The organism is Streptomyces sp. NPDC007205 (genome assembly GCF_040634095.1).
Classification (GTDB): Bacteria; Actinomycetota; Actinomycetes; order Streptomycetales; family Streptomycetaceae; genus Streptomyces.
In genome coordinates this window covers 54,640-111,849 of sequence record NZ_JBEYEW010000015.1, presented here as the reverse complement: position 1 = coordinate 111,849, position 57,210 = coordinate 54,640, and the positions used below count along the sequence as shown (strand labels likewise).

The following is a 57,210-nucleotide window of genomic DNA, read 5'->3' as shown; positions in this document are numbered from 1 at the left end:
CTGCGGCGGTGTGGGAGAGCCCGGCCGGGGCACGGGAATGCTGAGGTGTTCCGCTGACGTGCGGACTCGCACCCGAGGGTGTGGGAGGGCACATGGACGTGCTGGCCCGGCTGGACCGATACCAGAGACGGCACCGGTGGGCGGGGATGCCGCTCGCGGTCGTGTACAAGTTCTTCGACGACCAGGCCACCTACCTGGCCGCGCTGATGGCCTACTACGGCTTCGTCTCGCTCTTTCCGCTGCTGCTGTTCCTGGTGGCGGTCCTCAGTGCCGCCCTGCACGGCAATCCGCAGCTGCAGCACTCGATGCTGCACTCGGCACTGGGCGAGTTCCCGGTGATCGGCGACCAACTCGGCCACAACATCCACTCGTTCCACGGCAACGGCGCCGCCGTCGTGGTAGGTATCACGGGCAGCGTGTACGGCGCCCTCGGGATCGCCCAGGCAGTCCAGCACGCACTGAACAAGATCTTCGCAGTGCCGCGGCACGCCCGTCCCGACCCGCTGCGCTCACGGGTGAGGAGCCTGTACTTCCTGCTCCTGCTCGCGGCCGGCCTCTGCCTGACGACCGCACTGTCCACCGCCGAGTCCGCGGCCACCCTCTTCGGAACCCGCCTGGCCATCGGCATCAGGATCGGCGTCGGAGCCCTGGCGGTCGTCCTCGACGCCGCCCTCCTCCTGCTGAGCTACCGGCTGATGACCAGGCGCAAGCTGCCGCTGCGCGTGACGTACGGACCGGCCCTGGGAGCCGCCTGCGCCTGGCAGGCACTGCAGTGGGGCGGCTCCTACTACGTCGGGCACGTGCTGCGGGGCGCCACCGCGACCTACGGCATGTTCGGCATCGTGCTCGGCCTGCTCGCCTGGATCTACCTCGCCGCCGCCGTGTACCTGACCACAGCGGAGATCATCGCCGTACGCTGCCTGCGGCTGTGGCCCCGCAGCCTGCTGACCCCCTTCACCGATCATGTCCACCTCGCCACGGGCGACCTGCGCGCCTACCGCTCGTACGCGACCACGGAGTCCTTCAAGGGCTTCGAGAAGATCGACGTCCGCTTCGGCGAGCCTCCGCCACCGGCCGTGGGCGACACGGGACCTCCCTGATCCGACCGGGCAGCAGGCGGGCGGCGCCCGTCTCGGCTCGCTGGGAGGCACGCCGCCTGGAACCCGGTGACTATGAAGAAAGAAGGCAGCAACTGGCCGAGCGGCACGCGCTCCCGCCGAGGGGAGAGGAGAACGGCCTATGGGCAGGACGGGCCCCTCGCAGTCCGGCGCCCCGGGCCGGCCCCTGCCCGGGGCCGGCTCGTCTCCCACCGGCCTGCTCGATCAGCTGAGCGTCGCCGCGGTGGTGCTGGACGCGCACGGGCGCGTGGTGTTCTGGAGCCCCCAGGCCGAGGAATTGTTCGGCTACACCGCACCGGAGGCGCTCGGCCGCTTCGCGGCGCGGCTGCTGGTCCACGAGGAGCACTGGGACCAGGTGATCGCGCTGTTCGCCGAGGTCATGGAGTCCGGCACCGACTGGGCCGGGGCCTTTCCGGTCCGGCACAAGGACGGCAGCAAGCGGCTGGTGGAGTTCCGCAACGTGCGGCTGCTCGACGATCTCGGGGACACCTACGCCCTGGGCCTGGCCGTGGACCAGGCGACGGTGGCACGGATCGAGCGGGGCGTGGCCCTCTCGGCACGTCTGGTCTCCCAGTCCCCGATCGGCCTGGCCATCCTCGATCCCGACCTGCGCTACGTGACCGTGAACCCGGCGCTGGAGCGCATCCACGGCCTGCCCGCCGCCGACCATCTGGGCCGGCGCGCCCGCGACGTCCTGACCTTCCTGGACGCCGAGGCCGTCGAAGCCCGTATGCGCCAGGTCCTGGAGACCGGACAGCCGGTGTCCGACCGGTACGTCGTCGGCCGCACCAGCGCCGAGCCGGACCGCGAGTACGCCTGGTCGGTGTCGTACCACCGGCTGGACGACGCCACCGGCCGGGTGATCGGTCTGGCCACGTCCGTCATCGACATCACCGAACGCCATGAGGCCACCCAGGCGGCGACACGCGCCCGGAACCGCCTGGCCCTGATAGCCCACGCCTCCGCCTCCATCGGTACGACCCTCGACGTGGAGCGGACGGCGCACGAGCTGGCCGGTGTGGTCGTACCGGACCTGGCCGACGTGGCCTCGGTCCACGTGCTCGACAGCGTGCTGCGCGGACGCACCCCGTCGGACAGCGGCCCTGCCCGCTTCCGTGTCGCCGCCGTCGCCGCGGCACCCGCCAGTGAGGCGGCACAGGCGGCGGCCGACGTGCCCGGAGGCCTCGCCATGTACGACAGCGACCGTCTGATCACCCGGTGTGTGCGCACCCGCCGGCCGGTGCTGGTGGCCGAGGCCACCCGGGGGGACCTGCGGCACATCGCCCGCACCAGCGAGGCCGCCGCCCTTCTGGAGGCCACCGGCGTGCATTCCTACCTCGCGGTGCCGCTCCTGGCCCGCGGAGAGGTCCTGGGAGCGCTCAGCCTCGAACGCGTCCGCACGCCCGCGCCGTTCGACGAGGACGACACCCTCCTCGCCTGCGAACTGGCCAGCCGCGCCGCGACCTGCGTCGACAACGCCCGCTGGTACCAGAACGTGCGCGACACCGCCCTCACCCTCCAGCGCCGCCTGCTGCCCGAGCTGCCGTCCCGCCTGCCCGGCTTGGAGATCGCCTGCCGTTACCGGCCGGCCGGAGCCGTCAGTGAGATCGGCGGAGACTGGTTCGACGCCATGCGTCTGCCGGGCGACAAGACCGCTCTGGTCGTCGGGGATGTGATGGGCAGCGGCATCAACGCCGCCGCCAGCATGGGCCAACTGCGCAGCGCCACCCGTGCGTTCGCCGAGCTGGACCTCGAGCCGGCAGAGGTTCTACGGCACCTCGACCGTCTGGCCGAGGACGTCGAGCACACCATCGCCACCTGCGCCTACTGCAGGTACGACCCCGAGCGGGGTGAGTGCCGTATCAGCCTGGCCGGTCATCTGCCTCCGGCCCTGGTCCGGTCCGGCCGGCCGGCCGAGTTGCTCGACCTCCCCTCCGGTGTGCCGTTGGGCGTCGGCGGATGGGCCTTCGAGACGACGGCCTTCTCCTTTCGCCCCGGCGACCAACTCGCTCTCTACACCGACGGTCTGGTCGAGACGCGCGGTGACCCGATCGACGCCCGCCTCGGCATCCTCCGCGACGCCCTGACCGCCACGGCCGATCAGGACCTGGGAGAGACGTGCGACCGGGTGCTGGAGACTCTCCGGCCCCGGGCCGGCGACGACGTCGCCCTCCTCCTGGCCCGCGCCCGGCACGGAACGACGTCCCCAAGCGGCCGCAGGGGCCCCTGAAGCGGGTCGGCCGCCCCACCGCCGAGGCGCCGAGGGCTCACACGTCGGGATCATCGAACTGGTCGAGAAGGAAGTCGACCGGTGCATGGCCCGTGGTGGCGGCCGCGCCGCCGTCGAGAAGCTGCTCCGCCCAGATGACCTTGCCGCGGGCCGTGTACCGCGTTCCCCACCGCTGGGCGAACTGCGCCACCAGGAACAGCCCTCGTCCGCCCTCGTCCGTGGTCGCCGCCCGGCGCAGGCGGGGCAGGGTGCCGCTGCCGTCCGACACCTCGCAGATCAGACAGCGTCCGTGCAGCAGCCGCACCGTGACCGGCGGCGAGCCGTACCGGATGGCGTTCGTGACCAGCTCGCTGAGGATCAGTTCCGTGGCGAATCCGGTCTCCTCCAGCCCCCATTCCCGCAGAGTCTCCCTGCAGCGCGCCCGTACCGAGGGCACCAGCGCCGGGTCCGGCGGCACGACCCACTCGGCCACGCGCGAGGGCGGGAACCTCCGGGTACGTGCCGTCAGCAGCGCGATGTCGTCGCTGGCGGATGACGGCTTCAGCGCGTCGATCACCGCCTGGCACGTCTCCTCCGGAGTGCGGCCCCCGGATCCGTCCAACGCCCGGCGCAGCCTCTCCATCCCCACGTCGATGTCGTGGCTGCGGCCCTCCACGAGGCCGTCGGTGTACAGCACCAGTTGTGAGCCCTCCGGCAGCGACAGCTCGGCGGTCTCGAACGGGTAGCCGCCCAGGCCGAGCGGCGTCGACGCCGGCACGCCGGCACAGGTGACCGTCCCGTCCGGGCGCAGCACCAACGGATCCGGGTGTCCCGCACGGGCCATCGTGCAGGCTCCGGCCACCGGGTCGTACACCGCATAGAGACAGGTCGCCCCGGTCACGCCCGCCCCCTCGCCGCCCGACGCGGCATCGCCGGTGTTCTCCTCGTTGTCCATGCGGACGACCAGGTCGTCCAGGTTCCCGAGCACCTCGTCCACGGGCAGGTCCAGAGTGGAGAAGTTGTGCACGGCGGTACGCAGCCGGCCCATGGTCGCCGCCGCGTGCAGCCCGCGGCCGACGACGTCACCCATCACCAGGGCCACCCGGGCGCCCGGAAGCGGGATGATGTCGAACCAGTCCCCGCCCACCCCCGCCTCCGCGGGCAGATACCGCCAGGCCACCTCCAGCGCGTCCTGGTCCGGCTGGCTCCGCGGCAGCAGGCTCCGCTGCAGCGTCACCGCCATCGCGTGCTCGCGGGTGAATCTACGGGCGTTGTCGATGGCCACCGCCGCCCGCGCGGTCAGTTCCTCCGCGAAGGTGAGATCCTCCGGCTCGAACGCCGGGGAGTCCGCCGTCCGGTAGAAGTTCACCACGCCCAGCGGCACGTTCCGCGCCCGCAGCGGCACGGTCACCAGCGAGCGCAACCCGCACTCCAGGGCCTTCCGGGAGCGCTCCGGATCCTGTTCCCGCCAGCCGTGTGCCCACCGCAGGTCCGCCTCCAGCATGACCCGCCGTTCGTGCAGCGTCCGCATCTGCGGGGTCCGGGCCGAGAACGTGATCACTTCGCCCAGCGGATACACCGGCATCATCCGCTGGTCGCCGCCGATCGCCGTGCGGCGCAGCCGCCGCCAGCCCTCCGCCGTGGGCTCCCAGCCCCGCAGTGCCGCCTCGAGCAGGTCCACCGTCACAAGGTCGGCGAACTGGGGCGCCGCCACATCGGCCAGCTCCTGGGCCGTACGCTCCACGTCCAGCGTGGTCCCGATCGCCACCCCGGCCTCGTACAGCATCTTCAGCCGCTCCCGCGCGGCCTCAGCCCGCCCCGAGACCGCCGCCAGCTCCGTGGTGTCCCGCAGGGTCACCACGCTGCCTCCCGGGTCCGCGTGCGGGTATGTCGGACGCTTGTTCACCAGGAGGAACCGGTCGCCGGCGGGATGCAGCTCATCGGTGACCGCCTCCGGCGACGACAGCAGACGCGTGATCGGCTCCGGCATTCCCAGCTCCCGTACCGGGCGCCCCCGCGCGTCCGCCGGCAGCCCGAGCAGCCGCGTCGCCTCGTCGTTGGCCAGCAGCAGTCGTCCGTCGGCTCCGGTGATCAGCACTCCTTCCCGCACCGCGTGCAGCACCGCGTCGTGGTGCTCGTACAGCTGCGCCAGCTCCGCCGGGGCCAGGCCGTGCGTCTGCCGGCGCAGCCGCCGGGACACGAGCGTCGTTCCCGCCATGGCCAGCGCCAGCGCGGCCGCGCCGCTGCCCAGGATGATCGGCAGCTGCGGCATCCACAGTGCCGCCACGTTCCTGACCGTGATGCCCGCCGAGACCAGGCCGACCACCTTCCCGCGCTCGGTCACCGGGACCACCGCCTGCACGTCCGTCCCCCTGCCCGCGGGCAGGGGCGGCCCGCCGGCCTGCTCGATGACGGTTCGGCCCTTCAGCGCCGGTGCGATGGTGCCGACGAACTTCTTCCCGATCTCCCGCGGGTAGGGATACGTGTAACGAACCCCCTTGGTGTTCATGACGACGAGGAAGTCCACGCCCGCGCGTTTCCGCGCCGCCTCGGTCTGCGGCTGGAGCAGCGCCGTCGGGTTCCGGCTGCGCAGCGCCTCGGCCGTGCTGCGCGCACTCGCGAACGACTGGGCCGCGACCACCGACTCACGACGCCCCTGCTGCACCGCGTCACGCGCCGTCTGGAGCACCATGGCCGCCACCGCGGCCACCACCAGCAGGACCACGATGACGACCTGGAGAAGGAACACCTGACCGGCCGCACTGCGCAGGTCCAGCAGGGAGGCCCGGCGTGGGCGCGAGCATCCGACGGGCGGACGACGTTCCGGGGTCCGAGGGCGCCCGGAGAATACCTCCATACACCCTTGATAACACCGGTGTGGCAAAGCCGAAGTTCCAGGCGGCCGGGCTGCGCGGCGGCCCCTCCGCTCCGCCGGTCGCAACGAAGCCCGTTATGCCCGGATAAGATACCTTTTGTGATCAGGACAGGACGGCATCGACGCCACCGCCCTCCCTACGGTGGCCGACGCGAGACCGTACTGCTGTCACCCGTGATCCTCACCGTCCTCATCACCGGCCTGGCTTTCGCCACCCCCAGGGAGATCGCCTTCAGCCGTCTCCTGCCCGCCGCACCCGCCCTCGCCGCCGCGATGTGGCCCGTGCTCCCGACGATCCTGCTGGGCGCGTTCTGCCTGCTGGTCATGATCGGGCTCAGCCTCGTCTACGCCGATCTGGGAACGCCCTACACAGCGGCTGCGATCGTCGCGGTCACTTTGGCAGCCGCCTACACGAGCCATCTCCGACTCCAGCGAGAGGAGACCCTCTTCCAGATCCGGCTGGTCGCCGACGCGGCGCAGCAGGTGCTGCTGCGCCCGCTGCCGCGCCGCGTCCAGGACGTCGACATCGAGTCGCTGTATCTCGCGGCCCAGGAGCAGGCCCGGATCGGAGGCGACTTCTACGAGGTGGCCGACACGCCGTACGGGGTTCGGCTGCTCATCGGTGACGTGCGCGGCAAAGGGCTGTCCGCGGTGGGGGCGGCCTCGGCGGTGATCAACTGCTTCAGGGAGAACGCGTACGACCAGCCCGACCTGAAGGGCATCATCCATCGCCTGGAGACCAGCATGTGCCGCTACAGCGTCGCGCTCCTCGACCTGGATCAGCCCGAGCACTTCGCCACCGCTCTGATCGCCGAGATCCCGTACGGCAGGGGGCACGTGAAAATCCTCAACTGCGGACACCCCCCGCCCCTGCTGATGCGGAGCGGAGAGGTCCGCGTCCTCGAGCCCACCGTCGCCTCGCCGCCCCTCAACCTCGCGTCACTCCTCGGAGAGGACTACAACGTCGACACCGTCGCCTTCGCCTCGGGCGACCAGATGCTGCTCTACACCGACGGCGTAACGGAGACCCGGGACCGCGCCGGCGCGTTCTTCCCGCTGCCGGAGTGGATGCGGCAGCTCGGCGCGGCGGCGCCCCGTGAGCTGCTGGACCGGCTTCACCGGGACCTGCTCCACTACAGCGGCGGGCGGCTCGACGACGACATCGCGGCCGTCGCCGTCCGCTGCAGGCGCCCCGGGGTCCAAGAGCCCTCCGCGTAGGCGGCTGCGAGCCCTGCGCGGCACCAGGCCGCCGGCCGGTGTGTCCGAAACCCGGTCCAGGTGTGTGCTGCCTCGGTATGGGCCGACCATGGAGGAAGGCAGCACGCCCGCCGGTACGGCACGAGCAAGGCGCCGAGCGGGAAGGGAAATGAGGCCATGGGCACGACGGACTCCTCCCGAGCAGGCGAGGGCCGGTCAGCGGCGGGTCCCGCCGCGCCGCCCAGCGGCCTGCTCGATCTCCTCAGCGTCGCCGCGGTGGTGCTGAACGCGAAGGGCCAGGTGGTCTTCTGGAGCCCGAAGGCCGAGGAACTGTTCGGCTACACCGCGGCAGAGGCGCTGGGTCAGCACGCGGCTCGGCTGACGGTCCACGAGGAGCACCGGGACGCGGTGATCAAGCTGTTCGCCGAGGTCATGGAATCCGGCACCGACTGGGCAGGGGCGTTCCCGGTGCGGCACAAGGACGGCAGCACCCGTCTGGTGGAGTTCCGCAACATGCGGCTGCTGGACGACCTCGGTGACGTCTACGCCCTGGGCCTCGCCGCGGACCAGGCCGCTGTGGAGCGGGTCGAGCGAGATGCCTCCCTGGCCATGCGGCTGGTGTCCCAGTCCCCGGTCGGGCTGGCCATTCTGGACCCTGACCTGCGGTATCTGGCCGTGAATCCCGCTCTCGAACGCATCACCGGTCAGTCCGCCGCCGAGCGTCTCGGCCGGTCGGCCGGCGAGGTCCTGAGCTTCCTGGACACGGACCCCGAGGCGCGTCTGCGCCGTGTCCTGGAGACGGGCGAGTCGGTGGTGGACCGGGACATCATCTGCCGGCCCCCCAGCGATCCGGACCACGAGCACGCCTGGTCCGTCTCGTACTACCGGCTGGAGGATTCCGCCGGGCGGGTGCTGGGTCTGGCCTATTCCGTCATCGACGTCACCGAGCGACACCGAGCCGCCGCCGAGGCGGCACAGGCCCGGCAGCGGCTGACACTGATCGCCAGGGCTTCCGCCTCCGTGGGCACCACCCTCGATCTGGAAACGACAGCGCGCGAGCTCGCCGACGTCGTCGTACCGGTCCTGGCCGATGTGGCAGCCGTGGACGTACTCGACAGCGCCCTGGAAGGCCGGATGGCGCCACACGAGGGGCCGGCCCTCTTCCGCGCCCTCGCCGTGCGCGCGGCCCACTCCACCGAGGCGGTCCGCGCGGCCGACCCGCCAGGGGGACTCGCCTCCTACGCCGGCGACCGCCTGATCACCCGGTGCGTGCGCACCCGGCAACCGGTCCTGGTGCCCCATGTCACCCGTCAGGACCTGGAGCGCATCGCCCGGCACGGCGAGGCGGCCTCCCTGCTCGCGGCGGCCGGCGTGCACTCCTACCTGGCCGTGCCGCTCATGGCCCGGGGGGAAGTCCTCGGTGCCCTCGACCTCAAACGCACCGGGAACCCCGCACCCTTCGATGACGACGACGCGCTCCTGGCCTGGGAGCTGGCCGCCCGCGCCGCGGTGTGCATCGACAACGCCCGCGGATACCAGGCCCAGCGTCAAGCGGCCCTCACTCTCCAGCGGAGCCTGCTTCCCGACCCCCCGTCGCACCTGCCCGGCCTGGAGGTCGCCTGCCGGTACCAGCCTGCCGGCGCCGCGAGCGAGATCGGCGGTGACTGGTTCGACGCCATACCTCTCCGGGGTGACAGAACCGCCCTGGTCGTCGGGGACGTCATGGGCAGCGGCATCAAGGCCGCCGCCACCATGGGGCAACTCCGCAGTGCCGCCCGCGCCTTCGCCGAACTCGCCCTCGCCCCCGCCGAGGCCCTTCGGCACCTCGATCACCTCACCGAAGGTGTCGAGCAGACCATCACCACCTGCATCTACTGCGTCTACGACCCACACCGGGGGCAGTGCGAGATCAGCCTCGCCGGCCACCTGCCCCCGGCCCTGATGCGTGTCGGCCACGCGGCGCAGCTTCTCGACCTTCCCACCGGCGCACCGCTGGGGGTCGGCGGGGTGCCCTTCGAGGCCACCACCATCCCCTTCCGCCCCGGCGACGAGCTGGCCCTCTACACCGACGGCCTGGTCGAAACCCGCAGCGAACCCATCGACGCTCGCCTGGACACCCTCCTCGACGCCTTCACCGCGACACGTGGCCGCGACCTGGAAGACACCTGCGTCCGCATCCTGGAAACCTTGCGCACGCCGGGGGGTGAGGACGACGTCGCGCTGCTCATCGCCCGGGCCCAGTCCTGAGCCGGCTCCATCCGGACGGTGCTGTCGGCCGGTGACGGCCGGGATCTGTACATTTGTACATGAAGAGTCGCGGCTGTCAGGCATGCGACGGTCGCGCCCACGCTCGGGAACCTCGCAGGCGAGGATGACATGATCGACTTGAGCGCGCCGATCGTGGCCACATTCCTCGTGTATGTGGCCGTCATGATCGCAACAGGGGTCTGGGCCTACAGCCGCACTCACACCTTCGCCGACTTCGCCCTGGGGGGCCGCAGGCTCAGCGCGCTCGTCGCCGCCCTGTCCGCAGGGGCCAGCGACATGTCCGGCTGGCTCTTCCTCGCTCTTCCCGGAGCGGTCTACGCCGCCGGCGTCGGCGCCAGCTGGATCGCGGCCGGTCTGGTGCTCGGTACGTACCTCAACTGGCTGTTCGTCGCGCCGAGGCTGCGCACCTACACCGAGCGCGCCGGGAACGCCGTGAGTCTGTCGGCCTATCTGGAGGAGCGGTTCGAGGACCGCACTCGGATGCTCCGGATGGTCTCGGCGGCGGTCACCCTCGTGTTCTTCACCGTCTACGTCGCCAGTGGGCTGGTGGCCGGCGGCGTACTGTTCGGGCACATCTTCGGTGTCTCCTTCAGGCTCGGAGTGACCCTGACCGCCCTGGTGATCGTCGTCTACTCGTGCCTGGGCGGCTTCCTCGCCGTGAGCCTGACCCACGTCATGCAGGCCACGCTGATGTTCCTCGCCCTGCTCGTGCTCCCCGCCGTCGGTATCGGAGCGCTCGGCGGCTTCGGGGCACTGCGCGACGCCCTCGACAGCAAGACCCCCGGCCTGCTGGACATGGGCGCCAGGGTCGACTTCGCGGACGGGCGGTGGTCGGCAGGCGGGTCGCTCGGCGCCGTCGCGATCGTCTCGCTGCTCGCCTGGGGGCTCGGCTATTTCGGTCAGCCCCACATCCTGGCCCGCTTCATGGGCATCCGCAGCACCGGCGCGATCCCCGCGGCACGCCGTCTGGAAACCGGATGGGTCATCGTCGTACTCGCCGGCGCCACCCTCGTCGGCCTGGTGGGCATCGCCCGGACCGGCACGCCGCTGCACGACCCGCAGACGGTGTACATCAGTCTCAGCCGGACCCTGCTCAACCCCTGGGGTGCCGGCGTGATGCTGATCGCCGTACTGGCCGCGATCATCTCGACGGCGGACAGCCAGCTCCTCGTGTCGTCGGTCGCCCTCACGGAGGACTTCTACCGCGCGTTCCTCAACCGGCGAGCCTCGGACAGGACACTGGTCTGGGCCGGTCGCGCCGCCGTCGTCGCCGTGATCCTGGTGGCCTTCGCGATCGCGCTCAGGGGCGGCGGGCTGCTGGGCATCGTCGCCTACGCCTGGGCGGGCTTCGGAGCCGCGTTCGGGCCCGTCGTCCTGCTCTCGCTGTACTGGCCGCGCATGACCTGGGCGGGGGCCATGGCCGGGATCGTCTCGGGCGCGGCCACGGTGCTGCTGTGGAAGAAGATCAATCCGCTGCTCGGCCCCTTCGAGTCGGGCATCTACGAGATGGTCCCGGGCGTCCTGGTCGCCACGGTTGCCGCACTGGTCTTCGGCAGGTTCGTCGGCCGGCCTCCGAAACGCGCCTTCTGGCGGATGCCGGGCGGCGGGGTGAGCCGGCTGATGCTCACTCCCTTCCTCACCCACGCGCCGGTCGGCATCGCCGTCCTCGACACGGACCTTCGGTACGTGTGGGTGAACGAGCCACTGGACCGCCGGATCCCCCTCGAACGCCGGCTGGGCCGGCGGATGGCGGACGTGCTGCCGGAGGCGGAGGCCGCGGCCTTCGAGGAGAAGATGCGCGGGGTCCTGGAGACCGGCGCTCCGGTGATGGACTTCGAATACCGGAGCCCCAGTCGCACGGACCCCGACGCCGGCCGCGCGATCTCCGCGTCCTTCTTCGCGATGAAGGACCGCCACGGCCGCAACGTCGGTGTCTGGTACATGGTCATCGACGTCACCGAACGCTGGCGGGCCCAGGAACGCCTGGCCCTGCTCAACGACGCCGCCACCCGCATCGGCAGCACCCTGGACGTGCCGCGGACCGCCCAGGAGCTGGCCGACGACGCCGTGCCGTCCGTCGCCGACTTCGTCGCCGTGGACCTGCTGGACTCGGTCATGAGGGGCGAGGAACCGGCGCCCGGGCCGGTCGGCATGTCGCCCGTCATCCGGCGCGCGGGGCAGCAGTCGGTGCGCGAGGGCTGCCCCGAGGCGAGTCTGACCGTGGGGGAAACGGTCCGGCGTGCCGCCTCGTCGCCCGTGACCCGCTGTCTGCTGGAGTCCAGGACCCTGGTGGAACGGATCCTGGACCGCACCGCCAGCCCCTGGGTGACCGAGGACGAGTCGCTGGGCGCCTCCTTCCTCGACTACGACTTCCGCTCGGTGATGGTGGTCCCGGTGCGGGCACGCGGCGTCACCCTGGGCGCGGCTACGTTCGCCCGGTCCCGGCGGCGGGGCCCCTTCGAGGACGACGACGTACGACTCGCCGAGGAACTCGTCTCCCGCGCCGCGGTGTGCATCGACAACGCGCGGCGTTTCACCCGCGAGCGCACCGCGGCCCGTTCCATGCAGCGTTATCTGCTGCCGCAGGATCTCACGGGAGGTTCCGCGCTCGCGGTGGCGTCGTGGTACCTCCCGGCGGATGTCCCCAGTGGCGTGGGCGGCGACTGGTTCGACGTGATTCCGCTGTCCGGGGCGCGGGTCGCGCTGGTCGTCGGGGACGTGGCGGGGCACGGCATCAACGCCGCGGCGACCATGGGGCGCCTGCGCACCGCGGTACGCACGCTCGCCAACCTCGATCTCTCCCCGGACGAATTGCTGGCCCATCTGGACGACCTGGTCATCGGCCTCATGGAGGCGCACGGCAGCGACACCCCGGCGGTGGCCCACGATGAGGCCGCGGGCACCGCGTTCATGGGCGCCACCTGCCTGTACGCCGTCTACGACCCGGTCAGCAGGCGGTGCGCGCTGGCCCGGGCCGGTCACCTCCCGCCGGTGCTCGTCGGACCGGGCGGTGGTGCCGACATCCTGGACCTGCCCGCCGGACCACCCCTCGGCCTCGGCTACCTCCCCTTCCAGTCCGTCGAGCTGGAGCTGGCCGAGGGCAGCCTCATCGCGCTCTACACCGACGGCCTCATCCAGGCCTTCGACCGGGACATCGACGCCGGACTCTCCCGGCTGCGGGCCGCCCTCGCGGCGCCCAGGCCGACACTGGAGGAGACCGGCCGCGGGGTGATCGACGACCTGCTGGCCGGTCCGCCGTCCGACGATGCGGCCCTGCTCCTGTCCCGGACCCGTGCTCTGGACCGCGACCGGGTCGTCTCCTGGGACCTGCCCAGCGATCCGGCAGCCGTCGGGCACGCCCGCACCCTCGCCGCCCGGCAGCTGACGGAGTGGGGCATGCCCGATCTGACCTTCACCACGGAGCTCATCGTCAGCGAACTGGTCACCAACGCCATCCGTCACGCCACCGGACCGGTGGGTCTGCGCCTGATCCGGGACCGCGCCCTGATCTGCGAGGTCTCCGACGCCAGCAGTACCTCGCCGCGCCTGCGCCATGCACGGACCACCGACGAGGGAGGGCGGGGCCTGCTGATCGTGGCCCAGCTCGCCCACCGGTGGGGCACTCGCTACACGGCGACCGGCAAGATCATCTGGACGGAGCAGGTCGTTCCGGCGGACACCGTCGCGCAGGACCTGTCCGGCACCTGATCTCGCGGATCGGGCTGCGCCTCGCCCTCACTCATGCGCCGGCTGCGGACTGGCGGCGCGTCAACTATGCAGCGAACCTTGCCGGTTGATGCCCGGGCCCCTACATTAAGCCAGCCATTAAATCCATTTAACTGAACACTTAAGTGAGGGTTGCCGTGCCGCATCCCGCAAGACCGCGCATGCGCTGGAGCTCCGCTGCCGTGGCCGTCCTTGCCACCGTGTCGGCGCTGGTCGGCGGAGTGAACCCAGGACCCGCCGAGGCGGCCGGCCTCTCGGTCCGCACTCAGCACGTCGAGTACTTCCCCGGACCCCGGGCCGAGCCCCGCCAGGTGACCGTCCCGGCGAGCGCCCCCGGCCGGATCGCCCGCCCCGCGCCGACCCTGACGGGCGCCACCCCGGCGGTGAAGCCGCTCCAGCGCACCGGACCGGTGTCCGGACGGCTCGATCTGGTGGTGATGGGCGACGGCTACACGGCCGGCGAACAACGCGACTTCGCCGCCGACGCCCAGGAGAAGCTGGACGCGATCTTCCGTGTCGAGCCGTACCGGAGCTACCGCGGCCTGTTCAACATCTGGTTGGTCAACGCCGTCTCCGACGAGTCCGGCGTCTCCGGTGACCCGGCGGCCGACGTCGTGAAGGACACCGCGCTGGGCTCCTCCTTCTTCTGCGACGGCGTCGAGCGCCTCCTGTGCGTCGACACCGACGAGGTCGCTCGGTACGCCGCCCTGGCACCGGACGCCGACATCGTCTTCGTCATCGCCCACTCCGCCAAGTACGGCGGCGCGGGCTACTCCGCCGCCGACCTGCCGTCGGGCTCGACCTTCCACGGGGTGGCGACGATGTCGTCCGGCAACGACAGGTCCTACCTCATAGGAGCCCACGAACTCGGCCACTCCATAGGCCACTTGGCCGACGAGTACCAGTACTCGGGCTACGGCACCTATCCCTCCGCCGAGGAACCGGCCGCCGCCAACCTCACCGTCCACCGCGACCTGGGTGCGACGAAGTGGTACCGCTGGCTCGGGACCCAGGACCCGTCCGGTTCGGTCGTGGGCACCTACGAAGGCGGGGGGTACTACGAGGCGGGCGTCTACCGTCCGACCGAGACGTCCCTCATGCGCTCCCTGGCCTCGACCGAGTTCAACGTCGTCGGCCGGGAGGCGATGATCGCCGGCTTCTACGCCGACGCGGACGCGCTGACCTCCGCCCTCCCGACCTCACGGCCCGTCGGGCAAGGGCGCCGGATCACGGTGTGCCTCGCGCCGCTGACCGGCCTCGCCGACCCGGAACTGACCTGGTACGTCGACGGCAGGCAGGTCCTGTCGGCGACAGGCGATCCGTCGGTGACGCCGCACGAACTGGGCGTTCGGGGCCACGGCCACAAGGTCACGGCAACCTTGACCGACCGCACGACGGCCATACGGGACCCCGCGGTCCGGGCCCAGGCGACTACCTCACTGACGTGGACCGTACGGTGACCCAGAGGCTCACGGCATCTGAAGGCGGACGCAGGCGTGGGGCCTGTGGCAGCGCGCGACCGGGCATCACTGGATGGTCCAGCCCACGCTGCCCACTCCCGTGCTGTAGAACGCGCAGGAGCCCGTGGACTCGCCGTACTGGCCCGGGTTCAGCGTCACCCAGTTGCCGGAGACATCCGGGGCCCAGCCGCAGACGATCTCGGCCCGGAAGGTGACGGCGTGGTCGGTGTTGTTCTCGCAGCCCGCGATGCCGACGTCCGGATCGTTGTTGTGCACCCAGCCGTCACAGTCGACGGTGCCCTGGGCAGCGGCCTGCGCCGGGACCGCCACACCGGCGACGGTGAGGGCCACCGCGGAGACCGCGGTGGCCAGGCCGGCTGCCAGGATGCGCTTCCTGCTGTGCATGTGTACCCCCGTGAGGTCGCGTTGCTGTCTTCCTGTGATCAGTGAAGAGCACCGAAGCCCGCCCGTGAACCTGAGACATCCGAGGGTGCCGGCGGTGCGGTACGACCAGGGCGTGAGCCAACGCCGGAGTTCGCTCGCTCCGAGCTTCTTCCGGTACACAGCCGATGCCTGCCTGAGTACGCGTACTCGGTGACGGCGACACACCTGTGGTGGCCGCTCATCTGTGATGCCGGCGCCTCTATAGAGCACCGCCTGCTTAGTAATGGGCTGGGTGGGAAGTCGGAGGGGCACAGCCCGCCGCCGGTGGACCGGTGGGGCGGGTGCCGCCCGTCACCGGAGGAGTGCCGTGACCCTTCGCATCGGAGTGGAAGAGGAGTTCCACATCGTCGAGGTGGAGACGGGTCTGCTCGTGTCCCGAGCCGACACCGTGCTGGAAGAGCTGCCCGGACGCACCTTCACGACCGAGCTGCAGCAGGCGACGGTGGAGTCGAACAGCGAGGTGCACACGTCTCTGGACGGCCTGTACGGCGATGTCATCAGCACCAGACGCCGGCTCGACGCCGCGGCGACCGCTCACGGGCTGGCCGTGGTGGCCGCCGGAACGGTGCCCCTGGCCCGCACGGCGGACATCCGCCCCACGCCCGGCCACCGCTACCGCCGCATGGCCGACGAGTACCGCATGATCGCCGACGAGCAGCTGATCTGCGGGACCCACGTCCACGTCGACGCCCCCGACCGTGACCTGGCCGTACGCGTCATGTGCGAAGTGTCGCCGTGGCTGCACGTGCTGCTGGCCCTGTCCGCCAGCTCCCCCTTCTGGCTGGGCGCCGACACCGGCTACGCCAGCTGGCGGACCATGGTGTGGCAGCGCTGGCCCACCTCGGGGCCACCGGGGTGCTTCGCCGACGCCGCCGACTACGACGCGGCTGTGCAGTGTCTCGTCGACTCCGGCGTCATCAGCGACCCGGGAATGATCTACTACGACATCCGGCCCTCCGCCCATCAGCAGACCCTTGAGCTGCGCATCTGCGACGCCTGTCCGCGCGCGGAAACGGTCGTGCTGATCGCCGGACTCTTCCGCGCCCTGGTGAGCGAGGCCCATGAGCGGCTGGGAACGACGGCCGCCCCCGCCTGTGCCGCCCGGCACGAGTGGCTGCGTGCCGCTGCCTGGCGGGCCGCGCGGTCGGGCCTGGAAGGGGCCCTGATCGATCCGGGAAGCCGGCACGAGGCGCCCGCGGCCGAGGTCGTCCGCAGCCTGCTGCGACGGGCACGCCCGTCGCTCGAGGCCGCCGGAGACTGGCACACGGTCCGGGAGCTCACCGAGAGGGCGCTCGCAGCCGGCAGCGCCGCCCACCGTCTGCGCCGTACGGCCGTGCAGGAGGACCTGCTTGCCTGCACGGATCTGGCGATCGCGGAAACCAGAGGTGACGCCCACCCGCCTCCCCGGTCCGGTGCCGCCCCCGCCCGGCACGTCGCCTCCCCGGGGCGGCCCGCCGCGGAAGCCTCCCGGGTCCGCCCGGCACGCATCGCCGGCCGCTGAGGCGTGCACCAGGAGTTCAGCCGCCTCACCGACCCACCCCCCGTACACACTCTCGTCGCGAAGGGAACAACACCGTGTCAACCAGTCCCGACCCCATACCGACGGGCACACCGACTGGGCCCGCGCTCACCGCACCGCCGCGCGACCCGCGCGACCCGTGCGACCCCTACGCGCAGCGGGGAGGTGGTCGCGTATGTGCGGCCTGAGCGGGGAGATGCGCTTCGACGGCGAGCGGCCCGACCTGGCGGCCGTCGAGCGCATGAGTGAACGGCTCGCCGCCCGCGGACCCGACGGTCACGGGACCTGGTCGCGGGACGCGGTGGCCCTCGGGCACCGCAGGCTGAAGATCATCGACCTCTCCGAGCACGGGGCGCAGCCGATGACGGACGACCGGCAGGAGCTCACCGGCGTCTTCAACGGGTGCATCTACAACTACGAGGAGTTGCGCGGGGAACTCAAGGCCCTCGGCCACCGGTTCCGGTCCACTTCCGACACCGAGGTCGTCCTCAAGGCGTACCAGCAGTGGGGGACCGCCTGCGTCGACCGCTTCCACGGCATGTTCGCCTTCGCCCTCGTCGAGCACCGGACCGGCCGGCTGGTCCTGGTACGCGACCGGCTCGGCATCAAGCCCCTGTACCTGGCAGAGACGCCCGGACGGCTGCGCTTCGCCTCGACGCTGCCCGCCCTGCTCGCGGCCGGGGGCGTCGACACCTCGCTGGACCCGGTCGCCGTGCACCAGTACCTCAGCTGGCACGCGACCGTGGCCGCACCACGCACCGTCCTGGCCGGGGTGCGCAAGCTCCCGCCGGCCACCGTGCGGATCGTCGAGCCGGACGGCACCTACGCGGAGCACTGCTACTGGCAGCCGTCGTACACGCGCCGCCCCGAGCACGCGGGTATGGGCCCCGCCGAGTGGCGGGACGCGGTGCTGGACGCCCTGCGGACCGCCGTACGCCGGCGGATGGTGGCCGACGTGCCGGTCGGTGTCCTGCTCTCCGGAGGGCTGGATTCCAGCCTGATCGTGGCACTGCTGGCCGACGAGGGGCAGCGGGACCTGGCGACGTTCAGCGTGGGCTTCGAGTCGGAAGGCGGCGACGAGGGGGACGAGTTCCGGTACTCCGACCTGGTCGCCAGGGAGTTCGCCACCGATCACCATCAGCTGGTGGTTCCCTCGCGGCGGGTGTCCACGGCCCTGGACGCGGCGGTCCTGGCGATGAGCGAGCCCATGATGAGCCACGACGTGGTCGCGTTCCATCTGCTGTCCGAGGAGGTGGCCAGGAACGTCAAGGTCGTCCAGAGCGGGCAGGGCGCCGACGAGGTCTTCGCCGGCTACCGCTGGTATCCGCGCCTCGCCTCCGTGGCCCGCGAGGAGGAACCGGACAGGTACGCCGAGACGTACTTCGACCGGCCGCACGCCGACCTCGCGCGGATGCTGCAACCGCACATGCTGCCGCGGGACGACGTCTCCGGCCGGTTCGTCCGGGAGCACATGGCGGTGCCGGGGGCCGAGACCGCGCTGGACGCCGCGCTGCGGCTCGACACGCATGTCATGCTGGTGGACGATCCGGTCAAGCGGGTCGACAACATGACCATGGACTCGGGCCTGGAGGCCCGGGTGCCGTTCCTGGACCACGAGCTGGTGGAGCTGGCGGCCGCCTGTCCGCCGGAGCTGAAGCTGGCCGACGGCGGCAAGGGCGTCCTGAAGGAGGCCGGCCGCAAACTGCTGCCCCACGAGGTGGTCGACCGCCCCAAGGGCTACTTCCCGGTCCCGGCCATCACCCACCTGGCCGGACCCGTCCTGGGAAGGGTGCGCGAGGCACTGGGCGCCCCCGAGGCGAAGCGGCGCGGGCTCTTCCAGGACTCCTACGTCGCCGAACTGCTGGCTGCCCCCGACCGACATCGCACCAAGCGCGGAGCGAACGCGCTGTGGCAAGTGGCTTTGCTGGAGATATGGCTGCAGACGCACGGAATCTGACCGGGGAACTCCTCACGGAGCGCACGCTGGGCACGGACCCCGCTGCCGAGCGGCCTGCCGCCGCGCACCTCACCGCCGACGCACCCGCGCCGGCCCCGGACGGCCATGGCACCGCCTTCGCCGCGCCCGCCCGCATCCCCCTGCCGGACGCCTCCGGGCCGCGCGACGCGACGACGCGGCTCATCGCGCACGGCTGCTGGTACCCCTCGGCCGACCCGGCCGGAACAGAGGTCGCCTTCATCTGCGACCGAGGCGGGGTACCCCAGCTGTGGGCGGGCCCCGTCGACGGCGACGCGGTACGTCTGCTCGACGACGGACCGGACCCCGTCCGGGAGGTGTCCTGGTCGCCCGACGGCCGCTGGATCGCCTATACGGCGGCCCCCGGCGGCGGTGAGCACACGCGGGTGCTGTGCGTACGTCCCGACGGCACCGACCGGCACATCCTGGCCGGAGCCGAGCCGGGCAGCTCCGCCCACCTGGGCTGCTGGGCGCACGACGGATCGGCGGTCGCGGTCACCGTGGCGGTGCCCACCGCCGTACCCGCCCTGGGCACCACGGCGGAGCCCGGCCCGGCCGGCTCCGGCCCGGCAGCCGGTCGCCTGCCGGAGCACTGGCAGGGCCGGATGGGCGATGCGGAACTCCTCGGTGGGGCACCCCGCACGGACCCTGGACTCGGAGTGCCGTCACCCTCCGTCACCGTCGACACGCGGGAACGGGGCGCTCCGGGCGAGGCGCACATCGCCCCGGCGGCCGGCTTCGGCGACGGGCTGTCGGCCTATCTCATCGACCCCGACGGCGTGGCCGCCCCCGTCCTGCTCGCCACCGAGCAGGACGCGGCGACGTTGCGCGTGTGCGATCTCAGCCGTGACGGCGCACTGGTGCTGCTGCGCCGGGGGCCCCGCGGGCGGCGCGAGGCCGTCCTGCTGCGCACCACCGACCATGTGACGACCTGTGTGGTGCCGGTGGCCGACGGCGACCCGTGGATCGGCAGCTTCTCACCCCGCGCGGAAACCCTGTGGCTGCGCAGCAACGCCCACAGGGAGTTCGCGGTCCTGCTCGCCGCCGTGCTCGACCCGCAGGGGCGGCCGTGCGGCTGGTCCGTCGGGGCATCGCGCGACGACTGCGACCTGGAGCTGCTGCGCTGTGTCCACGCCGGCAGTGCCGCCGTGCTGGCCTGGAACGTGCGGGGCATGAGCGAGGTGGAGGTCCGGGACACGGACCCGTCCGGTGCGGCCGGGCCCGCCACCGGTCCGTCCCGGCCGGTGCCCCTGCCCCACGAGGTGGTCACCCGCATCGCGGACGCCGGCCCCCGGCTGCTGCTGGCCCTGTCGGGCTCCCGGCGGCGCCCCGGCATCTGGTGGCTTCCCGAGGGGGTGACCTCGGTGCGCACCCCGTGGTCGTCCCGGGACGAGGACGCCGTTCCGCCGGGCCGCCCGCCCGTACGACCGGTCCGCCTCCGTCCGACCGCACGGGACGGGCTGCCGCTGAACGGCTGGTACTACCGTGCACCGGGGCGCGGCCCCGGCGAGCCGGCGCCCTGCGTCATCCATCTGCACGGCGGCCCCGAGGACCAGGAACGCCCCGTCCTCGATCCGCTGTACCACGAGATCCTGGGGCGAGGTCTGGACGTCTTCGCACCCGACGTACGCGGGTCGTCCGGATACGGCCGGTCGTTCGTCGACGCGGACCTGGGGAGGGGCCGGTTCGCGGCGATCGACGACGTGGCGGACTGTGCCGCCCACGCGGTGCTGGCCGGGCCGGCCGACCCCGCCCGGCTGGCGGTCATGGGCCGCTCGTACGGCGGCTATCTCACGTTCGCCTCTCTGGTCTGGCACCCGGACCTTTTCCGCACCGGCGTGGCGGTGTGCGGCATGTCCGACTTCGCGACGTTCTTCGAGGGCACCGAACCCTGGATCGCCCAGTCGGCGGCCAACAAGTACGGTCACCCGGTGGTCGACCGCGAACTGCTGCGTTCCCTGTCACCGATGAGCCGTATCGACGCGCTGCGCGCGCCGGTGCTCGCCGTGCACGGGGAGCACGACACCAATGTGCCGCCAGGGGAGTCGGAGCAGTTCGTACGGGCGGCCCGGGAACGGGGACTGACCGCCGAACTGCTCACGTTGGGCGACGAGGGACATGACTTCCTCCGCGCCGACAACCGGCGGCTCTTCCGGCGTGCCGCCGCCGACTGGTTGCAGCGGCACCTGACCGGACGATGAGTGCCCTCCTCCCCCGTGCTGCCGGGCCGTTCCGTCGTGTCCCCCGTCAGGAACGGCCCGGCAGCAAGGAGGGCGGCATCACTATGTCCCTTCGAAAGGGTGAACGCAACTCTTCCCTTTCCTTTCTCATCTCGCGAGAAGTTCGAAGTTAAATCTTCTCGCAGAGCGAGAAACGGGTGGCTTTTTCTCGGCTCGTGAGAAATATGTATGAGGCACGGTTCCTGGGTCGGAGCCGGTACACGGATGCCCTAGCCTGGCGGCGTACGCATCCGGCCCGTGTCGATAGGAGTACCGTGCGCGCGATTGTCATGAGGGAATTCGGCGGCCCTGAGGTTCTGCGGCTGGAAGAGGTTCCCGACCCCGAGCCCGCGCGTGGACAAATCCTGGTCGATGTGAGGCTCGCGGGGGTCAATTACGCAGATGTCCACGTTCGTGGAAATACCTACCTGGCGCCGGTCGAACTGCCGTACATCCCCGGCAACGAGGTGGTCGGCACCACGCCGGATGGCAAGCGTGTCGTGGCGCTGACGCAGGGCGGCGGCTACGCGGAGAAGGCCGCCGTGCACCGCAGGCTGCACTGGGAGATCCCGGACGGCATCACCGACGACCAGGCGGTGCCGCTGGCGCTGCAGGGGAACAGTGCCTACCACCTCCTCTTCACGGTCGCCCGGATCACCAAGGGGGAGACGGTCGTCATTCCCGCCGCGGCCGGAGGCGTGGGCTCGCTGGCCGTCCAGCTGGCGCAACGGGCGGGCGCCCGCGTCGTGGCTCTCGCCGGCACGGCCGAGAAGCGTCGGCTGGCCCTGGAACTCGGGGCGGCGGCGGCCGTCGACTCCTCCGACGAGGACGGCCTGGCGGAACGGATCCTGGACGCCGCAGGAGGGCCGGTGCACGCCGCGCTGGAGATGACCGGTGGCAAGACACTGCATCAGACGCTCGACGTGCTGGCTCCGCGCGGCCGACTCGCCGTGTACGGCTTCGCCGGCGGACAGCTGGCCGACGTCCCCGTGCACACCCTGCTCCAGAAGTCCGTCACCGCCGCCGGGTTCTGGCTTCCCCACCTGTACACCGACCGGACGCTCCCGCTGGCGACGTCGATGAGGCAGCTCTTCGACGCTGTCGGCAACGGCACGCTCAGGATCGTCAGCGGCGGCACCTTCCCGCTCGCCGACGCGGCCAAGGCGCACAACATGCTCAACAAGAGGACCGGCACGGGCAAGTTCAGCCTCGATACAGTCACACCATAGGCTTGGTGCCGGCTGCGTCCCACGCAGGGGTACGCGGGCGGGACGAAGGGGGTACGACTGATGAGTGGGCAGCGCGGCAGCGGGACCGGTTACGCCGACCGTTTCATGCGAGTGCAGCAGGCGTTCATCACTCTGGGACCCGGTGCCCACCGGCTGTCCGCGATCGCCAAGGCCGCCGGTCTCGATGACTCCACCACCGGCCGCATGCTGACCGCCGGCACCTACAACAGCACCTTCGTCCGGGTCGACCGAGGCCTGTACCAGCTCGGCAGCACGGTCGCCGACCTGGGGCTCCACGCACTCTCCGAGGACAAACTCTCCGGTGACGAGGCCACCCACGTGCTGCGCGCTCTGCGCGAGGCGACCGACAGCGGTCTGGTCTTCCTGTACATGAGGGCCCCGTTCGGCATAGCGGGCAGGCAGTGCCTGGACATGGCGGTGGGGGATTCCGACCTCGTCGAGCTCGGCATGACACCGCGCGACGTCCTCTCCGTCACACGGTCGCTGCGCACCGGCGCCTCGGGCCGGACGATCCTCGCCTACCTGCCCGCGCAGATCCAGGAGCGCGTCGCCGCCGACCCGGTCCCGCAGGAAGCGGGACCGGGCGTCATCCGGGACGGCGGCGAACTGCTCGCCTCACTCGCCGAGATCCGTGACCAGGGTTACGCCCTGGGACGCGAGGAGTGTATGGCGAAGTGGAACTCCATTGCCGCCCCCGTCATCTGGGACGGCGCGATCTGGGGGGCGGTCCTGCTGCTCAAGCCCGTCGACATCATGCCGGAAGCCCCCCAGCGCTATGTCCACGCCACCATCACCGCGGCTGCCAGGCTCAGCCGGCTCGGCGGAGCCTGGTCGGCCGACTGATCACCCGGCAGGGCCTAGCGCAGGTCGATGACCGTGCGCAGTTTGCCGCTGGTCGCGGTGCGTTCGAACTCCTCCCGCCGGGCGCTCTGCACGGTGAGGGACAACAGCCCCTCCGTCTCCGCCGAGGCGAGCTCCGCCACCTCGGCGGTGAGAGTGCCCCGGGCCACCTCGGGATCGGGCGCGTACTGCTCGTCGAGCCGGACCGTCAGCCGCTCCCGGCCGGTACCCGGGGCCACCACCAGCTGCACCTCGCCGTGGTAGCCGAGCCGCTCCTCCAGTGCCCTGACGACGCGCCGGTAGTTGACGAAGTACGTGCCCACCCGGACGACATCGCCGTAGCGCCCGAGCAGTTCCAGGCGAGGCACGTGGCTGCCGCACGCGCACGGGCCCTGCACCGCCCGTCCCAGGTCACCGATCTCGTAGCGCTCCAGCCGCTGACCGGACCGCGCCAGGGAGGTGAACACCAGCCGTCCGGGCTCGCCCGGCGCCACCGGCCGGTCCTCGTGCGGGTCGAGGATCTCCAGCGTGTGCAGCTCCGTCAGCACATGATGGACCGAGCCGTCACAGGACGCGCACTGGTAACCCAGCGGCCCCAGGTCGGTGCTGCCGTACGCCGCGGAACGGATCACCTCCACCCCGAACTCCTCTGTGAGCACCCTGCGTTGTTCGGCGGTGAAGTGCTCGCCGCCGTAGAAGACCGTGCGGATGCCGCCGTAGGCGCGGAACCGGTCAGCCTCGGCGTGGAACAGCTGCCACAGGTAGGACGGCATGCCGAAGACGGTGTCCGCCCGGTGGGTGACCAGTGCCTCGGCCACCGCGGCGTGGTCGGGGCCCGCGGCGATCGGGAGCTGGGTGGCGTTCAGCCGTTCCAGGATGGAGAAGAAGCTGATGAAGCTGCCGTACATCCCGCCGCAGTAGAACAGGTTGGCCGCCCGGTCGCGGCCCGGGTCGAAGCCCGCAGTGAGCAGTCCGTCCGCCGCGGCACGCATCTGGTTGTCGTAGTCGTCGCAGGTGAACACCGACAGCGCGGGCGCGCCCGTGGAACCTCCGCTGCGGAAGTACAGCTGCGCGTGGCGTGGGTCCAGGGTGGTGAGCGCGTGCTGTACGCCCTCCTTGCCGAGCAGCGGCCCTTCCGGAGCGAGGGGCAGCACCGGCGGCGCCACCAGGTCGTCCAGGCAGGCCACCGTACGGAACTCGGCGTCCGCGGCGCGCACGCTCACCCGGCGGCTGTAACGCTGCAACGCGTAGACACCGTCGTGCGGTTCACCCTCGTAGCCGTCCAGCATGGAGCCGACCGGGGTGACGCGGGTGACGCCCGCCGCGAACAGCGCGCGGGACAGCGCGGCCGCGTCCGCGCGGTCGCCCCCGATCGCCGCGGTCTGCAGATAGCGGCGCATGGGGCGCAGGGTAGCGGTGACCGCGTGCCGGGGCAGGGGCTTCACCCAGACGGTGCGGTACAGCGGGGAGGCGTCGAGCGCGGGCCGGGTGTCGGCCAGTACCCGCCAGGAACCGTCCTCGGCACAGAACACGCGGGTCAGGCCCAGGTGTTGTTCGAGCCGGGCCAGCTGCTGCACGGTGGTGAGCTCCGCCTGCTCGGCCGTGCCGGGCAGGGTGGACGCCGGCCGCTCGGCGGACACCTTGGCGAGCCGCTCGGCGAACCGTCCGGCGAACGTGAACAGTTCCTCGGCGTCCTCGGTGTCGAGGTAGACCACCTGCGGGCTGGAACACGCCTGCTGTTCGAGCCGGCAGACGTCCTCGGCGAGCGCGTCGAGGACACTGTCGTCGGACGCGGCCCGCCGGGTCAGATAGGCGAAGGAGATCCGGTGGCCCCACTCGACCATCCGGCAGCCGGGCGGCGCCAGTTCGCCCGCCGCGCGCACCGCGTCCTCGCCGCCCCACACCGCGATCGCGTCGGCCTGCCCGCACAGTGCCTCCAGCCACGCGCGGCGCGAGGACGGGAAGCGCAGGGCGATGACGCGTTCGGCGATCAGCCCGGAGGGATCGGCCGCACCGATCGCGGCGAGCAGGTCGAGGGCGAGGGCCGAATCGGAGCTGCTGGTCTTCAGCACGTTCACATTGCCCGCCAGCAGTCCCTCCACGACGCTCAGCGGCGCCACGGCCGCGGCGTTGCCCGGCGCGATGTGCACCAGCAGGCCGACGGGCGCCCAGGCCTCGTACACCGTCTCGCGGGCGTCCGGCCGGGTCAGCCGCTCCGGGCGCAGGCCGCCCAGTTCCCGCCGCAGCTTGCGCTCCAGCGCCTCCCGGGTGAGCACGCCGGCCAGCTCGGCCAGGACGGCCGGGGCCTCGTCGGCGGGCAGGTGTCCGGCGAGGCGGCCGTAACGGGCGGAGCCGGGATCGGCCAGGTCACGGCCGACCGCGGCACAGGCGCCGAGCACCACGTCGGTGGGCAGCGGACGCGCCAGGACCCGCGCGGCGAGCTCCGGCAGGCCGGCGAGCCGTCGGCCTGCCTCGGCCTCGTCGATGAACTCGCCCTGCCAGAGGTGGAGTTCGGGGCGGGGTACGGGGTGGAGTACGGAGGCGGTCACGACATTCCCTTCATCAGTTCGGCGGCGGCCACCGCACAGCTGCGGTTGCGGCTCACCCCGGCCCGGCCGTGCACGGTGAACCAGTCGGTGGACAGCGGGCAGGGGCATTCCTTGCCCGGGTGCAGCGACGCGAGGTCGCCCATCACCACGCTGTGCGCGGGCACGGAGGTGATGTAAGGACTGACCAGGTGCAGAAAACCGCGTTCGCCGTACGGCAGCGGACGCAGCGTCCCGGTGTCGCGTACGGCCGCACGCGACCACACGGGCACGTGCAGCCGGTGGTGCGCGCACTCGACGTACGGCACACAGTGCTCGACCGATCCGAAGGTGTCGCGCACGCGGTCCCCCGGCACGCCGAGGAGGTCGGTGACCTCGGCGTAGAACGCCTCCTTGGCGATCTGCCGGTCGGCGTGGCCCTTCCAGCCGCCGCCGAGCACCACCAGCGATCCCTCGGGCAGGGTGAGCGGCGGCAGTCCCATCGCCCGCATCCGCTCCAGGGTGAAGTACAGGAACGCCGGGAAGCCCAGGATGCGGACCGGCACGTCGTCCTCGGCGTAGCGCTGGAGCGCCGCGATGCAGCCGTGCACGTCGAACTCGTGGCCGGTGCCGGTGTGCCGCAGGGCGTGCGTGGTGTCCCGGGCCGGGGCGAAGTCGCACAGGTAGTTGTCCGTGAAGGACGTGCCCAGTTTCAGGGCGGGCGCCGGCTCGTAGCTGTACAGCAGGTAGTTCACCGGCTGTTCGGGGGTGATCCAGCCGTAGTGGTCGAAGACCCGGGCCACCATGCGCTGCGCCGAGCGGATGGTCCACTCGTCGAAGAACATCTGCGACTTCTGGCCCGTCGTGCCCGAGGAGGTCAGATGCAGGAACACCTCCTCGCGCGGGATCGAGAGCATCTCGTGGCGCTTGAAGAAGGCGGCGGGCACCAGCGGGGTGCGCACCGCGCCGCCGACGGTGGGCGCGGGCGCCTCGGCCGGGTCCCGGAGCAAGGCGGCGAAGAAGGGGGAGCGGAGGGCGTGCCAGGCGTTGGTCTCCGCCATGGCGGCGGCGAACAGCTCGTCGGCGGCCGGGCCGTGGGCGTACGGCTCCGCCAGGTCGCAGAGCCGCTGCAGTTGGCCGAGCGCCGCCGGGTCGGGAACCTCGACGGGAGCGAGATGGGGTTTCATCGGGACACCTCGTGAAGGGGCAGATAGGTGGCGGTCCAGGCACTCAGGTAGGCGCCGAGGTACGGCTGGAGCAGCGGACTGACGGCGGTGGTGCGGAAGTCGATCTGACGGCTGGTCCGCGACAGCACCACGTAGTCGTGCAGGCGGTCGCGGATGCGGCGCATCGCCGGATAGACCGCGCTCGGTACGAACCCCGAGGCGAGGAACACCTCCAGGGCCTCGGTGTCGGCCAGCGGCAGCAGCGCCTCGGCGTAGTCCGCGCCGGCCCGGGTGACCCCGGCCATCAGCGCCTCCAGGGCGCCGGCCACCGCGGCCGGACGCGGATGGACGGCGACGAGCGCACAGCTGCCCGCCACGGCGTCCAGGTCGGCGTACGCCTCGAAGCTGCCGTCGGCGGCGACCAGGACCGCGTTGGGCGTGTGCAGCGGGAAGAAGCGGTCGTCGGCCTCCGGGAACAGCTCCAGGAAGCGGCGTCGCACGAAGGCCGGGGCGGTGATCAGCTCGATCGGCTCGGCACCGGTGGCCGCGCCCACCGCGTGGCGGTAGGGGGCGGGCCGGGTGCCGGCGTAGTCGATGCCGACGCCGGCGGATACGGCGGACAGCAGCGGCGCCAGCCGTTCGGGCACGCTCGCCACCGGTTCGCGGTGTTCCAGCACACCGTCGGCGTAGCGGGCGAACAGCGCGAGGGTCTCGCACCCCTCGACCTCGACGGCGTTCGGCAGCAGGCCGAGCGGCCGGAAGCCGTTGCGTACGACGACGTGCTGCGGTCCCTCGGTGACCAGGCGGACGGTGGCGTACACCGAGTCGAGGCCGCCGGTGGCGAAGGCCTCGGCACAGACCGCCCCGGTGAGCCGGGAGGCGAGCCCGCCGCCGCGATGGCCGGGGTGCACGGCGAGGCCGACGAGCTTGCCGATGCGGCTGCCCGGTTCGGTCACCACGACGGCGGAGCCCACCAGGACGCCGCCGGCGGTGCGGGCGGTGAGCCAGTGCGCGGTGCCGTCGGTGATCAGCCGGCGCATGACCACCGGGTCGCTGCCCAGCGGCACCGGATAGCCGTGCCCGTACACCTCGAAGTACAACTGCCGCAGTTCGGCGATGTCCTGGGCGGAGGCGGGGGAGAGGACGGCGGTCACGACGCCGCTCCCGCCGGCTCCGGTACGACGGGCCTCGGCTGGGCCTCGGCGTCGGACCGGCGGCCCAGCCACCACAGCGCCAGCGCCACCGGTACCAGACCCGCGCCCTGGACCAGGCAGAGCGTACGGGCGGCCAGATGGTCGCCCAGCGCGCCGAAGACGAGCGAGGACACGGGGAAGGTCGCGCCCAGCAGTGCCTGCATGACCGCGAAGAACCCCGGCTTGTCGGCGGCGGGCACCAGTCGCTGGAACAGCGCGACGAACCGCACGCCGATCACACCGACGCACCACCCGGCGACGGCCATCGAGACGACCGCCGCCGCATGCCCGGCGAGCAGCCCCGGAAGGCCGAGGGCTGTGGCCATGACCGCGAGGCACACACTGCCGACCGCCACCGGACGGCCGGGCAGCCGCCCGCCGCTGAAGGACCCGACCAGAGTGCCCGCGCCGAGGGCCGCCTCCAGGGAGGCCACGGTCGAGCCGGTCGCGTGCAGCACCTCCCGGGTGTACAGCGGCATCACGACGTAGACCGCGGTGGTGAAGACGTTGGCGGCGGCGAAACAGACCAGCACCCGGCGGATGAACGGCAGACCGGCCAGGACCTGGCGCAGCGTGCGCCGCCTCCCAGACGGCCCGTCCGGGTCTTCGTGCCCCGCCCCGGTCCGCGGGAAGCGGGTGGAGCCGACCAGCAGGGCGGCGAGCAGGTACGCGGCGGCGCAGGCGGCGACGACGGCGGCCAGTGAGCCCGCGTCGACGACGAGCGGGCCGAGCAGTCCCCCGCTCAGCCCGGCGACGGACTGGGTGGACAGCTCGAACCCGGTGGCCGACTCGATGTCGGCGTCCTCGACGAGTTCCGGCACCGAAGTGGTCAGACACGGATCGAACACCGCCTGACAGGCGGCCAGCGCCAGTCCGACCGCGTAGGCGGCGGCCACGGGCAGCGGTCCGGCGTACGCCACGACGGCCGCCGTGCCCGCCACCGCCCCCGCCACGGCCGCCGCGCCGGCCAGCACCGTGCGGTGTGCCCAGCGGGCGACGATCCGCGCGACCACCGGAGCGAGCGCGACCGCGGGCAGGGTGCTCACCATGAGGAACAGGCCGGAGGCGAGGCCGCGGTGCTCGCCGCCCGCGAAGCCGACGAGCCACCAGACCGCGCCGACCTGGAACATCCGGCTCGCCGCCTGGGTGAGGAGCTGACCGGCCCAGACCCGGCCGAAGGACGGATTGCGCAGCACGAGGGGCAGCCGCCGCCCGCGCGCGGGTGCCGGGCTCACGAGTGCGGCCGTTCGTCGATGACGCGGATGAGCTTGCCCGAGCGGGAGTTGACCGCGAGGTCCCGGTGCCGCACCCATTCGACGGTCAGCGGGTTCACGTGCCCGGCGGCGGTCGCGGTCACGTAGAGGGGGCGTTGCGCGAGGAGCGCGGCCACGACGGACTCGGCCAGCCCGGCATGGTCCTTGCCCGGGTCGGCGACCGCGAGCCGCAGCACGAGCCCGTCGCGGCCGTCCCACCGCCGTACGACGAGCTGCAGCCCGGTCACCTCGCCGGAGGCGTCGGCGGCTTTGACGACGTGATGGACGTCCTCGGTGTACAGGGAGACGGGACCGACCCGCACGCCCTCCTCGGCGCGGCCGAGGATGCGGAAGACACCGGCGTCCCGGTCGACCCACTCGGCCCGGTCGCCCGCCGGATACCGGAGCACCGGCATGAGCCGCCTGCGCAGATCGGTGACGATGAGCCGCCCCGGCACGCCGTTCCCCTCGACGGGCCGGTCGGTCTCGTCGCAGAGGATCTCGACCACCGTGTACGGGATGAACGCGCGGTGCACACGCGGGTCGTCGCCGGGCACGGCCTCGCCGAGGAGCCCGGCGTCCACGCTCGCGTATCCCAGCGAGCGCGGTTCGGCGTTCGGGAACGCCGCCCTCAGCAAAGGCACCTGGTCGCCGAAGAGGCACTCCCCGCCGAAGAACAGCAGCTCCACGTCCGGCAGGGTCCGGCCGGCGCAGCTGAGGCGCTCGGCGAGCGAGCACAGGGTGGTCGGTGTACCGGCGACCACCTGGACCCGGAACTCCTCCAGGGTCGCCGCGGTGGACTCCCAGGGTGCCGCGCCGCCGATGGGCAGGCGGACGTTGGCCACGGGGGAGCGGTGCAGCGAGTCGAGGACGAAGCTGAAGCTGGCGTACAGGTCACCCGCGTAGAAGAGGTCCGCCACCCGGTGACCCGGCTTCAGCCCCGCACGGACGAGCCCGGCACCGAACGCGGTCGTGAACTCCCGCCACTCCGTGCGGGTGTAGTAGGAGAACTTCGGCGACCCCGTGGTCCCGCCACTGCGGAAGACGACCGCTTCGTCCAGCGGGGCGGTCAGCAGCCGGTTGTCGCGGGGCGCATTGGCCCGCCAGAAATCGGCCTGGGGTACCACCGGAAGATCCGTGAGTCGAGTGACCTGCTCGGGAAGCCCGGCGTAGAGGTCACGATAGAAAGACGAGTTGTTGCGGGCGAAACATATGAGTTCCGCAAAAGATTGAACGGGCATCAATTCCTGCTCAAAGGCGTGGACCGCCGGCACGCACATCACCGGCGAGGTGCGACGGAGCCGGTCACCCGAGGTGGGTGTGGACCGTGTCGCTGAGGGTGTGAAAAAGCGGAGCGCCCGTGACGAACGGGGCGTCCGGTGCACCAGGATATCTCACTATGCGGGACGGACTTGCGCCAATCGGCCATGCCGTCAAGGGGTTTGGTGCCTCGCGGACGTATTGCGGGGTCCTTCGGTTCCTTCCGGCGCGGAGACGGCGATCACATCCAGCTGGGCATACATAACGGTTTGTTGAAGACGGGTGAAGGGTGCCTTATGGGAAGCGGTTGACGAAGGCGCGCCGATATCCGGCTGGAATGCGACGACGTCGATTCGAAGGAGTGCCGTTCCGGGATTTTCCCCGCGCGGGGCGCCGCAGCGGTCCGGCTCGTTGGCCTCTCCGGCCCGACGACGTCCTGCTGGAGATCGAGGCCACGGGCGACGCCGCTTCGGCCGATGCGGTGCTCGCCTTCGTGACCACGTCCGGTGACCTTCTCGGGGCGGGTGCGCAGGCGGCGCTCGCCGCCGCGCAGCGCGATGCCCTCGCCTGGGTGGCCTACCCGAAGGGCGGGAAGCTCGGCACGGATCTGAACCGCGACACCCTGGCCGCAGCGCTGTCCGAGCGGGGCGTGCGGCCCGTGCGGCAGATCGCCGTCGACGACACCTGGTCGGCGCTCCGCTTCCGGCCCGGCGGCTGATCTCCGGCAGCCTCGGTCGCACCACGTCCCAAGTCGTACGGTGGGCCGGCCGCGATCCTCCGCAGGAAGGATGTAGGGCACACCCATGATCGACGACGATGACCGGGCGAGGTCCGGGCACGGGGTCCGGACCCCAGGGAAGGGACACCCCTTGCGCATCCTCCGGCTCGTCGGAACCGTCCTGGGCACGACGCTTGTGCTGACCGCCACGGCACCGGTCGCACAGGCGGACGCCAGACCAGCCACGAAGGCGTCGGAATCCCCCTTGAACGGGGGGACGCTGGACGGCGCGGCGCTCAACTCGGGCCTCCGCGCCGTCCATGACGCGGGCATGTACGGCGTCTACTCCTCCGTACGTGACGGCTCCGAGCGGTGGACCGGCGCGGCCGGCGTCGCCGATGTGGACACCGGGCGCCCCGTCCGGCCGGGCATGCTCCACCGGGTGGGCAGCGTCAGCAAGGCCTTCACCTCCGTCGCCCTCCTCCAGCAGGTCGAACGCGGCCGGCTCCGCCTCGACGCGCCCATCGGCGACTACCTCCCCGCCCTCGTCCCGGGCGAGCGCGGCCGCGAGATCACGGTCCGCATGCTCCTGAACCACACGAGCGGCATCGGCGACTACGTCGTCGGCGCCTTCCCCTCGCTGGCCCACGGTTCGACGGCCAGCCTCGACGAGGACCGCTTCCGCTCCATCCGTCCCGAGGAACTGGTCCGCCTCGGACTGGCGGCCCCGGCCACGGGCAAGCCCGGCGAGAAGTGGTCGTACTCCAACACCAACTACGTCATCGCCGGACTGCTCCTGGAGAAGCTGACCGGCCAGGACGCCGAGGCCTACATCACCCGCCACGTCATCGCCCGGGCCGGCCTGCACCACACCTCGTTCCCGCGCACCCCGTACATCCAGGGGCCGCACGCCCGCATGTACGACTCGTTCTACGGCCTGATCAACCCGCCGCGCGACTACAGCGACTACGACATGTCCTGGGCGTACACCGCGGGCGCGCTCGTCTCCACCACCGACGACCTCAACCGTTTCTACCGCGCCCTGCTGGGCGGCAAGCTGATCGGCCCGGCCGCCCTGCGGGAGATGCAGCGCACCGTCCCGACGGGCGACGGCGCGAACTACGGCCTGGGTATCTACAGCGTCGACTTCCGCGGCTGCGGGCGCTTCTGGGGTCACGACGGCGCGGTCTTCGGCGCCGGCACCCTCGTCTACTCCAGCCCCGACGGCAAGCGCCAGGTCGCCATGGGCTGGAACCTCATGAAGTACGAGCGCCTCAAGTCCGACGGCACCGGGTTCGAGGACAGCCCGATCGACGACGCCCTCAACCGCCAGGTCGTGCGCGCCCTGTGCCCGACGACCCCGCCCGCCCCGCCCGCCGAGTCCCACTCGGCGACGGCGCCGCCCCGCACGGTCCTGCCCACCGTGGACCTGGCGCCGGGGGCGTGGGCCAAGGCCCTGCGCTGAAACTCCGCCCTGCCCCACCGCACATCCGGCGGCCGGGGCAGGGGTTCCCACGCGCACCGTTCACCACCCTTCGGGGTGTGGGGAACGGTGCGCACCGGCGGGCGGTTACACGCTCTCGGCACGGCCCGGTGCCCGCACCAGGGAGGCGCCGGCCGCGGTGGAGTGTTCCGGCAGGGTGAGGAACAGGGTCATGCCGGCGCTCGCCAGGTAGAGCCCGGCGAAGATCCACATCACGCCCTGGACGCCGAGCGGCCCGAGGAAGAGGGCGACCACGGCCGGACCGACGAACGCGCTGGCCCCCGCGCCGAGGTTGAGTGCCGACATCGCCTGCCCCTTGTGCTCCGCTGCCAGCGAGGGCATCAGCGCGGACAGCGGTACGTAACCGGCGAGCGTCGCGCCGAACAGGCTCACCAGGACCATGGCCAGCGGGAAGTTGTCGCCGGAGGCCACGGTGCCGTAGTAGAGCAGCAGCGTGGTGACCGAGCAGCCCACGCCGCCGAACCAGGCGACGGTGCGCTGCCAGCCGAGGCGGTCGCCGACGAGGCCGAAGAGCAGGTTGAAGAAGATGTTCGTGGCGAACATCGCCGACAACAGCCGCAGCCACTCGGTCAGGGAGAAGCCCAGTGTGTCGGTGAAGAACACGGGCAGGAAGACCAGAAACCCGAACTGTGCCGCGGTGTTGACGGTGCGTACCACCGCACCGACTCCGATACGCGGGTTGCGCCAGACGATGGAGAGCGAACCGAGCAGCGTGGCCACCGGACGCTCACCGCTGGGCGCCAGCCGGTTCCTGCCCGTCGGTTCGCGCACGAGGAGCAGCGTGATCAGGCCGCCCGCCGCCACCAGGGCCAGCGCCAACCACAGGGTGCGGTACGTGCCCAGCCACGGCACCGTGAAGCTGGCGACCAGCGAGCCGAGCGTGGGCAGCCCGCCGGTGAAGGCGAACCAGAACCAGCCCACGGCCGAGCCGAGCCGGTGTCTGGGCGTCACCGCCGTCACCCAGACCAGGAAGCCGTAGGCGAACAAGGGATATCCGAAGCCGCGCAGACCATAGCTGGTCAGCAGCAGCCAGTAGTGGTGCGTCGGGACGGCGAGGCCGAGGAAGGCCACCTGCAGCGTGGCCCAGATGACGAGGCCGAGCATCATCACACGGCGTGGGCCCCACAGGTCGGACAGCGCTCCGGAGAACCAGGCGGAGATGCTCGCCGTGACGCCGTACACGGTGAACAGCAGTGCCACGCGTTCCTTGGAAATGCCCTCGTGCAGCAGATAGGGCGAGAGGAATCCCGATTCCACACCGTCACCGATCATGAAGATGAGAACACCGAGAAATCCCCAGGCCAGGGCCTTCGGAATGCCTATTCGGTCCAAGAGCGGACGGGGTCCGTCTTCTGCGGGTGCGGAAGCGGGATTCAGGGGGACGGTCACAGCGGCCACCTTCTTGCGGAAATGGGGAGAGCGGAGTGCCGTACGGCGTGGGACCGATGAAAAGTCCGCTCCGGGGCGCGGTCAATCCGTCGTCGGAAAGACCTCGCCGGCCGTGTGACCCGTGGTGTTAAGTCGCCGCTCCGCCGCTGTGCGGGCAGCCCGGGACCGAGCGGGTCTCCGCAGGTCAGGGCCGGCTGCGGACCGCTGCGGGGTGAGGTGCGCCGAGTGAGAACCGTGTGATGTTCACGTGGCGTCGTGCGGCTGGGGCGTTCCGGGTGCTGCGGCGACGGTGCGGACGTGGACTCCGTTGTCGCGCAGCCGCCGTACCTCTCCCGCCGGGGCCGCGTCGTCGACGAGGACCAGGTCGAAGTCGGTGAGCGGGGCGAGTGCGTACAGGCCCTGGTTGGCGAACTTGGTGTGGTCGATGATCAGCACACGGCGCGAGGCGGCGGCCATCATGGCCCGCTTGACCTGCACGGTCTCGGGCGACATGTGGTAGCAGCGGCCGCCGGTCACCGCCGTGGTCGACATGAACAGCACGTCCGCCCGGAACGCCTCCACACTGTGCGCCGTGTGCGCGCCCATGAAGGCGTCGTAGGCCGGGAAGTAGGTGCCGCCGAGGGCGACCAGTGCCACGCCGGGTTCGCGGGCCAGCGCCGAGATGGCCGGCAGCGAGTTGCTGATCGCCGTGATCGGGGTGTGGTCCGGCAGGTGCCGGACCAGGTGCAGACAGGTCGTGGAGTCGTCGATCATCACGACCTGACCGGGCGCGAGCTCCTCGGCGGCGGCCCGCGCCAGCAGCTGCTTGGTGGGCACCATCGTCGACAGGCGTTCACTGGCGCTGCCGTGGAACTGTGTCGAGGGCAGGCAGCTGGCCCCACCGCGCACTTTGCGCAGCCACCCCTGTGCCTGCAGCGCGTCCAGATCACGGTGGATGGTCATGACGCTCACGCCGAACTCGGCCGCGAGGTCGGTGGTACGGACGAAGCCCTTGCTCGTCACGAGTGCGCGCACCCGGCTCCGACGCCCCTCCTGGGCGTCCGTCCGGGCGTCCGGACCAGCCATGGCGTGCGCTCCTTCCTGAGAAGAACCTCATGAGAATCCCACATGAACCTAACACGGCACAGGCGGGCCCCGACCTGGGCGGTGTCCCTGCGAGCGGCGCATGTGCACGGTGGCGCGCCGTATCCGGCAGGTGATTTCACACGGAGCGGGGGCCCAGCCGCGGGATAAGTCGCCAGGCCGATTGACGGCCCCTTCCGACACGCGTTTCCTGATTTCTGCGAGCCGCCCGGGGCCGGACCGTTGGGTCCGACGGTCGTTCCGCGGGCGCGGGCCTTTGTGAAGGGGCAGGTATTGCAGTCATGTCGGTTCTCACCATTGACGTCGGAACCTCGGTCATCAAATCCGTCGTGTTCGACGACCAGGGACAGGAGCTGGCGGTCTCCCGTATCGGCACCGAGGTGCTGCGGCCCCGTCCCGGCTGGGCGGAGCAGGACATGGACGCGGTGTGGAACGGGGTCGTCTACACCGTGCGCAGCGTGCTGTCCCAGCCCGGCCCCGCGCAGGACCCGGTCTGGCTGGTGAGCTTCACCGCACAGGGCGACGGCTGCTGGCTCGTGGACGGCGACGGCCGTCCCACCGGCCCGGCGATCCTCTGGTCCGACGGGCGCGCCGGCGACCTGCTCACCCGCTGGCAGGCCGACGGCGTCCTGGAGCAGGCCTTCCGCCGCAACGGCTCGCTCACCTGCAGCGGCATGCCGAACGCGGTGCTCAGCTGGCTCGCCGGGCACGACCCGGAGCGACTGCGGCGCTCCCGTACCGCGCTGACGGCGGCCGGCTGGCTGTTCCTGAAGCTCACCGGGGTCAGCGCCATCGACGAGTCCGACGCCTCGGCGCCCTTCCTCGACCACACCACCGGCGCGTACGACCCGGTGATCCTCGACCTCTTCGCGATGAAGTGGGCCGAGCCGCTGCTGCCGCGGATCCTCGGCGAGCACGAGCGCATCGCCGAGATCACCCGCCACACCGCCGCCGAACTCGGCCTGCCCGCCGGGCTGCCCGTCGTCATGGCCCCCTACGACATCGCCGCCACCGCCCGCGGCGCCGGAGCCGTCAACCCCGGCCAGGCGTGCGCCATCCTCGGCACCACCCTGTGCACCGAGATCGTCACCCGTGAGCCGGACACCGGCGGAGAGCCCTGCGGCATCAACATCGCCTATCGCGGCCGGGAACGCATCCTGCGCGCCTTCCCCACCCTCTCCGGCACCGAGGTCCTCGACTGGGCCTGCCGCACCCTGGCCGTCGAGGACCCCGCCCACCTCGGCAGGCTCGCCTTCGAGACCGAACCGGGCGCGGGCGGACTGGCGTTCCTGCCGTACCTCTCGCCGGCCGGGGAGCGCGCCCCGTTCCTCGACCCGCACGCCCGGGGCGCCTTCTGGGGCTTGTCCCTCGACCACACCCCCGCCCATGTCGCCCGCGCCGTCTTCGAGGGGCTGTCCCTCGTCGTCCGCGACTGCCTGACCGCGTCCGGGACCGACGTCCATGAACTGCGCCTGTGCGGCGGCGGATCCGCCAGCGACGCCTGGTGCCGGCTCATCGCGGACGTCACGGGTGTGCCGACGGCCCGCGGTACCGACACGGAACTGGGCGCCAAGGGCGCGTTCCTGACCGGTCTCGTCCTCACCGGGGCGGAGAGCAGCATGCACAGTGCCGCCGCCCGGTACGTCCGTATGCGCTCCAGCTGGGAACCGGACGCCGAGCGCGCCGCGTTCTACGACGGGCTCTACGACACGTACCTCACCTGGCGCGACGCCGCCCGCTCCCTCGGCTGGGCCCCCGCGCCCGCAGCCGTCCCCGCCCCGGCGCCCACTGCCGTACCGGCCGCCTCCACGGCCCGTACCCCGGAGGCCCCGCATGTCTGACGCCCTGTCACCCGACGTTGTCCACCTCGGACTCGATCTCGGCACCCAGAGCGCCCGCGCCATCGCCGTGGACGGCACCGGCCGGCTGCTGGGGGCCGCCTCCCGTCCGCTGGCCAGCCGCCGCGACGGGGTACGCCACGAGCAGGACCCCGAGCAGTGGTGGTCCGCGCTCGCCGCCGCCAGCCGCGAGGCCCTGACCGGCATCGACCCGTCCCGGGTGCGGGGCCTGGCCGTGGACGCCACCTCCGGGACCGTGCTGCTGGCCGACTCCGCGGGCGTCCCCCTGACGCCGGGACTGATGTACGACGACCGCCGGGCCGACGCATTCGCCGACCGCGTCAACCGGCGCGGCGCGCGGGTGTGGGAGAAGCTCGGCTACCGCGGCATGCAACCGTCCTGGGCGCTGCCCAAACTGCTCTGGCTGCTGGACGACCCGACCCGGCCGGGCGGCCGGGGCCTCCCGGCGGGCGCCCGGCTGCTGCACCAGGCCGATCTGATCACCTGGCGGCTCGCCGGGCACCAGGTACCGAGCGACGCCAGTCACGCCCTGAAGACGGGCTACGACCTGGTCGCCGAGCGGTGGCCCGAGGCCGAGCTGGACGCGCTCGGCGTCCCGAGCGGGCTGCTGCCCGACGTCGTACGGCCCGGAACGGTCCTCGGCACGGTGTGCGCCGAGGCCGCCGAGGCGACCGGCATCCCCGCCGGCACCCTCATCACCGCGGGCATGACCGACGGCTGCGCGGCACAGATCGGAGCCGGGGCGCTCACGCCGGGCTCCTGGAACTCGGTGCTGGGCACCACCCTGGTGTTCAAGGGGGCGAGCCCCCATCTCGTCCGCGATCCCGGCGGCGTGGTCTACTGCCATCGCGGCCCCGGCGGCACCTGGCTGCCCGGCGGCGCCTCCAGCAGCGGCGCCGGCGTTCTCGCCCAGCGCTTCCCCTCGGCGAGCCCCGCCGACTTCGACGCGCTGACCGCGCGGGCCGCCGCGACCGGCTCCACCGCCGTCGTCTACCCGCTGGTCGGCGCGGGCGGCGAGCGTTTCCCGTTCCGCGCCCCCGGCGCCGAGTCCTTCGTCCTCGGCGAGCCCTCGGGCGTGGCGGAGGAGTTCCACGCCTGTCTGCTGGGCGTGGCGCTGCTCGAACGGCTGTGCTTCGACTACCTCGACCACCTCGGCGCCCCGGTCGACGGCCCGCTCACGTTCACCGGCGGCGGGGCCCGCAACCGCTACTGGTCGCAGCTGCGCGCCGACGTGCTCGGCCGCCCCGCCCGGCTGCCGGAGCAGGCCGAGAGCGCCCTCGGCATGGCGGTGCTCGCCGCCACCGCCTCGGGGGCCACGCTGGAGGAGGCCGCGGGCGCCATGGTGCGGCTGCGCGAGGAACTCCGCCCCGACCCCGCCCGCACCGCCCGCCTGCTCCCCGTCTACCTCGAATTCGTCGACGCGCTCGTCCACCGCGGCTGGCTGGCACCGGCCGTGGCCGACCACGCGCGCGGAAAGGCCCTCCAGTGACCGACTTCGTCCTCGTCCGCCACGGGGAGACCGTCTGGCACGCGGACAACCGCTACGCGGGCCGCACCGACGTGCCGCTCACCGAACTCGGCCGCCGGCAGGCCGCCGAGCTGGGGGCCTGGGCCGCCGGGCAGCAGCTGGACGCCGTGCTCTGCTCACCGCTGTCCCGGGCCCGGCAGACCGCCGAGCCCGCGGCGGCCGCCCTCGGCCTCACGCCCTGGGTCGACGAGCGCCTGTACGAGGTGGACTTCGGCCGCGGCGACGGGCTCACCCGCGCCGAGATGGCCGAGGTGTTCCCCGAGGCACTCGCCGCGTTCCTCACCGACCCGGTCGCCCACCACCTGCCCGGCGGAGAGCATCCCGCCACGGCAGCGGACCGCGCGGTCGACTGCCTCGAGGAGGCCGCGCACAAGTTCCCCGACGGGCGGGTCCTCGTCGTGGCCCACTCCACTCTGCTGCGCCTGGTGCTGTGCAAGCTGCTCGGCATTCCCCTCGCCCGCTACCGCCAGGTCTTCCCCGCCCTGCACAACGGCGCCCTGACCGAACTGCGGCTGCGCGACGGCCAGGCGTCCCTGATCCGCCTCAACGCATCCGTTCGCTGATCCCTCGCACTCCGGGAGAACCACCGTGCCCACCACCGTCCTCGCCGCCGGCGACCACTTCGTCCTGCCCGGGCTGCTCGCACAGGAACTGCGCGCCGCGGCGCCCGCCGACACCGACCTGGACATCCGGCAGCTCCAACTGCCCTGGCCCCACACCCCGTTCGGGAAGGTCGCCGAGGTCGACGAGGCGTCCGGAACCGAGGAGGAACTGATCGAGGCGCTGCGCGGCGTACGGATCTGTGTCACCCAGATGGCCCCGCTCACCGAACGGGTGCTGGCCGCCTGCCCCGATCTGGAACTGTTCTGCGTCAGCCGGGGCGGACCCGTCAACGCCAACCTGGAGGCCGCCGGCCGCCACGGGGTCGCCGTCTGCTACGCCCCCGGCCGCAACGCCGTCGCCACGGCGGAGCACACCCTCGCGCTCATCCTCGCCGCCGCCCGCGGGATCGGCGACGTCCACACCGACCTCAAGCAGGGCACCTGGCGTGGCGACTACTACGACTACACACGCTGCGGCGTCGAGATCGACGGCTCGGTCGTGGGCCTGGTCGGCTTCGGCGCCATCGGCTCGCGCGTCGCCCGCGTCCTGACCGCGATGGGGGCCACGGTCCTCGTCCACGACCCCTATGTGCCGCCGGAGGCGGTGCAGGGCGTCGCACGGCTCGTGTCCCTGGACGAGTTGCTGAGCCGCTCGCGGATCGTCTCCCTGCACGCGCGCGTGACGGACGAGACCCGCGGCATGATCGGGCAGGCCCAGATCGAGGCCATGCCGCGCGGTTCCGTCCTCGTCAACTGCGCCCGCGGCGCCCTGGTCGACTACGACGCGGTGTGCGACGCGCTCGACTCGGGGCGTCTGGCAGCCGCCGGCTTCGACGTGTTCCCCGTCGAACCGGTACCGGCCGGCTCGCGCCTGCTGTCCACCCCGGGTGTCATCCTCACCCCGCACATCGCCGGCGCGAGCCGCGAGGTCGCCCACAAGGCCGCCCGGATCGTCGCCGCCGAGGCCGCCCGCTTCCTCCGCGGCGAGCCACTGGCCCACTGCGCCAACTCCGAGGCGCTGAAGGGCTGAACGGGCGTTCACTCCTCTGCGCCTGGCACAGCACCGGCCCAGCCCGGACGGCTGGGCTCAGTGCCCGGCGGCCCCTTCGCGGCGTGCGTGGCGTGGCAGGAGGAACGCGAGCAGGAAGGTCAGGGCGAGCATGCCGTCGACGATCCACAGCACCGTCTTCATGACGGAGCCGAAACCGCTCCGGAAGGCCGACGACGCGGTGGCCTGCAGCGCGCCGGGTATCGAGGCGCCGGCCCGGGGCGAGGTCACGGCGGCACGGGTGTCCTTCTCCAGGCGTGCGCAGGACGCCGGGGTCGCGGCGGGGTCCTTGGCGACGGCGCGGTCCGAGGCGCACGAACGCAGGTCCGCCACGAGGCGCTGCTGGGCGGCGGGCGCGACGTGCGCGGCGGCCAGCTGCCCCCGCAGGCCGTCCGAGCGGTGGTCCACCGCGGTGGCGATCCCGCCGCCCAGCAGACCGAAGAAGACGGTGCCGAGGACGGCCACGCCGAAAGCGCCGCCGAGCTGCTGCATCGCTGTCATCGTGCCGGACGCCGAGCCCGTCTCGTGCTGCTCGACGGTGGCGAGCACGATGTCGAAGAACGGCGCCATGAGCAGGCCCATTCCGATGCCGGTGACGAGCAGGGAGGGCAGGAGCTGCCAGGGGCCGACGCCGGACCCCACCATGTCGAGGGTCAGCCACACGCCGAACACGCCGACCGCCATGACCAGAGTGCCCGCCTGCAGGACGGCCCGTCCGAACCGGGCGACACCCTGAGCGATCCCGAAGCCGACGATCATGCCGCCCGACCAGGGCACCATCACCAGCCCCGCCTTGAGCGGCGAATAGCCGAGGCCTATCTGGGTGTAGAGGTTGAACACCAGCATGAAGCCCTGCATGGTCGAGAAGAACACCAGCCCGAGGGTCATGCCGCCGCTGAACCCCCGCTTGCGGAACAGGCTGGGCACGACCAGCGGGTCCAGGCCGGCCTTGCTGCGGCGTGACTCGTACATGCCGAAGGCGATGAAGACGGCCAGCGAGGCGGCCATCATCACGAAGGTCCACAGGGGCCAGTCGTACTCACGGCCCTGGACCAGCGGGAAGATGATGAGCAGCGCGGCCAGCGACACCAGGAGCATGCCGGGGATGTCGAGGCGCGGCTTGGTGCTGGACCGGCCCCTCGGCAGGTAGCGCAGGGCACCGAGGAAGGCCGCTGCGCCCAGCGGCAGGTTGATCAGGAAGATCATCCGCCAGCCGGTGCCGAAGTAGTCGGCGTCCACGAGCCAGCCCGCCAGGATCGGCCCGCACACCGCGGACAGCCCCATGACCGGGCCGAACAGGCCGAAGGCCTTCTGCGACTCCTGCGGCGGGAACATCTCCTTGATCATGCCGAGGCCCTGCGGCAGCATCACCGCGCCGAACAGTCCCTGCACGACGCGCGCGGTGATCAGCATCTCGGGCGACACGGACAGCGCGCACAGCAGCGAACCCAGGGTGAAGCCGGCGGCTCCCACCAGGAACATCCTGCGGCGCCCGTGGATGTCCCCGAGCCGTCCGCCGGTGACGAGACCGACGGCCATGGAGAGCGTGTACGCGGCGGCGAGCCACTGCAACGTGGAAGCACCGCCGCCGAGGTCGGCCCGCATGGAGGGGCCGGCGATGTTCGTCACGACGGCGTCGAGGAGATCCATCACCTCGGCCGCGAGGATCACGAAGAGCGCAGCCCAGCGCCACGGGTAGGGCGCCGGCGCGTCGGTGGGCGTCTCGACGGACGCGACACCGGTGGTGGACATGGAACTCCTCCAAGGCATGGGTGGGTGGATGTTTTAGGAGAACGCTGTTCACATTAACAGAACGATGTTCACTTGGAGAACGTCGTTCATCAAGATATAGCGCAAGGCTCGCGGCGACACAAGATATATCGCGTCTTGTCAGGGTCTCTCGGGGGCAGGTGAACAGTGTTCTCTCGATGCCTAGACTGGTCCCATGACCGACGAGGCCGCCGACACCCGCACGCCCCCTCCGCCGTCCCCCTGGGATCGCGAACGCCCAGCGCGCAGTCATGTGACCCCCGTGCGCACACCGCTGTCGCGTACACGCGTGGTCGAGGCCGCCTTCACGGTGCTGGACCGCCAGGGACTGGACGGGCTGTCGATGCGGCAGGTGGCGGCCGAACTGGGGGTCACGGTCTCCGCCCTCTATGCGCACGTCAGCTCCAAGGACGACCTCCTGGAGCTGATGTACACCCGGCTCTTCGACGGCTTCGAGCTGCCCGAGCCCGACCCGGAGCGGTGGCGGGAGCAGGTGCGGGACTACGCCCGCTCGGGACGGCAGCGCCTGCTGTCCCACCGGGACATGGCCAGGATCTCCATGGCCCACGTCCCCTTCACCGCCGAACTGCTGCCGCACGTGGAGGCGTTGCTCGCCATCTTCCGCACCGCGGGGCTGCCCGACCGTATCGCTGCGGAGGCCGGCGACCTCATCTCCACCTACATCGACGGGTTCGCCCTGGAGGAGGGCATGTGGCGGGACCGGGCCGCTCGGCACGGCGGTGACAGCGGCTCCCTGGCCCGCCCCGACTGGCGCGAGATGGCCGACCAGATGCAGGACTACTTCGCGTCCCTGCCCGCAGCGGACTTTCCCCATCTGCGCGCCCTGGCCGGGCTCATCGTGTCGGACTCCTCCGACGAGAGGTTCGACATCGGTCTGGAGATCATCCTGCGGGGCTTGGCGAGCTACCTGTCCGACCCCGGGGCCTGTCCTGCCGCGGACCGGACCCACGACACCACCTGACCTGCGACGCCCCGGCCAAGGCAACGCGACGACGCGTGCGCCCGTTGCCCCTGGGGAAGGCAGCGGACCGCACGCGCGGTGGGACAGCCGACGCCTAGCCGAGGGCGAAGTCGTCGGCGTGGACGTCGGACTGGCCGTACCACCCGTGGACGTACACGGTGACGGTCCCGCTGCTGCCGGTGGTGAAGCCCACCGTCAGCTGGTTCCAGCTCGTGCCGTTCGACCAGGAGTCGGCGGTGGCGCCGCCGCCGACTCCGATGTAGGCGTAGGGGCCCTGGACCCAGCCGGTGAGCGTGTAGCTGTGGTGGGGGGACAGGGTGACCGTCTGGTCGCATTCACCCGTGCCGCTGGGGCCTGGGCTGACCTGCAGGGAGTGGCCGCCGGTGTGGACCGGGCCGGCGACCACCGTACTGCCGCCCGTACAGGTCCAGGGGCTCGGACTGCCGGTCTCGAAGCCGGCGTTGGTGAGCGGACCCCCGCCGCCCCCGCTCCCGCCGGCGGTCACGGTGAGTGTGTAGGCCGCGCTGTGGCTGCCGCTCGCGGCGGCGCCGGTGACGGTGATCGGGTAGGTGCCCACGGCCACGGACGAGCCGACCGTGGCCGTCAGTGTCGCGCTGCCGCCGGACGTGACGGAGCTCGGGCTGAAGGAGACGCTGACACCGGAGGGCGCGCCGGAGGCGGAGAGGCTCAGGGGTTCCGCGCTGCCGGAGGTGACGGCCGTGGAGACGGTCGCCGTCGCGGTAGCACCCTGGGCGACGGAAGCGGAGCCCGGAGCCAGGGAAAGGGAGAAGTCGCTGGTCGTGCCTCCGCCGCCGCCCGAGCTGCCCTCGTAGGGCACGAAAGCGTCGGTGAACGCCAGGCTGTTCTGGCTGATCTCGCTGCACGTGGGCAGTGAGTTGGCGCTTCCACTGCACGGCTGGTCCCGGTTGACGGACCAGAACGCCAGCCGCCCGACGCCGTTCTGCGCGGCGAAGTTCTCCACCGTCTGGGCATCGGCCAGGGTGAACGTGGAACCGTCGTCGTTCTTGCCGATCATCGGGGTGATCCCGAGGTTCGCATAGGTGTAGCCGGAGTCCACGGACTGCATCTGCGCCAGCGTGGCCCGGGCGGCTGAGACCGCGGCCTGCCCCATCTCGGTGCCGGTGCCGGCGTAGTAGTCCATGGCCATGACGTTGACCACGTCGATCCTGATGCCGGCGTTCCTGGCGGCCTTGAGGATGTTGACACCGTCGCCGGTCAGCCCGCTCGGCAGCACGGGCAGCGTCATGGAGAACCGCAGGGCCGGGTCGGACGCCTTGAGGTCCCTCATCGCCTGCATCTGACGGGCGGCGGCCGCCGTGTCGGCGACGGCGGCGCCTTCGACGTCGAAGTCGAGCTGGGTCACGGCGTAGTCGTCGATGAGGGCCTGGTACCCGGCGTCGATGCCGCTCTGCGTGGAGCACGTCCAGGCGAGCGGCTCGCCGCTCGCCCCGCCGGAGGAGATGATGACCGACGCGCCCTCGGACTTCGCCCTGGCGATCTCGGGGTCGGTGTACGAGTCGTTGCCGATGGGGAGGGTGTCGCCCCAGATCTGGTTGCAGCCTTCGCCGAGGACGAAGGCCGCGGTGTAGGCCTTGAGGTGGTGGCCGGTGATGGCGCTGTCGAGCAGGCCTTCCTGACTGTTCGACAGGTCGGCATAGGGGGCCACGGAGTAGACGCTGCTCGCCGCGGCGCCGGCGGCGGGTGCCAGAGCTACGGCCGTGCCCGTGGCCGCGAGGGCGAGCGTGCACACGGAAGCCGCGCATCTCGCCAACCTTGCCAGGTACATGACATTGCCCCCTTTGGGGATGCCCCTTGGGCATGGAGTGGTGGAGTGGGGGAGTGCCGGGTGGTGCCGTGCAGGGCTGAGGGTATTGGTACATACCAAACCGCCCGGGCCTCAGCCCGTCAAGAGGACTAGACCAAGTAAGTCCAAGGCCGGTATTAGGGTGATCGGGTAAGCCGGAACGCCGACAGCGGTGCCGGGTCCGAGTGTCAGGAGTCACAGATGACCGTGGAAATCCAGCGAGCCGTACTCGCAGGGGGTTGTTTCTGGGGCATGCAGGATCTGATCCGCAAGCAGCCGGGTGTGGTCTCCACGCGCGTCGGCTACAGCGGCGGTGACACCCCGAACGCCACGTACCGCCATCACGGCGACCACGCCGAAGCCATTGAGATCCTCTTCGATCCCACGGTCACGAGCTACCGCGACATCCTGGAGTTCTTCTTCCAGATACACGACCCGACCACCAGGGACCGCCAGGGCAACGACATCGGACGCAGCTACCGGTCCGCCATCTTCTACGGCGACGAAGAGCAGCGCCGCGTCGCCGTGGACACGATCGCGGACGTCGAGGCGAGCGGGCTGTGGCCGGGGAAGGTGGTCACCGAGGTGGAGGCCGTCGGTGACTTCTGGGAGGCGGAACCCGAGCACCAGGACTACCTGGAGCGCTACCCCGACGGCTACACGTGCCACTTCCCGCGACCGAACTGGAAGCTCCCGCGCCGGGATTCGGCCCCGGCGAGCTGAGCCCAGCGAACGAGGTGGTTCGGGCGTGGCACGGGGGCGCTTGCCGGCGCTCGTCCGCGCCCGCGGACCCGTCACGGCATTCCGAGGCCGCCGATCACACCCGCACGCGCATCCGCCTCAGGACGGCTGAGCCCCGTTCTCGGGAGCCGGAGGAAGCGCGAGGTGGGCGAGGTCGCCCGGCGGGGGTGTGGTGACCGGCCACAGGGGAGCGGCCTCACCGTCGGCCAGCGCGGCCGGCGCGTCGGTGAGGTTCATGCGCTCGCGCAGCCGGCCGTAGAAGTCCGTCGGGCCCAGCCGGACCGCCTTCAGCCGGCGTGGCGCGGCGTACACGCCGATCCAGTCGCCCGGGCTCAGCACGCCGCGCAGCTGGCCGTCGATGCTGACGGCGGCCTGGCCGGACCGTTCGAGAATCCGCAGCGCGATCGGTTCGTCGGGGGCGGCGACGACCGAGCGGTTGAACACCATGTGCGGGGCGACCGGCGTGAACACCAGACCCTCCGCGCGCGGCGAGACCACCGGACCGCCGGCGGCGAAACTGTACGCGGTCGAGCCCGTGGGCGTGGCCACCAGCAACGCGTCGGCGGAGTAGCAGGCCAGGAGCCGGCCGGCGAGATAGACACCGACCGACACCTGCCGGTCCCTGGCGAGCTTCTCCACGACGACGTCGTTCAGCGCGGTGACGTCCAAGGCGACGCCCCAGTCGTCACCCGTCGCGCACTCCTTCCGCACCTGGGGCGGCGGCAGCATCGGCCCGCGGCCGTACCGCAGCAGCGCCTCCATCTGCGCGGGCACCTCCAGCCGGCACGACGCCCGCAGGGTGAGGAGCATCCGGCTCTCGACGGTGATGCGTCCGGCCCGGACCGCGTCCAGCGCCGCGCGCACCGACGGGGCCGGGACCTCGGTGAGGAAGCCGACCCGGCCGAGGTCGACGCCCAGGACCAGGGCGTCGTTCTCGGCCGCCAGCCGGGCGCCGCGCAGGAACGTGCCGTCGCCGCCCAGGGTGACGATGAGGTCCGGATCGCCCGCCGCGTCGACCTCCTCCCGGGCGCTGTGCCGCGCCCCCTCCTGCCACACGTCGATGTCGGCACACGCCACGGCGTGCTCCTCGCACCACTCGCGCACCGCCCGTGCGGCGGCCACGGCCTCGGCGCGGCCGCCGTGCACCACCAGGCCGACATGGTTCACCCTCATATCCGCCTCCCAGCCGGCTGCACCCTGCGCCATCCTCGCCCGTGAACCACTCCGGCGCGGCCCGCGCCAGGCGGCAGCCCCGGGCAGGCGAGCCCGCGCACCTGAGTACGACTGCTGCCTGGACGCTCGCCGACGCCTACCCCGGCTGGTTCCCGCTCGGCGGCAGCGTGGGCTTCACCCTGGCTCCGTTTCGTGGTCGCCGTCGCCGTGGGCCTCGCCCCGCTCGTCCTGGTCCCGGCGCTCAGCCGGCTGCTGCTGCGCACGCTGCCCGAGCCGGCGGCTCCGCCGAAAACGACCGCGAAGGAAGACAAAACAAAACGCAGCCGCACCGCACTCGTCAGCCCGACGCCAGGTGCGGCGGCCGGAGCGGGATGTCCGGCCGCCGCACGACGTGGTCGGTCACTCGTTCCGGAAGACGGCCTTGCTCACCTCGGCGGGGTTCTGGAACTCCTTCTTCCCGAGGTGCGCGATGCGCTCGGTGACTTCCTTGGACGCATGATTCTTCTCGGCGACCTCGCGGAGCTGTTCCGAGTTCGCCGGGTACTCCGCGCCGGACAGTGCCTTCTGCAGATCAGGGGGGCTGATACCCGCCATGGTTCCTCCAGGCGGTGAGATGGTGCTCGGTCTGTTGCACCGGCGCCGCATGCTGCGCCGGGACTGCCCAGGTACCCACGGTCTGGCAGCGGATTCACGGATTCTCCCCGGTCATGGGTCACCGGGCGGACGGGTACTCGAAGGCTTCGGAACGGACACGCACACATGAGGGAGGCCCCGATGAGCGAGTCCACGCCCTCCCAGGCGGAGGGCGAGCGGGAGCCCGGCGACACGCAGGCGGAACAGCCACCGCGCACGACTCCCTCCCAGCCGGAGGGACCGGACACCGCAGACGAGAACGCGATCGACGACAGCGAGCAAGGCGACGAGTGAAGGAGGCGTCATGAGCACGGCACACACCAGCGTCCCCGAGGTGCTGGCCGCGCTGAAGGACGTGTCGTACCCGACGGACAAGGAGCACCTGGTCACGGCCGCGCGGGAGGCGGGTGCGTCGGACGAGGTCGTCAAGGCCTTGCGCGGCATCCCCGCCGAGCAGTACACGGGCCGTGAGGACGTGGCGAGGTCGGTACGGGTGGACCCGGACTCGGACCTGGGGTTCGACGCCGCCCAGCGTGCCCAGCAGGCACGCGAGGGAGGCAAGCCCGGTCTCTCCCAGCATCTGCGGGAGGAGCCGAAGACACCGATCCAGGAGGAGTTCGACCGCTGAGCCGGCGTCGGCGCCCCCCGGCGCCGCACAAACATGACGCCCATGGCACCCCCCGCCCCACCTGCGCTAGCGTGCTTGATCAGACACGTCTGGACAGGTAGGGCAGGTGGCTCGGCGATGACGCACCCGCAGGACCCGCTCGAAAGCACCGACGGCAGATCCTCCGGCCGCCCGATCCAGCTGGAGACGCACGGGCTCGACGTGATCGGGGACGCGGACCGCAAGGGCACCCCGCGCACGCTCTTCTGGCCCTGGTTCGGGGCCAACGTCTCCGTCCTCGGACTGAGCTACGGCGCCTTCGCGTTCGGCTTCGGCATCTCCTTCTGGCAGGCACTCGCCGCCGGTGTACTCGGGATCGTCGTCTCGTTCCTGCTGTGCGGTTTCATCGCGGTCGCCGGGAAGCGCGGCTCTGCGCCCACGATGGTGCTCAGCCGGGCGGCGTACGGCGTGCGCGGCAACCGCCTGCCGTCCGTGATCTCCTGGTTGCTCACCGTCGGCTGGGAGACTGTCCTCACCGCGCTCGCCACGCTGGCCACCGCGACCGTCTTCAGCCGCCTCGGCTGGGGCGGCGGCACGGAGACCAAGGTGGTCGCCCTCATCGTGGTGGCCGCGCTGACCGTGGTGGGCGGGGTCATGGGCTTCGACCTGATCATGCGACTGCAGACGGCCATCACCGTGATCACCGGCGTCCTCACACTCGTCTACGTCGCCCTCGTCGCCGACCACGTCCACTGGAGCACGGTCAGCGCCGTCCCGGCCGGTTCCGCGCAGGAGTTCGTCGGCGCCCTGGTGTTCATGATGACCGGCTTCGGCCTCGGCTGGGTCAACGCCGCCGCCGACTACTCCCGGTATCTCCCCCGGAGTTCGTCCAGCCGGGGAGTGATCGGCTGGACCGCCTTCGGCGCCTCCGTGGCCCCGCTGCTCCTGCTGGTCTTCGGTCTGCTGCTGGCCGGTTCCTCCCCGAGCCTGAGCAAGGCCGTCGCGGCCGACCCGATCGGTGCGCTGACGATCATCCTGCCCACCTGGTTCCTGGTGCCCTTCGCGGTGGTCGCCGTGCTCGGCCTGGTCGGCGGCGCCGTCCTCGACATCTACTCCTCGGGCCTCGCCCTGCTCGCCGCCGGGCTGCGCGTGCCCCGCTACGTGGCCGCTTTCTTCGACGGCCTCCTGATGATCGCCGGCTCGGTCTACATCGTCTTCTTCGCCGGCGACTTTCTCGGCCAGTTCATGGGCTTCCTCACCACCCTCGGCGTGCCCATCGCCGCCTGGTGCGGCATCATGCTCGCCGACCTCGCCCTGCGCCGCCGCGACTACGACGACGGCGACCTCTACCGCCCGCACGGCCGCTACGGTGACATCCCGCTGCCGCCGCTGCTGCTCACCCTCGCCGCCACGGCCGTCGGCTGGGGCCTGGTCACCAACACCGCCGCGAGCTGGCTCACCTGGCAGGGCTACCTCCTCGCTCCCCTCGGCCTCGGCGGCAAGACCGGTGCCTGGGCGTACGCCAACCTCGGCGTCCTGGTCGCGCTGGCCCTCGCCTTCGCCGGCACCCTGCTGCTCGGCCGGGGCCGGGTGCGCGCCCAGGAGGCGCAGGCGCCGAGCCCGGTCGCCGACGAAGGGGTGCTGACCGCATGACCGCCGGACATCTCGCCGTCATCGACATGCAGCACGTCTTCGCCGACCCGGCGAGCCCCTGGGCCACTCCCCGGTACGCCGACGCGGTGGCGGGCGTCCGCAGCCTGCTGCCGGCCTTCGCCGGCCGCGTCACCTTCACCCGCTTCCTGGCCCCCGGCCGACCGACCGGAGCCTGGCGCGCCTACTACGACCAGTGGCCCTTCGCCCTCCAGCCCCCCGACGCCGAACTCTGGCAGCTGTCCGAGGAGTTCGCGGAGCACACCGGCCATGTCGTGGACGCCCCCACCTTCGGCAAGTGGACCCCGCGGCTCGCCGCCCGCGTCGGTCCCGACAGCCGCCTGGTGCTGGCCGGTGTCAGCACCGAATGCTGTGTACTGTCCACCGCCCTGGCCGCCGCCGACGCCGGCACCGAGGTGCTGGTGGTCTCGGACGCCTGCGCCGGCGTGGACGACGACTCCCACCTGAAGGCCCTGCAGATCATGGAGCTGTACCGGCCGCTCGTCCGGGTCACCACCGTCGACGACCTGCTCGCGGAGAGCGGACCGTGACCGGCGTCCCGCTCAAGCACCAGCGGATCAGCCGGATCCTCGCCCGGGAGATCCGCGACGGCAGCCGCCCGGCCGGCGAGCCACTCCCCGGCGCACACGCCCTCGCCCAGCGGTTCGGCGTCAGCCGTACGACCATCCGCGCGGCCCTCGCCGAACTGTCCGGGCAGGGCCTGATCACCACCCGTACCGGCAAGGGCTCCTACGTCCTCTCCGACGGCCGCCAGGCGGACGACCGGCTCGGCTGGGCGCACGCCATCGCCGTGCGGGGCGTGGACACCACGGTGCGGACCCTCGCCGTACGCGAGACGTGCGACACCGCCCTCGCCGCCGAACTCGGCCTGGAAAAGGAGGTGTTCGTGTGCGTGGAGCGCGTCCGTGAGCTGGCCGCGGACGGCACCGTGGTGTCGTACGAGCGCAGCTTCCTGCCGCCGGTGCCCGTGATCCGCGAGCTGTCCGCCCGTGGCCTTCGGACAGGGGTCGCTCACCGACGTGCTGCTGCGGGCCGGGCTGCGCGCCGAGCACGGGGAGCAGCGGGTCTGCGGGCGGCCGGTCGACGCCGAGGAGGCGGAGCTGCTGCGGCGCACGCCCGGCGACTGGTTTCTGCGGACGCGGCGGACCGGCCGGGCGGCCGACGGCTCCCTCGTCGAACACGTCGTCACCCTCCTCGACCCCGGCCACTTCCAACTGATCCTCACCTTCGGCTGATCCACCGGCTTCCGCCTCACACCGCCGGACCACCCGCCGGCCGCCGGCCTGCCGCACGAGGGCAGCACCCGGCACCCGGACAGCTGTCCCGGGCTTGCGGTGACGACAGGACGGGCCCGCGTGGGCGGTGATCACCATGACCCGCCGAGCTTCACCGTCTCCGGCCACACATGGTCAGGCAGGCCCCCCACCGCACCTCCGCCGATCCTCACGCATGCCCCGCCGCCCACCGGGTACGCGAGGCGGGAGCACGCCCGGGCACAACCGTCCCGGGTGGCCCGTACGACCGCCGCTACCTGGGGATCTGCCATGGAGACACCCGCACGAGACGACCTGCCGACGCCGGCCCAGCAGGCGCTGGACGCGCTGGCCGTGAACGCCGAGGACCAGGCCGCGCTGGACGTCCTCGCCCACAGTGACGTGCTCGTCCCCGTACCGGACGACGCGATCGACGGGGAGGGCGCCGATGCCACGAGCGTGGCCCTGCCCGTCCTCGAACAGCCCGGAGGCGACCCGGTCGTCCCCGTGTTCACCACGGAGGGCGAGATGACCGGACTGCTGCCGTTCGTCTCCCGCTACCGCCTCATACCACTGGGCGCCCTGGCCTCCCAGTGGCCCGACGAGGACCTCTCCCTGGCCATCGACGGCAACTCCACCCACGCCCTGACCCTCACGTCACAGGGGGTACGCACCTTGTTGGTGCGGTGATCAGGCGCCGTACCAGGCACATCGACCCCGAGCGACCCGACAGAGAACGGCCGGAACTGTCCCCCTCCCAAGGGGTGGTCCCCACGTCTCCTGCAGGGAAAGATCCCCGTCGAGAGACAGAAGCGCGGTGCGCGAAGGAGCCGATGCCGTGAAGGTCGTCCTGCTGGGCACCGCCGCCGGCGGCTTCCCGCAGTGGAACTGCGCCTGCGCGCTGTGCACGGCCGCCCGGGACGGCCGGCTGCCCTCCCGTACACAGGAATGCGCGGCCGTCACCGGCAACGGCCGCGACTGGTGGCTGCTGAACGCCTCGCCGGACCTGCGCACCCAGCTCACCGCCACACCGGCGCTCCGGCCGGGACCCGGTCCCCGGGACACCCCGCTGCGCGGTGTCCTGCTCACCGACGCCGAGCCCGACCGCGTCAGCGGCCTGGCCGAGCTGCGGGGCGCGGCGGGCCTGAAGGTCTACGCCGCCCCGCCGGTCCGCACCGTCCTGGCCCCCGCCCGCGCCGCCCTGGACCGTTACGTCCGCTGGGAGTGGCCGGACGGCCTGGCAGAGGGCGGGTTCGTGCTGGCCGGCGGGCTGGTGGTCACGGCCCGTCCGGTGGGCGGGAAGATCCCGGCGTACCTACCGGCGCAGGCGCCGCAACCGGCCGGCCCGTGGGTGACGGCGTACCGCGTCGAGGACCTGGCCAGCGGGGGAGTGCTGGTGTACGCGCCCTGTGTGAGTGTCTGGAGCCCGGCGCTGGAGGAGCTGTGCGCCCAGGCCGACTGCATTCTGCTCGACGGCACCTTCTTCGCGGCCGGCGAGATGGGCACGGCGGTGCGGTCGGGCGCCGGGCGAGCCGGCGGACATCTGCCCGTCACGGGCCCGGACGGTTCTCTCGCCGCCCTGGCCCGCCATCCCGGCGCACGCCGGATCTACACCCACCTCGACCACACGAATCCGCTCCTCGACCCGGCGTCACCGGCGCACGCGCGTGCCGCCGAGGAGGGCGTCGAGGTCCTGCCCGACGGGGCCGAGCTGCTGCTCTAATCCTGCTGCTCGCTGAGCATGCGCTGCAGCACGGCGCGCTGCAGCGGCAGCACCTCGGCGTGCAGCGCGCGGCCCTTGCCGGTGAGCGCCACCCACACCCCGCGCCGGTCCTCCGCACACACCGAGCGCTCCACCAGCCCGTCCTTCTCCAGCCGGCCGATCAGCCGGGACAGCGCGCTCTGGCTGAGGTGCACCCGTCCGACCAGGTTCTGCACCCGGCACTGGTCGCCCTCCGCGGGCGACTCGGAGGCCAGGATGTCCAGCACCTCGAAGTCGCTGGCGCCCAGCCCGTGCGGGTGCAGGGCCCGGTCGATCTCGCACATCGTGCGCGCGTGCACGGCGAGGATGTCCCGCCACCGTTCCTCGAGCCGGGCGTCGGCCGTCTTGACTGCCATACCCGCACCGTAGCACCGATCCCCTCAATCATTGAGTGTGCAACTAGTGTGGGTGCAAGCACGCGGCTCCGCGCTCAGGCGACCGGGTCCTGGAGGAGACCGACCAGGTTGCCGTCCGGGTCCTTCACCGAGGCGACGAGCCTGCCGTTGCCGACGTCCCGCACGTCCTGGACCACTTCGGCGCCCGCCTCCAGCAGTGCCGCGAGCCGCTCCCGGAGGTCGGTGACGTGCCAGAACGGCACCGGCCCGGTCAAGCCCTGGGCATGCCCGTTCGGGTCGAGGCCGATGTCCTGTCCCTCGGCCTTGAAACCGACGTAATAGGGCTCGTCCACATACGGCTCGACGCCGAGCAGGGCGGTGAACAGGGCCTTGGACCGGTCCTTGTCCTTGACGGGGTAGATGATCGTCTGCAGGCCGGCGGCGGTCATGGGACTCTCCTTCACGAGGTACGGGGCCGACGGGTCTTCCGTCGGTGCACTTCACGCTAGGACCGGGGAGCCCGCGGCGGCTTCTTCAATCCTGACCGCTTGCCGGTTCCCCGGCACCCCTACTCGTTGTGCAGGACCTCCGAGACGGTGAGGCGGGCGGCCCGCCGGGCGGGCACCAGGGCACCGACGACGGCGATCACGAGTCCCGTGAGAGCCAGTCCGGCCAGCTCGGACACCTGCCAGACGTCCGTCATGTACGACGGCAGGGTGATGTCGATCCCCGCTGCCATCCGCGGGATCACCACCTCATAGGCGGCGATGCCCACCGGGATGCCCAGCACCGACCCGATGACGCCGAGCACCGCCATCGACGTCACCGTCATCACCGTCACCTGGCACGGGGTCACCCCCTCCCCGGTCACGTCGAAGGGACGACGGACGATGAAGTTCCATCCCAGACGCACCATCAGGGTCCTGCCGCCGCCGCTCGCGGCCGGGCTCGCCCTCACCGCCCTGCCCGCCCAGACCGCCCAGGCCGCGAGCACTCTCACCAACGGCGGCTTCGAGTCGGACGGTTCAGGTGTGGCCGCGCCCGCCGGCTGGTCCGAGTACGGCGACACCGGTGCCTCGTTCACCGAGTCCGGCGGGCACAGCGGGAGTTACCGCCTGACCCAGTACTCCTCCTCGGCCTACAAGGTGGAGACGTACCAGTACCTGCCGGGCCTGACCAACGGCACCTACACGTTGACCGCCTGCGTCCGCTCCAGCGGTGGGCAGAACGCCGCGTACATAGCCCTCAAGAATTGCGGGAGTGCGGAACAGCGAACCGATCTGCCCCTATCGTCCTCAAGACGGACGTGTACAACCACACGTACGACGTGTTGAACGCCTTGAAGGCGCAAGGCACCACCGCCGACATGGTCCAGACCGGCAATGAGATCAACGGCGGCATCCTGTGGTCCGAGGGATCGACGGACCACTGGAGCCAGTTGGCTGGACCGCCGTCCCCGGCAACGGCTGGGACCCGACCGACGCCACCTCCGGCAACGGCTGGGAGAACCAGGCCCTGTTCGGCTACGACGGCAAGGCGCTGTCCTCCATGACGTCGTTCAGCCACCGCTGAACCACCGGTGCGGGGTCCGGCCGTGGGGGGCGGCCGGGGCCCGCCGTGTTTCCGGGGCCGGACGGCGCTCCGCGGTCGTACGGCCGTTCGGTACCGGACAACGACCGACGACTCCCGGGCGCGGCGGAGTCGCCCGGGCGACAGTGGGAAGACTGCGTATGAGGAGGCCGGGGACGGAGGCGGACGGATGATGGGAACTCCCTCGGGCCGGATGCGGCAGACCATCCTGGAGTGGCTCAAGGACCCGGCGGCCCACTTCCCGGCGCACTGTCGCCGCGACTCCGTCGAGAGAGGCGTCACCGCGCGGGCCGTGGCCGTCAAGCTGGGCGTACCCCGCCGGACCGCCGTCGCCCACCTGGACTTCCTCACCCGCCTCGGCGTACTGCGCGCCCGCCGCCTCCGCTGCCGCACCTACTACCGGCGCGACGAGATCCGCATCGCCGAGGTGGCCCGGATGTTCGAGAAGGGGTGGTGATCGGAGGCCGGGCAGGAGAGAGTGGCCGGGCAGGAGGGGCGACCGACGGCGAAAGGGCACCTCGCATGGACCGACCGACGGCACTCGTCCCGCTCCACTACGTCTCGCTGGGCGCCCGGGGCCCGGAGGACGTGGTGGCCGACGCGCACGGACGCGTGCTGACCGGAGCGGAGGACGGGCGGATCCTGCGCGTCCACCATCTCGGCGACCCGCGCACCGCCCGTGTGGAGGTGCTGGCCGAGACCGGCGGCCGTCCGCTCGGACTCGAACCGCTCCCGGACGGCGGTGTGTTGGTGTGCGACGCGGAACGCGGCCTGCTGCGCGTCGACCCGGCCCCCGAAGGCACCGGCGGCACCGTGCGCGTGCTCGCGGACTCGGTGGCGGGGGAGCGGCTCCGCTTCTGCAGCAACGTCGTCGCCCTGCCGGACGGCACCGTGTACTTCACCGTCTCCAGCCGCCGCTACCCGCTGGACCAGTGGATCGGTGACATCGTCGAACACACCGGCACGGGACGTCTGCTGCGCCTTCCCCCCGAGGGCGGTGAGCCGGAAGTCCTCCTGGACGGGCTGCAGTTCGCCAACGGTCTGGCAGCCGGCGGCGACGGTGCCTTCCTGGTGATCGCCGAGACCGGTGCCTGCCGGCTGATCCGCTACCACCTCACCGGCCCGCACGCCGGCCGCACCGACCTCTTCGCCGCGCTTCCCGGCATGCCGGACAACCTCTGGCGCGAGGGCCCCGACGGTCCGCTCTGGGTCGCGCTCGCCAGTCCCCGGGTCCCGCCGCTGGACCTCCTGCACCGCACCCCGCCCTCCGTGCGCGGCGCCGCCGCCCGGACCGCCGTCCACGCGCCCTACCGCCCGAGCGGAACGATCGGGGTCATGGCCCTCGACGACGCCGGACGGACCGTGCACCACCTCACCCGCCGCCGCTCCGGCTTCCGCATGGTCACCAGCGTCTGCGCGACCGGGGACCACCTGGTCCTCGGCAGCCTCCGGGAGCCCGGCGTCGCGGTCTGCGCGCGGCCCGCAGCCCCCTGACACGGCGGTAGGCTGGTGCCCGGCCGTGATCACCCGTCGGGGCAGGCCGAACAGGAGAAGCAAGCGCATGACAGCCCCGGGAGCCGAGAGCCTCCGTGTCCGCCCCACGCCACGGCGGCGGTCCGCATGGCATCACCAGATACCCGTCGTCGCGGTGGTCGCCGTAGGCGGCGCCCTCGGCGCGTGCGCCCGTTACGGGCTCAGCCTCGCCTGGCCCCCACCGCCCGGCGGCTTCCCCTGGGCGACCTTCTCGACCAATGTCATCGGCTGCGCGATGATCGGTGTCTTCATGGTGCTGATCACCGACGTATGGGCCGCGCACCGCCTCGTACGCCCCTTCTTCGGCACCGGTGTGCTCGGCGGCTTCACCACCTTCTCCACCTACGCCGTCGACATCCGCAAGCTCGTCGACGCCGGCCGCCCCGGGCTCGGGTTCGCCTATCTCGCCGCGACGCTGTGCGCGGCCCTCGCCGCGGTGTGGCTCGCCTCGGCCGCCGCCCGCCGGGTGCTGGTCAGGAGGCAGCGATGACATCACTCAGCGGCCCCGCCCTCAGGCTGACCGTCCACATCGGCGAGGACGACACCTGGCACCACAAGCCCCTCTACTCCGAGATCGTGCACCGCGCCCACGCGGCCGGACTCGCCGGGGCGAGCGTCTTCCGGGGCATCGAGGGCTTCGGCGCCTCCTCCCGCATCCACACCTCCCGCCTGCTGTCGCTGAGCGAGGACCTGCCCGTGGCGGTCGTCGTCGTGGACAGCGAGGAGCGCGTACGGGCATTCCTGCCACAGCTCGACGAACTCGTCGACGAGGGTCTGGTGACCCTGGAGGAATGCGAGGTCGTCCGGTATGTGGGACGCTCCGCCGGGCCGGGGGACACGGATCCGAAGGGTAAGAAGTCGTTGTGAACTGGCTGCTGGTCATCGCGGGGGCCATGGTCGGCGCACCGCTGCGCTATCTCACGGACAGGGCCGTGCAGGGCCGCCACGACTCGGTCTTCCCCTGGGGCACCTTCGTGGTGAACGTCACCGGCTCGCTGGTCCTCGGGCTGCTCACGGGCGCCGTCTCCGCCGGGGCCGCCGGGCCCCACCTGCAGCTCCTCATCGGCACGGGGCTGTGCGGCGCGCTGACGACGTACTCGACCTTCT

48 protein-coding genes and 2 pseudogenes (2 of these 50 cut by a window edge) are annotated in these 57,210 nt (G+C 71.9%); 33 read left to right on the top strand and 17 right to left on the bottom strand.

Features of this window, described 5'->3' with window-relative positions; genetic code table 11:
* Positions 1-94 carry the 5' end (the start) of a WD40 repeat domain-containing protein gene (locus ABZ624_RS24515; protein WP_360092738.1) on the bottom strand. 1,166 nt of this gene lie to the left of the window's left edge, so the window shows 94 of its 1,260 coding nt (coding positions 1-94); it begins with the start codon at positions 92-94; the stop codon falls past the left edge of the window.
* Between ABZ624_RS24515 and ABZ624_RS24510 the strand changes: the two genes are divergently transcribed.
* Complete coding sequence (locus ABZ624_RS24510) at positions 93-1,100, top strand: YihY/virulence factor BrkB family protein (protein ID WP_360092735.1); 1,008 nt, start codon at positions 93-95, stop codon at positions 1,098-1,100. The genes ABZ624_RS24515 and ABZ624_RS24510 overlap by 2 nt on opposite strands.
* A 139-nt stretch (positions 1,101-1,239) precedes the next feature.
* On the top strand, positions 1,240-3,348 hold the full coding sequence (locus ABZ624_RS24505; protein ID WP_360092732.1) for a SpoIIE family protein phosphatase: 2,109 nt from the start codon (positions 1,240-1,242) through the stop codon (positions 3,346-3,348).
* A gap of 37 nt (positions 3,349-3,385) precedes the next feature.
* Here ABZ624_RS24505 and ABZ624_RS24500 read toward each other — a convergent pair whose 3' ends face one another.
* Positions 3,386-6,184, bottom strand: coding sequence for a SpoIIE family protein phosphatase (locus ABZ624_RS24500; RefSeq protein WP_360092729.1), 2,799 nt, complete (start codon positions 6,182-6,184; stop codon positions 3,386-3,388).
* A gap of 192 nt (positions 6,185-6,376) precedes the next feature.
* Here ABZ624_RS24500 and ABZ624_RS24495 point away from each other — a divergent pair, with 192 nt between their 5' ends.
* From ABZ624_RS24495 to ABZ624_RS24480, 4 genes are all read left to right on the top strand, one after another.
* Positions 6,377-7,420: a PP2C family protein-serine/threonine phosphatase gene (locus tag ABZ624_RS24495; RefSeq protein ID WP_360092726.1), complete on the top strand. Its 1,044-nt coding sequence runs from the start codon at positions 6,377-6,379 to the stop codon at positions 7,418-7,420.
* Between the two features lie 156 nt (positions 7,421-7,576).
* Entirely contained in the window at positions 7,577-9,646 is a 2,070-nt protein-coding gene (locus tag ABZ624_RS24490; protein WP_360092723.1) for a SpoIIE family protein phosphatase, read from the top strand.
* 129 nt (positions 9,647-9,775) lie between these two features.
* Positions 9,776-13,375, top strand: a complete 3,600-nt coding sequence (putP, locus tag ABZ624_RS24485; RefSeq protein WP_360092720.1) for a sodium/proline symporter PutP — start codon at positions 9,776-9,778, stop codon at positions 13,373-13,375.
* A 200-nt stretch (positions 13,376-13,575) separates the two neighbouring features.
* Positions 13,576-14,853 (top strand): M64 family metallopeptidase, encoded by a 1,278-nt coding sequence (locus ABZ624_RS24480; RefSeq protein WP_360092717.1) that lies wholly within the window; start codon positions 13,576-13,578, stop codon positions 14,851-14,853.
* Positions 14,854-14,919: 66 nt separating this feature from the next.
* Here ABZ624_RS24480 and ABZ624_RS24475 read toward each other — a convergent pair whose 3' ends face one another.
* Positions 14,920-15,258 (bottom strand): hypothetical protein, encoded by a 339-nt coding sequence (locus ABZ624_RS24475; protein ID WP_360092714.1) that lies wholly within the window; start codon positions 15,256-15,258, stop codon positions 14,920-14,922.
* A 346-nt stretch (positions 15,259-15,604) separates the two neighbouring features.
* Between ABZ624_RS24475 and ABZ624_RS24470 the strand changes: the two genes are divergently transcribed.
* The 5 genes from ABZ624_RS24470 (at position 15,605) to ABZ624_RS24450 (ending at position 23,103) form a co-directional block, all read left to right on the top strand.
* On the top strand, positions 15,605-16,798 hold the full coding sequence (locus ABZ624_RS24470) for a glutamate--cysteine ligase (protein ID WP_360092711.1): 1,194 nt from the start codon (positions 15,605-15,607) through the stop codon (positions 16,796-16,798).
* A gap of 193 nt (positions 16,799-16,991) precedes the next feature.
* Complete coding sequence (locus ABZ624_RS24465; RefSeq protein ID WP_360092708.1) at positions 16,992-18,773, top strand: N-acetylglutaminylglutamine amidotransferase; 1,782 nt, start codon at positions 16,992-16,994, stop codon at positions 18,771-18,773.
* Positions 18,749-20,992 (top strand): prolyl oligopeptidase family serine peptidase, encoded by a 2,244-nt coding sequence (locus ABZ624_RS24460; protein WP_360092705.1) that lies wholly within the window; start codon positions 18,749-18,751, stop codon positions 20,990-20,992. Before ABZ624_RS24465 ends, ABZ624_RS24460 begins: the two co-directional genes overlap by 25 nt.
* 293 nt (positions 20,993-21,285) lie before the next feature.
* Positions 21,286-22,239, top strand: coding sequence for a zinc-binding dehydrogenase (locus ABZ624_RS24455; RefSeq protein ID WP_360092702.1), 954 nt, complete (start codon positions 21,286-21,288; stop codon positions 22,237-22,239).
* Between the two features lie 60 nt (positions 22,240-22,299).
* Positions 22,300-23,103 carry an IclR family transcriptional regulator C-terminal domain-containing protein gene (locus tag ABZ624_RS24450; protein ID WP_360092699.1) on the top strand — a complete coding sequence of 268 codons (804 nt, stop codon included), beginning with the start codon at positions 22,300-22,302 and terminating at the stop codon, positions 23,101-23,103.
* Between the two features lie 14 nt (positions 23,104-23,117).
* Here ABZ624_RS24450 and ABZ624_RS24445 read toward each other — a convergent pair whose 3' ends face one another.
* From ABZ624_RS24445 to ABZ624_RS24425, 5 genes are read right to left on the bottom strand one after another with little or no spacing between them, the layout of a single operon-like run.
* A complete protein-coding gene (locus ABZ624_RS24445; RefSeq protein WP_360092696.1) occupies positions 23,118-25,649 on the bottom strand; it encodes an acyl-CoA reductase in 2,532 nt (843 codons plus the stop codon).
* Entirely contained in the window at positions 25,646-26,812 is a 1,167-nt protein-coding gene (locus ABZ624_RS24440; RefSeq protein WP_360092693.1) for an acyl-protein synthase, read from the bottom strand. Before ABZ624_RS24440 ends, ABZ624_RS24445 begins: the two co-directional genes overlap by 4 nt.
* Positions 26,809-27,945, bottom strand: a complete 1,137-nt coding sequence (locus ABZ624_RS24435) for a GNAT family N-acetyltransferase (protein WP_360092690.1) — start codon at positions 27,943-27,945, stop codon at positions 26,809-26,811. The genes ABZ624_RS24440 and ABZ624_RS24435 overlap by 4 nt, the downstream gene beginning before the upstream one ends.
* Entirely contained in the window at positions 27,942-29,219 is a 1,278-nt protein-coding gene (locus ABZ624_RS24430; protein ID WP_360092687.1) for an MFS transporter, read from the bottom strand. Before ABZ624_RS24430 ends, ABZ624_RS24435 begins: the two co-directional genes overlap by 4 nt.
* Positions 29,216-30,478, bottom strand: coding sequence for a phenylacetate--CoA ligase family protein (locus tag ABZ624_RS24425; protein ID WP_360092946.1), 1,263 nt, complete (start codon positions 30,476-30,478; stop codon positions 29,216-29,218). Before ABZ624_RS24425 ends, ABZ624_RS24430 begins: the two co-directional genes overlap by 4 nt.
* A 356-nt stretch (positions 30,479-30,834) precedes the next feature.
* Here ABZ624_RS24425 and ABZ624_RS24420 point away from each other — a divergent pair, with 356 nt between their 5' ends.
* Positions 30,835-31,215 carry a hypothetical protein gene (locus ABZ624_RS24420; RefSeq protein ID WP_360092684.1) on the top strand — a complete coding sequence of 127 codons (381 nt, stop codon included), beginning with the start codon at positions 30,835-30,837 and terminating at the stop codon, positions 31,213-31,215.
* Between the two features lie 151 nt (positions 31,216-31,366).
* Positions 31,367-32,680 (top strand): serine hydrolase domain-containing protein, encoded by a 1,314-nt coding sequence (locus ABZ624_RS24415; protein ID WP_360092681.1) that lies wholly within the window; start codon positions 31,367-31,369, stop codon positions 32,678-32,680.
* Positions 32,681-32,785: 105 nt separating this feature from the next.
* On the opposite strand, the gene ABZ624_RS24410 is transcribed toward ABZ624_RS24415, so the two are convergent.
* Together ABZ624_RS24410 and ABZ624_RS24405 are read right to left on the bottom strand one after the other, a co-directional pair.
* The gene (locus tag ABZ624_RS24410) at positions 32,786-34,108 is read right to left on the bottom strand and encodes an MFS transporter (protein WP_360092678.1); all 1,323 of its coding nucleotides are present in this window, start codon (positions 34,106-34,108) and stop codon (positions 32,786-32,788) included.
* Between the two features lie 243 nt (positions 34,109-34,351).
* On the bottom strand, positions 34,352-35,173 hold the full coding sequence (locus tag ABZ624_RS24405; RefSeq protein ID WP_360092675.1) for a DeoR/GlpR family DNA-binding transcription regulator: 822 nt from the start codon (positions 35,171-35,173) through the stop codon (positions 34,352-34,354).
* A 299-nt stretch (positions 35,174-35,472) separates the two neighbouring features.
* Here ABZ624_RS24405 and ABZ624_RS24400 point away from each other — a divergent pair, with 299 nt between their 5' ends.
* Genes ABZ624_RS24400 through ABZ624_RS24385 form a run of 4 tightly spaced genes read left to right on the top strand, consistent with a single transcriptional unit; the run spans position 35,473 to position 40,210 of the window.
* Positions 35,473-37,032, top strand: a complete 1,560-nt coding sequence (locus tag ABZ624_RS24400) for an FGGY-family carbohydrate kinase (RefSeq protein WP_360092672.1) — start codon at positions 35,473-35,475, stop codon at positions 37,030-37,032.
* Positions 37,025-38,539: an FGGY family carbohydrate kinase gene (locus tag ABZ624_RS24395; RefSeq protein WP_360092669.1), complete on the top strand. Its 1,515-nt coding sequence runs from the start codon at positions 37,025-37,027 to the stop codon at positions 38,537-38,539. The genes ABZ624_RS24400 and ABZ624_RS24395 overlap by 8 nt, the downstream gene beginning before the upstream one ends.
* Positions 38,536-39,141 carry a histidine phosphatase family protein gene (locus ABZ624_RS24390; RefSeq protein WP_360092666.1) on the top strand — a complete coding sequence of 202 codons (606 nt, stop codon included), beginning with the start codon at positions 38,536-38,538 and terminating at the stop codon, positions 39,139-39,141. The genes ABZ624_RS24395 and ABZ624_RS24390 overlap by 4 nt, the downstream gene beginning before the upstream one ends.
* Before the next feature lie 25 nt (positions 39,142-39,166).
* Entirely contained in the window at positions 39,167-40,210 is a 1,044-nt protein-coding gene (locus ABZ624_RS24385; RefSeq protein WP_360092663.1) for a 2-hydroxyacid dehydrogenase, read from the top strand.
* Positions 40,211-40,267: 57 nt separating this feature from the next.
* Here ABZ624_RS24385 and ABZ624_RS24380 read toward each other — a convergent pair whose 3' ends face one another.
* A complete protein-coding gene (locus ABZ624_RS24380; RefSeq protein ID WP_360092660.1) occupies positions 40,268-41,980 on the bottom strand; it encodes an MFS transporter in 1,713 nt (570 codons plus the stop codon).
* 193 nt (positions 41,981-42,173) lie between these two features.
* On the opposite strand from ABZ624_RS24380, the gene ABZ624_RS24375 reads away from it, so the two are divergent.
* Entirely contained in the window at positions 42,174-42,980 is an 807-nt protein-coding gene (locus tag ABZ624_RS24375; protein ID WP_360092657.1) for a TetR/AcrR family transcriptional regulator, read from the top strand.
* Between the two features lie 94 nt (positions 42,981-43,074).
* Here ABZ624_RS24375 and ABZ624_RS24370 read toward each other — a convergent pair whose 3' ends face one another.
* Positions 43,075-44,751: a carbohydrate binding domain-containing protein gene (locus ABZ624_RS24370; protein ID WP_360092654.1), complete on the bottom strand. Its 1,677-nt coding sequence runs from the start codon at positions 44,749-44,751 to the stop codon at positions 43,075-43,077.
* A 255-nt stretch (positions 44,752-45,006) separates the two neighbouring features.
* Between ABZ624_RS24370 and msrA the strand changes: the two genes are divergently transcribed.
* A complete protein-coding gene (gene msrA, locus ABZ624_RS24365) occupies positions 45,007-45,528 on the top strand; it encodes a peptide-methionine (S)-S-oxide reductase MsrA (RefSeq protein ID WP_360092651.1) in 522 nt (173 codons plus the stop codon).
* Between the two features lie 117 nt (positions 45,529-45,645).
* On the opposite strand, the gene ABZ624_RS24360 is transcribed toward msrA, so the two are convergent.
* Together ABZ624_RS24360 and ABZ624_RS24355 are read right to left on the bottom strand one after the other, a co-directional pair.
* A complete protein-coding gene (locus ABZ624_RS24360) occupies positions 45,646-46,719 on the bottom strand; it encodes an NAD(+)/NADH kinase (RefSeq protein ID WP_360092648.1) in 1,074 nt (357 codons plus the stop codon).
* A 399-nt stretch (positions 46,720-47,118) separates the two neighbouring features.
* On the bottom strand, positions 47,119-47,313 hold the full coding sequence (locus ABZ624_RS24355) for a DUF2795 domain-containing protein (protein WP_360092645.1): 195 nt from the start codon (positions 47,311-47,313) through the stop codon (positions 47,119-47,121).
* Positions 47,314-47,493: 180 nt separating this feature from the next.
* On the opposite strand from ABZ624_RS24355, the gene ABZ624_RS24350 reads away from it, so the two are divergent.
* The 8 genes and pseudogenes from ABZ624_RS24350 (at position 47,494) to pqqB (ending at position 52,606) form a co-directional block, all read left to right on the top strand.
* Entirely contained in the window at positions 47,494-47,646 is a 153-nt protein-coding gene (locus tag ABZ624_RS24350) for a hypothetical protein (protein ID WP_360092642.1), read from the top strand.
* 10 nt (positions 47,647-47,656) lie between these two features.
* Positions 47,657-47,980, top strand: coding sequence for a DUF2795 domain-containing protein (locus ABZ624_RS24345; RefSeq protein ID WP_360092639.1), 324 nt, complete (start codon positions 47,657-47,659; stop codon positions 47,978-47,980).
* A gap of 117 nt (positions 47,981-48,097) precedes the next feature.
* Positions 48,098-49,612, top strand: coding sequence for a cytosine permease (locus ABZ624_RS24340; protein WP_360092636.1), 1,515 nt, complete (start codon positions 48,098-48,100; stop codon positions 49,610-49,612).
* The gene (locus tag ABZ624_RS24335; RefSeq protein ID WP_360092633.1) at positions 49,609-50,160 is read left to right on the top strand and encodes a cysteine hydrolase; all 552 of its coding nucleotides are present in this window, start codon (positions 49,609-49,611) and stop codon (positions 50,158-50,160) included. The genes ABZ624_RS24340 and ABZ624_RS24335 overlap by 4 nt, the downstream gene beginning before the upstream one ends.
* Positions 50,157-50,309 (top strand): annotated as a pseudogene (locus ABZ624_RS24330) (GntR family transcriptional regulator); the annotation flags it as partial. The gene ABZ624_RS24335 and the pseudogene ABZ624_RS24330, both read left to right, overlap by 4 nt.
* Before the next feature lie 310 nt (positions 50,310-50,619).
* Entirely contained in the window at positions 50,620-50,865 is a 246-nt protein-coding gene (locus ABZ624_RS24325; RefSeq protein WP_360092630.1) for a UTRA domain-containing protein, read from the top strand.
* A 309-nt stretch (positions 50,866-51,174) separates the two neighbouring features.
* A complete protein-coding gene (locus ABZ624_RS24320; RefSeq protein WP_360092627.1) occupies positions 51,175-51,573 on the top strand; it encodes an SseB family protein in 399 nt (132 codons plus the stop codon).
* A gap of 148 nt (positions 51,574-51,721) precedes the next feature.
* Positions 51,722-52,606 carry a pyrroloquinoline quinone biosynthesis protein PqqB gene (gene pqqB, locus ABZ624_RS24315; protein WP_360092624.1) on the top strand — a complete coding sequence of 295 codons (885 nt, stop codon included), beginning with the start codon at positions 51,722-51,724 and terminating at the stop codon, positions 52,604-52,606.
* On the opposite strand, the gene ABZ624_RS24310 is transcribed toward pqqB, so the two are convergent.
* From ABZ624_RS24310 to ABZ624_RS24300, 3 genes are all read right to left on the bottom strand, one after another.
* Positions 52,603-53,001, bottom strand: a complete 399-nt coding sequence (locus ABZ624_RS24310) for a MarR family transcriptional regulator (protein ID WP_360092621.1) — start codon at positions 52,999-53,001, stop codon at positions 52,603-52,605. The genes pqqB and ABZ624_RS24310 overlap by 4 nt on opposite strands.
* 74 nt (positions 53,002-53,075) lie before the next feature.
* On the bottom strand, positions 53,076-53,429 hold the full coding sequence (locus tag ABZ624_RS24305; RefSeq protein ID WP_360092618.1) for a VOC family protein: 354 nt from the start codon (positions 53,427-53,429) through the stop codon (positions 53,076-53,078).
* Between the two features lie 119 nt (positions 53,430-53,548).
* The gene (locus ABZ624_RS24300; RefSeq protein WP_360092615.1) at positions 53,549-53,812 is read right to left on the bottom strand and encodes a hypothetical protein; all 264 of its coding nucleotides are present in this window, start codon (positions 53,810-53,812) and stop codon (positions 53,549-53,551) included.
* Positions 53,813-53,870: 58 nt separating this feature from the next.
* Between ABZ624_RS24300 and ABZ624_RS24295 the strand changes: the two are divergent.
* From ABZ624_RS24295 to crcB (ABZ624_RS24270), 6 genes and pseudogenes are all read left to right on the top strand, one after another.
* Positions 53,871-54,552, top strand: a pseudogene (locus ABZ624_RS24295) (glycosyl hydrolase 53 family protein).
* A gap of 187 nt (positions 54,553-54,739) precedes the next feature.
* Complete coding sequence (locus tag ABZ624_RS24290) at positions 54,740-55,027, top strand: helix-turn-helix transcriptional regulator (RefSeq protein WP_360092612.1); 288 nt, start codon at positions 54,740-54,742, stop codon at positions 55,025-55,027.
* 65 nt (positions 55,028-55,092) lie between these two features.
* Positions 55,093-56,064, top strand: coding sequence for an SMP-30/gluconolactonase/LRE family protein (locus ABZ624_RS24285; RefSeq protein WP_360092609.1), 972 nt, complete (start codon positions 55,093-55,095; stop codon positions 56,062-56,064).
* 67 nt (positions 56,065-56,131) lie between these two features.
* Positions 56,132-56,593 carry a fluoride efflux transporter CrcB gene (crcB, locus tag ABZ624_RS24280; RefSeq protein WP_360092606.1) on the top strand — a complete coding sequence of 154 codons (462 nt, stop codon included), beginning with the start codon at positions 56,132-56,134 and terminating at the stop codon, positions 56,591-56,593.
* Complete coding sequence (locus tag ABZ624_RS24275; protein WP_360092603.1) at positions 56,590-56,970, top strand: DUF190 domain-containing protein; 381 nt, start codon at positions 56,590-56,592, stop codon at positions 56,968-56,970. The genes crcB (ABZ624_RS24280) and ABZ624_RS24275 overlap by 4 nt, the downstream gene beginning before the upstream one ends.
* A protein-coding gene (gene crcB / locus ABZ624_RS24270; RefSeq protein ID WP_360092600.1) for a fluoride efflux transporter CrcB crosses the window boundary here: on the top strand, positions 56,967-57,210 show its 5' portion. 131 nt of this gene lie beyond the right edge of the window; the window shows 244 of its 375 coding nt (coding positions 1-244); its start codon is at positions 56,967-56,969; its stop codon lies beyond the right edge, outside the window. The genes ABZ624_RS24275 and crcB (ABZ624_RS24270) overlap by 4 nt, the downstream gene beginning before the upstream one ends.

What these genes read in the sequence shown, in the direction of transcription:
- ABZ624_RS24510 (WP_360092735.1), top strand. Translation starts at nt 93, where the DNA reads ATGGACGTGCTGGCCCGGCTGGACCGATACCAGAGACGGCACCGGTGG.
- ABZ624_RS24505 (WP_360092732.1), top strand. Translation starts at nt 1,240, where the DNA reads ATGGGCAGGACGGGCCCCTCGCAGTCCGGCGCCCCGGGCCGGCCCCTG.
- ABZ624_RS24500 (WP_360092729.1), bottom strand. Translation starts at nt 6,184, where the DNA reads ATGGAGGTATTCTCCGGGCGCCCTCGGACCCCGGAACGTCGTCCGCCC.
- ABZ624_RS24490 (WP_360092723.1), top strand. Translation starts at nt 7,577, where the DNA reads ATGGGCACGACGGACTCCTCCCGAGCAGGCGAGGGCCGGTCAGCGGCG.
- putP (WP_360092720.1), top strand. Translation starts at nt 9,776, where the DNA reads ATGATCGACTTGAGCGCGCCGATCGTGGCCACATTCCTCGTGTATGTG.
- ABZ624_RS24475 (WP_360092714.1), bottom strand. Translation starts at nt 15,258, where the DNA reads ATGCACAGCAGGAAGCGCATCCTGGCAGCCGGCCTGGCCACCGCGGTC.
- ABZ624_RS24465 (WP_360092708.1), top strand. Translation starts at nt 16,992, where the DNA reads ATGTGCGGCCTGAGCGGGGAGATGCGCTTCGACGGCGAGCGGCCCGAC.
- ABZ624_RS24460 (WP_360092705.1), top strand. Translation starts at nt 18,749, where the DNA reads ATGGCTGCAGACGCACGGAATCTGACCGGGGAACTCCTCACGGAGCGC.
- ABZ624_RS24450 (WP_360092699.1), top strand. Translation starts at nt 22,300, where the DNA reads ATGAGTGGGCAGCGCGGCAGCGGGACCGGTTACGCCGACCGTTTCATG.
- ABZ624_RS24440 (WP_360092693.1), bottom strand. Translation starts at nt 26,812, where the DNA reads ATGAAACCCCATCTCGCTCCCGTCGAGGTTCCCGACCCGGCGGCGCTC.
- ABZ624_RS24425 (WP_360092946.1), bottom strand. Translation starts at nt 30,478, where the DNA reads ATGCCCGTTCAATCTTTTGCGGAACTCATATGTTTCGCCCGCAACAAC.
- ABZ624_RS24420 (WP_360092684.1), top strand. Translation starts at nt 30,835, where the DNA reads ATGCGACGACGTCGATTCGAAGGAGTGCCGTTCCGGGATTTTCCCCGC.
- ABZ624_RS24405 (WP_360092675.1), bottom strand. Translation starts at nt 35,173, where the DNA reads ATGGCTGGTCCGGACGCCCGGACGGACGCCCAGGAGGGGCGTCGGAGC.
- ABZ624_RS24400 (WP_360092672.1), top strand. Translation starts at nt 35,473, where the DNA reads ATGTCGGTTCTCACCATTGACGTCGGAACCTCGGTCATCAAATCCGTC.
- ABZ624_RS24395 (WP_360092669.1), top strand. Translation starts at nt 37,025, where the DNA reads ATGTCTGACGCCCTGTCACCCGACGTTGTCCACCTCGGACTCGATCTC.
- ABZ624_RS24380 (WP_360092660.1), bottom strand. Translation starts at nt 41,980, where the DNA reads ATGTCCACCACCGGTGTCGCGTCCGTCGAGACGCCCACCGACGCGCCG.
- ABZ624_RS24375 (WP_360092657.1), top strand. Translation starts at nt 42,174, where the DNA reads ATGACCGACGAGGCCGCCGACACCCGCACGCCCCCTCCGCCGTCCCCC.
- msrA (WP_360092651.1), top strand. Translation starts at nt 45,007, where the DNA reads ATGACCGTGGAAATCCAGCGAGCCGTACTCGCAGGGGGTTGTTTCTGG.
- ABZ624_RS24360 (WP_360092648.1), bottom strand. Translation starts at nt 46,719, where the DNA reads ATGAGGGTGAACCATGTCGGCCTGGTGGTGCACGGCGGCCGCGCCGAG.
- ABZ624_RS24355 (WP_360092645.1), bottom strand. Translation starts at nt 47,313, where the DNA reads ATGGCGGGTATCAGCCCCCCTGATCTGCAGAAGGCACTGTCCGGCGCG.
- ABZ624_RS24350 (WP_360092642.1), top strand. Translation starts at nt 47,494, where the DNA reads ATGAGCGAGTCCACGCCCTCCCAGGCGGAGGGCGAGCGGGAGCCCGGC.
- ABZ624_RS24345 (WP_360092639.1), top strand. Translation starts at nt 47,657, where the DNA reads ATGAGCACGGCACACACCAGCGTCCCCGAGGTGCTGGCCGCGCTGAAG.
- ABZ624_RS24340 (WP_360092636.1), top strand. Translation starts at nt 48,098, where the DNA reads ATGACGCACCCGCAGGACCCGCTCGAAAGCACCGACGGCAGATCCTCC.
- ABZ624_RS24335 (WP_360092633.1), top strand. Translation starts at nt 49,609, where the DNA reads ATGACCGCCGGACATCTCGCCGTCATCGACATGCAGCACGTCTTCGCC.
- ABZ624_RS24320 (WP_360092627.1), top strand. Translation starts at nt 51,175, where the DNA reads ATGGAGACACCCGCACGAGACGACCTGCCGACGCCGGCCCAGCAGGCG.
- ABZ624_RS24310 (WP_360092621.1), bottom strand. Translation starts at nt 53,001, where the DNA reads ATGGCAGTCAAGACGGCCGACGCCCGGCTCGAGGAACGGTGGCGGGAC.
- ABZ624_RS24305 (WP_360092618.1), bottom strand. Translation starts at nt 53,429, where the DNA reads ATGACCGCCGCCGGCCTGCAGACGATCATCTACCCCGTCAAGGACAAG.
- ABZ624_RS24300 (WP_360092615.1), bottom strand. Translation starts at nt 53,812, where the DNA reads ATGACGGTGACGTCGATGGCGGTGCTCGGCGTCATCGGGTCGGTGCTG.
- ABZ624_RS24290 (WP_360092612.1), top strand. Translation starts at nt 54,740, where the DNA reads ATGATGGGAACTCCCTCGGGCCGGATGCGGCAGACCATCCTGGAGTGG.
- ABZ624_RS24285 (WP_360092609.1), top strand. Translation starts at nt 55,093, where the DNA reads ATGGACCGACCGACGGCACTCGTCCCGCTCCACTACGTCTCGCTGGGC.
- crcB (WP_360092606.1), top strand. Translation starts at nt 56,132, where the DNA reads ATGACAGCCCCGGGAGCCGAGAGCCTCCGTGTCCGCCCCACGCCACGG.
- ABZ624_RS24275 (WP_360092603.1), top strand. Translation starts at nt 56,590, where the DNA reads ATGACATCACTCAGCGGCCCCGCCCTCAGGCTGACCGTCCACATCGGC.